42 protein-coding genes and 2 pseudogenes (1 of these 44 only partly in view) are annotated in these 57,671 nt (G+C 41.6%); 18 read left to right on the top strand and 26 right to left on the bottom strand.

The window, feature by feature from the left end:
- The 12 genes from HMPREF1534_RS05610 to HMPREF1534_RS05655 all read right to left on the bottom strand — a co-directional run.
- On the bottom strand, positions 1-1,352 hold the 5' portion of the coding sequence (locus tag HMPREF1534_RS05610) for a RagB/SusD family nutrient uptake outer membrane protein (protein ID WP_005942439.1). It extends 310 nt beyond the left edge of the window; 1,352 of the gene's 1,662 nt are visible here — the first part of the coding sequence; the start codon lies at positions 1,350-1,352; the stop codon falls past the left edge of the window.
- A gap of 19 nt (positions 1,353-1,371) precedes the next feature.
- Positions 1,372-4,656: a TonB-dependent receptor gene (locus tag HMPREF1534_RS05615; protein WP_005942436.1), complete on the bottom strand. Its 3,285-nt coding sequence runs from the start codon at positions 4,654-4,656 to the stop codon at positions 1,372-1,374.
- A 218-nt stretch (positions 4,657-4,874) separates the two neighbouring features.
- On the bottom strand, positions 4,875-5,870 hold the full coding sequence (locus HMPREF1534_RS05620) for a FecR family protein (RefSeq protein WP_005942434.1): 996 nt from the start codon (positions 5,868-5,870) through the stop codon (positions 4,875-4,877).
- A gap of 62 nt (positions 5,871-5,932) precedes the next feature.
- Complete coding sequence (locus tag HMPREF1534_RS05625; protein ID WP_005942432.1) at positions 5,933-6,520, bottom strand: RNA polymerase sigma-70 factor; 588 nt, start codon at positions 6,518-6,520, stop codon at positions 5,933-5,935.
- A 446-nt stretch (positions 6,521-6,966) separates the two neighbouring features.
- Complete coding sequence (locus HMPREF1534_RS05630) at positions 6,967-7,611, bottom strand: YbjN domain-containing protein (RefSeq protein ID WP_005942430.1); 645 nt, start codon at positions 7,609-7,611, stop codon at positions 6,967-6,969.
- 175 nt (positions 7,612-7,786) lie between these two features.
- Positions 7,787-8,566 (bottom strand): galactosyltransferase-related protein, encoded by a 780-nt coding sequence (locus tag HMPREF1534_RS05635; protein WP_032937165.1) that lies wholly within the window; start codon positions 8,564-8,566, stop codon positions 7,787-7,789.
- Between the two features lie 189 nt (positions 8,567-8,755).
- A complete protein-coding gene (locus HMPREF1534_RS05640) occupies positions 8,756-10,030 on the bottom strand; it encodes a 6-bladed beta-propeller (RefSeq protein ID WP_005942424.1) in 1,275 nt (424 codons plus the stop codon).
- Between the two features lie 134 nt (positions 10,031-10,164).
- Positions 10,165-10,407, bottom strand: a complete 243-nt coding sequence (locus HMPREF1534_RS0119165) for a TIGR04149 family rSAM-modified RiPP (protein WP_005942422.1) — start codon at positions 10,405-10,407, stop codon at positions 10,165-10,167.
- A 73-nt stretch (positions 10,408-10,480) separates the two neighbouring features.
- A complete protein-coding gene (locus HMPREF1534_RS05645) occupies positions 10,481-10,897 on the bottom strand; it encodes a lanthionine synthetase LanC family protein (protein WP_005942419.1) in 417 nt (138 codons plus the stop codon).
- Positions 10,898-10,923: 26 nt separating this feature from the next.
- The gene (locus HMPREF1534_RS0119160) at positions 10,924-11,148 is read right to left on the bottom strand and encodes a DUF3244 domain-containing protein (protein ID WP_018452353.1); all 225 of its coding nucleotides are present in this window, start codon (positions 11,146-11,148) and stop codon (positions 10,924-10,926) included.
- A gap of 244 nt (positions 11,149-11,392) precedes the next feature.
- Positions 11,393-13,093, bottom strand: coding sequence for a hypothetical protein (locus HMPREF1534_RS05650; protein WP_005942415.1), 1,701 nt, complete (start codon positions 13,091-13,093; stop codon positions 11,393-11,395).
- A 171-nt stretch (positions 13,094-13,264) separates the two neighbouring features.
- Complete coding sequence (locus tag HMPREF1534_RS05655) at positions 13,265-13,969, bottom strand: M48 family metallopeptidase (RefSeq protein WP_018452352.1); 705 nt, start codon at positions 13,967-13,969, stop codon at positions 13,265-13,267.
- 105 nt (positions 13,970-14,074) lie between these two features.
- Between HMPREF1534_RS05655 and HMPREF1534_RS05660 the strand changes: the two genes are divergently transcribed.
- Positions 14,075-14,791: a head GIN domain-containing protein gene (locus HMPREF1534_RS05660; RefSeq protein WP_005942412.1), complete on the top strand. Its 717-nt coding sequence runs from the start codon at positions 14,075-14,077 to the stop codon at positions 14,789-14,791.
- A 198-nt stretch (positions 14,792-14,989) separates the two neighbouring features.
- Here the strand turns inward: HMPREF1534_RS05660 and HMPREF1534_RS05665 are convergent, their stop codons facing one another.
- The 9 genes from HMPREF1534_RS05665 to HMPREF1534_RS05705 form a co-directional block, all read right to left on the bottom strand.
- Positions 14,990-15,460, bottom strand: a complete 471-nt coding sequence (locus tag HMPREF1534_RS05665) for a hypothetical protein (RefSeq protein ID WP_005942410.1) — start codon at positions 15,458-15,460, stop codon at positions 14,990-14,992.
- Positions 15,450-15,959 (bottom strand): RNA polymerase sigma factor, encoded by a 510-nt coding sequence (locus tag HMPREF1534_RS05670; protein ID WP_018452351.1) that lies wholly within the window; start codon positions 15,957-15,959, stop codon positions 15,450-15,452. The genes HMPREF1534_RS05665 and HMPREF1534_RS05670 overlap by 11 nt, the downstream gene beginning before the upstream one ends.
- A gap of 61 nt (positions 15,960-16,020) precedes the next feature.
- Entirely contained in the window at positions 16,021-16,794 is a 774-nt protein-coding gene (gene argB, locus HMPREF1534_RS05675) for an acetylglutamate kinase (RefSeq protein ID WP_005942406.1), read from the bottom strand.
- 4 nt (positions 16,795-16,798) lie between these two features.
- Positions 16,799-18,691 carry a biosynthetic arginine decarboxylase gene (speA, locus tag HMPREF1534_RS05680; protein ID WP_005942404.1) on the bottom strand — a complete coding sequence of 631 codons (1,893 nt, stop codon included), beginning with the start codon at positions 18,689-18,691 and terminating at the stop codon, positions 16,799-16,801.
- A 61-nt stretch (positions 18,692-18,752) separates the two neighbouring features.
- Positions 18,753-19,280: a shikimate kinase gene (locus tag HMPREF1534_RS05685; RefSeq protein WP_005942401.1), complete on the bottom strand. Its 528-nt coding sequence runs from the start codon at positions 19,278-19,280 to the stop codon at positions 18,753-18,755.
- Entirely contained in the window at positions 19,277-21,619 is a 2,343-nt protein-coding gene (topA, locus tag HMPREF1534_RS05690; RefSeq protein WP_005942398.1) for a type I DNA topoisomerase, read from the bottom strand. Before topA ends, HMPREF1534_RS05685 begins: the two co-directional genes overlap by 4 nt.
- A gap of 121 nt (positions 21,620-21,740) precedes the next feature.
- The gene (locus HMPREF1534_RS05695) at positions 21,741-23,363 is read right to left on the bottom strand and encodes a TonB-dependent receptor (RefSeq protein ID WP_005942396.1); all 1,623 of its coding nucleotides are present in this window, start codon (positions 23,361-23,363) and stop codon (positions 21,741-21,743) included.
- 5 nt (positions 23,364-23,368) lie between these two features.
- Positions 23,369-26,272, bottom strand: a complete 2,904-nt coding sequence (locus tag HMPREF1534_RS05700) for a tetratricopeptide repeat protein (RefSeq protein WP_005942394.1) — start codon at positions 26,270-26,272, stop codon at positions 23,369-23,371.
- An 8-nt stretch (positions 26,273-26,280) separates the two neighbouring features.
- Positions 26,281-26,805, bottom strand: a complete 525-nt coding sequence (locus tag HMPREF1534_RS05705) for an NUDIX hydrolase (RefSeq protein WP_005942392.1) — start codon at positions 26,803-26,805, stop codon at positions 26,281-26,283.
- A 135-nt stretch (positions 26,806-26,940) separates the two neighbouring features.
- Between HMPREF1534_RS05705 and HMPREF1534_RS05710 the strand changes: the two genes are divergently transcribed.
- The 5 genes from HMPREF1534_RS05710 (at position 26,941) to HMPREF1534_RS05730 (ending at position 33,759) form a co-directional block, all read left to right on the top strand.
- The gene (locus HMPREF1534_RS05710; RefSeq protein WP_005942390.1) at positions 26,941-28,227 is read left to right on the top strand and encodes a hemolysin family protein; all 1,287 of its coding nucleotides are present in this window, start codon (positions 26,941-26,943) and stop codon (positions 28,225-28,227) included.
- 3 nt (positions 28,228-28,230) lie between these two features.
- The gene (locus HMPREF1534_RS05715; RefSeq protein WP_005942388.1) at positions 28,231-28,635 is read left to right on the top strand and encodes a hypothetical protein; all 405 of its coding nucleotides are present in this window, start codon (positions 28,231-28,233) and stop codon (positions 28,633-28,635) included.
- A 116-nt stretch (positions 28,636-28,751) separates the two neighbouring features.
- Positions 28,752-29,216: an Lrp/AsnC family transcriptional regulator gene (locus HMPREF1534_RS05720; RefSeq protein ID WP_005942386.1), complete on the top strand. Its 465-nt coding sequence runs from the start codon at positions 28,752-28,754 to the stop codon at positions 29,214-29,216.
- Positions 29,216-29,536 (top strand): DUF4491 family protein, encoded by a 321-nt coding sequence (locus HMPREF1534_RS05725; RefSeq protein WP_005942385.1) that lies wholly within the window; start codon positions 29,216-29,218, stop codon positions 29,534-29,536. The genes HMPREF1534_RS05720 and HMPREF1534_RS05725 overlap by 1 nt, the downstream gene beginning before the upstream one ends.
- Before the next feature lie 182 nt (positions 29,537-29,718).
- Positions 29,719-33,759, top strand: coding sequence for a hybrid sensor histidine kinase/response regulator transcription factor (locus tag HMPREF1534_RS05730; RefSeq protein WP_005942383.1), 4,041 nt, complete (start codon positions 29,719-29,721; stop codon positions 33,757-33,759).
- Between the two features lie 150 nt (positions 33,760-33,909).
- On the opposite strand, the gene HMPREF1534_RS20705 is transcribed toward HMPREF1534_RS05730, so the two are convergent.
- The 3 genes and pseudogenes from HMPREF1534_RS20705 to HMPREF1534_RS05740 all read right to left on the bottom strand — a co-directional run.
- On the bottom strand, positions 33,910-34,080 hold the full coding sequence (locus HMPREF1534_RS20705; RefSeq protein ID WP_018452346.1) for a hypothetical protein: 171 nt from the start codon (positions 34,078-34,080) through the stop codon (positions 33,910-33,912).
- A gap of 580 nt (positions 34,081-34,660) precedes the next feature.
- Positions 34,661-36,601 carry a RagB/SusD family nutrient uptake outer membrane protein gene (locus HMPREF1534_RS05735; protein ID WP_005942381.1) on the bottom strand — a complete coding sequence of 647 codons (1,941 nt, stop codon included), beginning with the start codon at positions 36,599-36,601 and terminating at the stop codon, positions 34,661-34,663.
- Between the two features lie 23 nt (positions 36,602-36,624).
- Positions 36,625-39,759: pseudogene (locus HMPREF1534_RS05740) on the bottom strand (SusC/RagA family TonB-linked outer membrane protein); the annotation flags it as partial.
- Between the two features lie 1,099 nt (positions 39,760-40,858).
- On the opposite strand from HMPREF1534_RS05740, the pseudogene HMPREF1534_RS05745 reads away from it, so the two are divergent.
- From HMPREF1534_RS05745 to HMPREF1534_RS05790, 10 genes and pseudogenes are all read left to right on the top strand, one after another.
- Positions 40,859-43,951 (top strand): annotated as a pseudogene (locus HMPREF1534_RS05745) (SusC/RagA family TonB-linked outer membrane protein); the annotation flags it as partial.
- Between the two features lie 20 nt (positions 43,952-43,971).
- Positions 43,972-45,807: a RagB/SusD family nutrient uptake outer membrane protein gene (locus tag HMPREF1534_RS05750; RefSeq protein WP_005942372.1), complete on the top strand. Its 1,836-nt coding sequence runs from the start codon at positions 43,972-43,974 to the stop codon at positions 45,805-45,807.
- Between the two features lie 211 nt (positions 45,808-46,018).
- Positions 46,019-47,923, top strand: coding sequence for a heparinase II/III domain-containing protein (locus HMPREF1534_RS05755; protein WP_005942370.1), 1,905 nt, complete (start codon positions 46,019-46,021; stop codon positions 47,921-47,923).
- Position 47,924: 1 nt separating this feature from the next.
- The gene (locus HMPREF1534_RS05760; RefSeq protein ID WP_005942369.1) at positions 47,925-49,136 is read left to right on the top strand and encodes a glycoside hydrolase family 88 protein; all 1,212 of its coding nucleotides are present in this window, start codon (positions 47,925-47,927) and stop codon (positions 49,134-49,136) included.
- A 20-nt stretch (positions 49,137-49,156) separates the two neighbouring features.
- Positions 49,157-50,056 (top strand): alkaline phosphatase, encoded by a 900-nt coding sequence (locus HMPREF1534_RS05765; protein WP_005942367.1) that lies wholly within the window; start codon positions 49,157-49,159, stop codon positions 50,054-50,056.
- 8 nt (positions 50,057-50,064) lie between these two features.
- Complete coding sequence (locus tag HMPREF1534_RS05770) at positions 50,065-51,306, top strand: DUF2264 domain-containing protein (protein ID WP_005942365.1); 1,242 nt, start codon at positions 50,065-50,067, stop codon at positions 51,304-51,306.
- Between the two features lie 825 nt (positions 51,307-52,131).
- Positions 52,132-52,629: a helix-turn-helix domain-containing protein gene (locus tag HMPREF1534_RS05775; RefSeq protein ID WP_005942363.1), complete on the top strand. Its 498-nt coding sequence runs from the start codon at positions 52,132-52,134 to the stop codon at positions 52,627-52,629.
- Positions 52,630-52,966: 337 nt separating this feature from the next.
- Positions 52,967-54,199 carry a site-specific integrase gene (locus HMPREF1534_RS05780; protein ID WP_005942360.1) on the top strand — a complete coding sequence of 411 codons (1,233 nt, stop codon included), beginning with the start codon at positions 52,967-52,969 and terminating at the stop codon, positions 54,197-54,199.
- 64 nt (positions 54,200-54,263) lie between these two features.
- Positions 54,264-55,475: a site-specific integrase gene (locus HMPREF1534_RS05785; RefSeq protein WP_005942357.1), complete on the top strand. Its 1,212-nt coding sequence runs from the start codon at positions 54,264-54,266 to the stop codon at positions 55,473-55,475.
- Entirely contained in the window at positions 55,472-55,834 is a 363-nt protein-coding gene (locus HMPREF1534_RS05790; RefSeq protein ID WP_005942354.1) for a hypothetical protein, read from the top strand. The genes HMPREF1534_RS05785 and HMPREF1534_RS05790 overlap by 4 nt, the downstream gene beginning before the upstream one ends.
- Before the next feature lie 232 nt (positions 55,835-56,066).
- Here the strand turns inward: HMPREF1534_RS05790 and HMPREF1534_RS05795 are convergent, their stop codons facing one another.
- Positions 56,067-56,375, bottom strand: a complete 309-nt coding sequence (locus HMPREF1534_RS05795) for a helix-turn-helix domain-containing protein (RefSeq protein WP_005942352.1) — start codon at positions 56,373-56,375, stop codon at positions 56,067-56,069.
- A gap of 82 nt (positions 56,376-56,457) precedes the next feature.
- On the bottom strand, positions 56,458-56,769 hold the full coding sequence (locus HMPREF1534_RS05800; RefSeq protein WP_005942351.1) for a helix-turn-helix domain-containing protein: 312 nt from the start codon (positions 56,767-56,769) through the stop codon (positions 56,458-56,460).
- Positions 56,770-56,823: 54 nt separating this feature from the next.
- Between HMPREF1534_RS05800 and HMPREF1534_RS19925 the strand changes: the two genes are divergently transcribed.
- Together HMPREF1534_RS19925 and HMPREF1534_RS05805 are read left to right on the top strand one after the other, a co-directional pair.
- Entirely contained in the window at positions 56,824-57,153 is a 330-nt protein-coding gene (locus tag HMPREF1534_RS19925; RefSeq protein WP_234983067.1) for a hypothetical protein, read from the top strand.
- Between the two features lie 13 nt (positions 57,154-57,166).
- Positions 57,167-57,649, top strand: coding sequence for a DUF3408 domain-containing protein (locus HMPREF1534_RS05805; RefSeq protein WP_005942350.1), 483 nt, complete (start codon positions 57,167-57,169; stop codon positions 57,647-57,649).
- Positions 57,650-57,671: the final 22 nt, after the last annotated feature.

The raw sequence follows: 57,671 nt of genomic DNA, 5'->3' as shown, positions 1-57,671 counted from the left end.
ACCAGTTCCCGCAATTTATCTTGAGTATTATACTTATTTCGATCCACTACGATATGTCCTCTCGTTGTTCTTAATTCATCTAATATATCAAAAACTTCTTCTATATTCTCATTCTTTTCCACATTAATTTCCGCTATGGTCAACAAAACCTCCGCATAACGAAACAAAATAGGACAAATAGCAGCATTACTTAATGAAGGAGAAAACTGAGTTGTTGGAAGAATATATTTAGCCCAGAGCAGTCCTGTGTGCGAAGCATTAGTAGCCGCATCCATAAAATCAGCATTTGCACTTCCACCTATTTTTTTATCTAATGTATTAAAAATGCGCTTCACACCTGCGGGTGATACAAAATCCATACCTGGATAAATCACAGTCTTATACAAACGTGGATCACGGTTATAAAACGGATGAATAGGATCATAACCTGAATCTTCCTCATCAATAGTTTTCCCATTACTCATTTCATACATATCTACAAAGTTCTGAGTTGGTACCCAAGAAGCCCATCCTCCATCTTGATTATTAAACATACGCACTGCATTATCGAAAGCATAAGTATCCTTTACATGTTGCATTGCGTATATAATCTCTTCAGAATCAACACCAGCCTCACTGAACATTGTCAAAAAATCAGGATCCAACTTATACAAATCTAAGTTTTGTATATCACGAGCAGCTTTCATAGCTTGTTCCAAGTCTCCCCAATACAAAGAAGCTCGCATTTTAATAGCCAAGGCAGTACCTTTGGCTATCCGACCTCGCTCTTCCGGTTTCCTATTCAAATCCGCTATGGCTAAATCAAGCTCATCATAAACGAATTTTTTAATATCATCCTCTGAACTTCTAGGCAGCTGCGCATCTTCTGCAAGCTCTGGTAGATTAGTTATTAAAGGAACACCCCCATACCAAAAGTTCATCTGAAAATAACGCCAAGCTCTAATAGTACGAGCCTGTGCCAACAAGTCCTTCTTTTTAACCTCATCAGTAAAAGATACTTGTCCTGCATTTTCTAAAACCAGATTACAACGACGAATAGTCGTATAACTATAATACCCTACAGTAGAAGTAGATGATAAAGAACCATTTGACACATTTTTATAAGAACTAGAGCCAGTAAAGCTATAAGCTATGTCTGACATACAATCAGCAAAAAAAACATCACTAGAACCTGTTGCTGGATTGTTCCAATCTTCGTAGCAAGCCGTAACAGCATTTATTACATCAGCCTCCGTCTTCCAAAATGTAGCCGGAGACAGTTGATCATTAGGAACCGTATCAAAAAAATCATCACATGCAGATAATCCCCCGCTTAAACAAACAGATATAATCAAACATTTTATCGCTTTCATAATATAATTCATTTTTAAATTAAAAAGTCAAATTAACACCTATTGAATGAATTGCAATCTGTGGATAATGAGAGCCTCTTCCTGATGGAGCTTCAGGGTCAACATCAACAGGCAAACTATCAAAACAAAACAGATTTTCACCTGAATAATATACTTTTGCATTAGAAATACCTAAACCTTTTAACCATTTTTTAGGGAGTGTATATCCAAACTGCACATTCTTTATACGTAAATAATTAGCAGATTGCATCCAAAAGCTAGAATAATTAGAAGGATCACTAGCAGATTTTCCACCTAATGCCACACGTGGGAAAGAGCCATCAGGGTTTTCCGTTGACCAAGCATCTAACCATATAGTAGAAGGATGAGAATCATCACCATAAAATTCGCCAAACACTTCGCTAGTAAAGTAACGTTCTACTCCAGTAGCCCCCTGCAATAATACAGACAAATCAAAATTCTTCCAAGAAGTATTTAAATTCAATCCAAATGTAACCTTAGGCTGTTCTGCTCCTCCAACACGACGGTCATCTGCCGTTAGTTTTCCATTACCATCTGTATCTTTATAACGAATATCTCCAGCTTTAAAAGCCTTTCCAAAGGGATTCCCATAAGTTTTCGTAAACTGATCTGCTTCTTCCTGACTTTGAAAAAGACCATCTGCCACATATCCATAAAAAGAATTATATGCTTCTCCTACCCGATTGATATAGTAATTTGAAATCTTATCTCCTCCAACTCCCAGATCTAAAACTTCATTATGATTAAATGCTACATTTCCAGATGCATTAAAACGCCAATCTCCCCATTGTTTATGAAACGATGCTGTAACTTCAACTCCTCGATTCTCCATTTTCCCTACATTATCTTTATAAGCCCCCAATCCAAAGGTAGCAGGAACAAGTACATCCATTATAATACCATCAGTCACACGACTATAATATTCAACCGAGAAATCCAAGCAGGAAAATATACTAGTTTCAACAGCAATTCCCCAATTAGTTGTAGTCTCCCAAGAAATAGACTCAATCTTTTGATTCGTTTGAGTTACCCCTGTATTAGTTGTACCACCAAATGGATATTTAGAACCTATACTATAAGTCACCATCCAAGGATAAAAATCATCCAAAGCATCTTGATTTCCTAACTTTCCCCAAGAACCACGTATTTTTAACGACTGCAGCCAATCTTGTGTACCTTCCATAAAAGACTCTTCTGAAATCCTCCAAGCAGCAGAAATAGAAGGGAAATATCCCCAACGATTACTTTTGCTAAAACGAGAAGAAGCATCAGCACGAAAATTAGCTTCAAATAAATATTTTCCAGCATAATCATAATTTATCCTACCAAAATAAGACATCATAGCCAACTCCCGAGTAAATCCTGAATTTTCCTGAGTAGCAACAGCACCTGCATTAATATCCGTCAAGTCATTAGTAGGAAAATTCTCACGAGAAGCTCTTACCTCATCTTTGTTATACTTCTCTATATGATATCCCAATAACCCTTTTATATTATGCTTTCCAAATGCATGATCATAATTAGCCAATAAATCTAAATTATAACGATTCCACTGATAGATTCGTTTATCAACAGAGTTAGGACCATGATATTTATTAGCATTATACTGAATATCCTTCACATAGTCCTTATAATCCTGGATATTAGATACATAAGAACCTTGAGCAGTCAATTTTAAGCTAGGAAGAATATCATAGTCCAAAGCTAAAGTACCTGCAAAATTCTGATTTTTTCTAGTAACAACCTGATCTAAATCCAACCATGCTATTGGATTACCATCCCCAATAGTTCCATATGTTCCATCTGCATTTTTATACGGAATCCAAGGAGCAATACGATTAACTTGACGGATTATTTGATCTGAACCACCTCCCACATAAGAGTTCGTTGGGTCATCATAATCATTATGTATATATGCCATGTTTGCTTTTAAATCTAATTTATCGGTCATCCTCACATCCAAGTTCATACGGAAGTTAAACTGTTCCCTATTACTATTAACCATAATACCATTCTGATGCTGATATCCAATAGAAGTCATATATTTCACATTATCAGTTCCACCAGAAAGATTTACATTATGCTTATGCATAAATCCATTCCCTTGAAAAGCCAAATTCTGCCAATCCGTATTAGGATGTCCATAAGGGTCTGCCCCATTACGGAACAATTGAATATCTTCCTCTGTAAATCGAGGAGATTTTCCATCCGATTCTAACGCTCTATTATATAGGATAGCTGCATCTGCAGAACTTACTCGATCAATCATACTAGTGGCCTTTTGCCAACCAAAACTTCCACTATAAGCAATTGTCGGTTTTCCACTTTTACCTCTTTTTGTTGTTATCAAAATTACACCATTAGCTGCTTTTGATCCATAAATAGCTGCAGATGCAGCATCTTTTAATACAGAAATAGATTCAATATCATTGGGGTCTATAGAGTTCATCGTGCCAGTTTCGATACCATCCACCAAAATATAAGGGTCTGAATTATTCAGGGTTCCTGTACCTCTCACCCTAATCGTACCAGCATCTTGCCCCGGACGTCCTTGTCCTGAAGTAATAGTCATTCCTGGAACTGCCCCCTGAATAGCCGCCGTCACATTTGTAATAGGCCGTTCTGTCAATTCTTCACTGCCAACAGTAGCTACAGATCCTGTCAAATTCAATTTTTTCTGAGAACCATAACCTACCACTACCACTTCTTCCAATGTCTGTGTATCTTCTTGCAAGACTATTTTAAAAGATTCTTTCCCCTTTGTAGAGACATTTTGTGCTACATAGCCAATGTATGTAACAAGCAATTCTCCATTAACGTCTATCTCAAGACTAAACTGTCCATCAATATCTGTAATTACACCATTCGTTTTTACATTCCTTTCAACTACATTTGCTCCAATGATAGGCTCACCAGTAGCATCTGTTACGATCCCTGTTACCTTTTTTCTTTTTGAAGGAGTAGTTATCTCTGATTCCTTCTCGATAAAATAAATTTTATTGTTCTTTATTTCATAAGCCACTTTTGTACCGGTCAATAACTTACCCAAGGCTTCCTCTAAATTACAATCCTTTACCTGGATAGAAACCAATCGGTTTACATCCACTACCTGGTCACTAAATACCAGTGCCATCCCTGTCTGACTCTTTATAGAAGACAGGACTTTTTCTATTTTCTCATCTTTAAAATTTAAAGAAACTTTTTGTGACCATCCTGAGGCAGTAAAGCCAAACAAGAGAATACCCAACAGCAGTAACTTTTTCGTTTTGTTTTTTGAGTTCATTTCATACACAGTATTAAATTTATTATTTCATCGTTAATAAAAGGCCTTTCTGTATAGGCTAACACATCATTAGAAAACAGGTATGAGTCAAATTCTTCTTTTTTTCTTTAAAATCGCAGAAAGCCCCGTTCATAGTAAAAACAACAATCGGTGATACCTCTGTCTTACCTTAATCTATAAGAACAAAAATATCACCGACCAATTTTATAATAACGAATTTATTCTTTTTCGGTTATCCTAAACACGCCTTCTTCTGTTTCATCAAAAGAGATATGTGATACCGCTTCCAAATCATTTAAGACATCAATCACATTAACCTTGTTAGTGGATAAAGTAAACCTGTTATCCAGCAATGCTGAATCCGGTATAATAAAATGCACATCGTATTGCCGTTCCAATACCTTGACTATCTCTTTCAAAGGAGTCAAATAGAAATTCAAACCTTTGGAACGCCATGAGGATATCTGTTCCATATTCTCAGGACGAGAAATCTGGCAAGCACCCGACCGGCGATTATACTCGGCACTTTCTCCCGGAAGCAATGGATATTCTTTGCCTCTCACATCTTTCAGCAACACGCCGCCTTCATCCAGTGTCACCCACAGATTCGATTCTGCCGTATAAGCCTTGACATTAAATTTTGTGCCGGTCACTTTTACATTTATGTCCCCTAAATCGACTACAAACGGACGATTCTTCTCCTTTGCCACTTCAAAATATCCTTCTCCCCACAATTCCACCGTACGGTTGAATATACCAAACTTTTTTGGATACTTCAACCGGGTATCCGAATTCAATTGAACAATCGTTCCGTCTTGCAGCACAACACGCATCTGTTCACCACAGGGAACGACCAGTTCCGCATATTCAGTTTCAGAAAAAAGACCAACCTTGTCTGCCAGAAACCAGACAGAGCCACAAAGAAAGATAAAAGGAATCAGCACTGCTGCCGCCCACCAACGACGATAGGAATTAACCCGACGACGGAGAGTTATTTGCTGTAAGAAGCGCTGCTGCATCTTTTCTTCCGGTATGACATGAGGTACCCAGTCCTCTACTTCATTCTCCGTCAAAGAAGACACTTCTCTGTCTATCCGTTTCGACAAATAATCATGCCCTTCTTCGGTAGCAAGCCACTCCGAAACAGCTTTTGCATCTTCTGCGGATGCTTTATTATTCAGTACTTTATCTATTATAGCATCATCTATTTTCATCTTTTGCCTGTTTTTCGCTAATTAATAAGACACTTCACCCGAATAAAGGTATGAGTCCGTTTCTAATAAAAAAAATAAAGCCACACTGCATGAAGCAACATTATCAACGGCTCGATAGCGCTCCGCAATAATTTAATCGCTTGTGTGTAATGTGATTTTACGGTAGGGACAGTTATCTGCATCATGTCCGCTATCTCTTGATTAGAAAGTCCTTTTCCAATCTTCAATTGACATATTTTTCTTTTTTGAGGAGGAAGTTCGCTTATAGCCGACCACAAATGCTCCTTCAACTCTTTGCTCTCAAATTCCTTTAAGAAACCCTCATCCACCTCTTCACCTTGCTGGGCTATCTCATAATGCTTTTCAAACACAATCTGCCTATGCCGCAATTCATTCAATATATAGTTTTTAAGAATGGTGAACAACAGACTCCTAATGCCGGACCGAAAATCAAAAGAATCGCGCTGTCCCCACACTTTCATAAAAGTATACTGGACTGCATCTTCTGCTTCTTCTCCGGATTTTAAATACCGATAAGCTAATGCATACAACAGCCGATTGTACCGTTCAAAGACAACGGTAAAGGCGGCCTCGTCTCCCTGACGGAGTCCGGCATATAATTTTTCATCAAAATCTATAAATTGATTCATCACAGAATAGTTTCAATTAAAGGTTAAGGCGATATTCAATGAAGCAAAGTTAAATAAAATTCGGCTCATTAGATATAGATTTTCTTAAAAGATTCCGATGCACACCAAAAAGACTAAAGTGTTTTCCGAAAAGACTAAAGTGTTTTTGAAAAAGACCTAAGTGTTTTTTTAAAAGGCCTTGGTCTTTTAAAGACTTCCATCTTTTCAGCCAACAATAAAAGCGTTATTCATTTTTACTCAACAGGAAACAAGAATCAATTATCTTGCTTTCACACAATTCCTATCATAAAGTACTGATTTAAAACTATATACCGTGAAAGAAACATCTGCTTTGTGTGAAAGGAGAAAACATTATAACTTTCCTGTCAATGTACCCATTGATATAGCAAAGCTTTCAGGATACCACCTAAATTCATACCTATAAAGTTTTGCCAATTCTATAATACTTATTGCTTATCATCTACCGGAAGCGGAGTGGAGTTATCTTTATAAGCGGCAAAACCTTTAACCTTTACACGCTCCTGCTTATCGCTTTCCGATGCAGCATTACTCAACTGTTGCAGATTCTCTTTGATACTGTCATGAGTAATAAAGAAATGATCAAGCATCGCTTTCAAATATTCATCCAACGGTCCCTCTTTCGGAGTAAACAACGTGTGGCATTTCGAATGAAGCCCCACATTCTTCTCGTCTTCATCGGCTGTATAGATAGTAGTGACCAACGATTCCACATTCACCAAATTTACTATTTCTTTCAGATAAGGTAAGGCCGGATTCTCAATGCTGATAGAAGCCCACCACGGATTCCAAATCATGATAAAGCGGGCCTCATCCTCTACAGCAATATAAAAATCATCTCCCTGATACTTAAACACGATATGCCCCTCTTCATTTGTCTCAGGTTGGCAACCTATCTTCTTCAGCACAGCAATGACCAGCTCTTCTGTCCCGATTTCTTCCAAATCTTCTTTCGTCATGCGGTCAAGATGATCTCTGCGCTTTTTCCGTTCGTGGCGGATACGAAGAAGTAAAAAGGTTAACGGCCATAATGCCAATGCTATAACAGCAATAAGGATAGTAAGATCGGTCATGTTTGTTCGTATTTAAAGGTTATGATATCGAAACAAATATAAGCAATATAATCGAAAAAACACACTATTACAGTTTAAATGTTTCTGCCTCTCCCCCCACGGAATGTTTTTCCTTTCATTAGCCGTTGAAACGTCCTGTTGATGGGGGGGGGGAGGCCGGTAAGGTCTTTTGGTTTTATTTCCAGCCGGATATATATTGCAGCAATTGGCTTCTGGTCATTCCTGCCACTCTGATAAATTCCATCCTGTTTGCATACTCCAACCTCTGATTACCAAACCAAGAGTTCTGCATTCTGGGATGAAACAAATGCAGGAGTGGTCCTTGAGCCCGATAGATGGGTAAACCAAGTATCTCCATACGCTTGCAACGTTCCGCATCCTCCGGTCCCCAGCCATAGAAATGTTGATTTTCTCCGCCATACTTGATATAAACATTCTTATTGACCAAAAACGCACCTCCTACCGAGTTCGGTCCGTGAGCCAATACATATTCATATATCTTCTGACAGCATTCCTCCATGTTCATTTCCCGTTTCTTCAGCAGCAGACTGTCTTCCTGCGGAAGCATATAAAATCTTCCGTCGTATGGAAAACTCATGACCGCATTCCCTTTTCTTATGGCATCAACAGCTTCCAGTATTTGCTCTTTCGGAAGCAGCACATCGGTATCCCATATACCGACAATCGCTCCCTCAGCTTCCTGCATCAGCCGGTTCAGATATTTGGTTCTGTGGAAGACGGGGGAGGCATCCCTCACAAAAGTCTTGTGTATATGTTCATCGCTGATTTTCAATTCATAATGCGGATGTTCATCGGCCTCAAGAATTCTTATCTCCATCCGGATGGAATCTTTCAAAGCCATTAGCTGCTCTACTACCAGGTCCAGATTCTGTGCCCTTTCGGGCGAGTCCACACGGACGGGAATGACAAAGGAAACCTTCCGATTCGATTGCAATGCGGATAAAGAAAGTATATCGAAAGTTGTTTCCGGGCATAATAATCAGATTGGCTGTCTATGGTGGTTTTCTTATATAGATGAGGCACCAACTGAGGGTTTGTCAGGAACAGTTGTTTGCGCTCTCTGTTTATGGTGTATATATTATGACCTGCAGTCATGCAACTTAAAATGCTGTCCATCTTTATATCAGTCTTTTAATTTATAAATAGCCAGAATCGGATTATCATCCGGCCCCATCGAGTCAATCATATCTAGAAGCTGCTGACGCTTTTCGGGGAATTTCACGTTCGTGGATTCGGATACTATCTTTCTGATTTCATCCATATTGTCTTGGGTGATACAGATTGCAAACTGGTTTTCATTGACATAACTCATTTTACGAAGGTGGTCGGAACAACCGTCAATGTCGTTGGTGATGCCGGGGGCAGATCTGATTATCCATTCAAATCCTGGAAGATTATCCCATGGTTTAGCCTCTTGTTTCCATGTCTTTATTTCTTTACTTTTTTTGTCGTATCTGAAGAACCATGCTTTTTGCTCCAATCCAAAACTGCCTAACAGACAGTCTTTGGTTTCACAAAAATGATGAAATATGATATAATTTTTCCATTCAGGACTAACCTTTAGTTGGAGCGGACGTTTGTATTTCCCTAATGATAAGAGATATCTGGGGCGGATGGTGTCATCAAAAGCTGCATAGATGGTATCCGTGAAAAAAGAATACACATTGGGATGATTCTTATAAGCCCATGCGACAGCGAAGCCTGTATTTGGTTTGTTTCTGTAGTCAAATCCGGTGTAGTCCACCTCAGGTGTTTGTTCTTGGATGATATTTCCATCAAAATCCTGAATGGTCATATCGCACATTGAATATTTACCATCCCAAACGTTATAAAATGGAAAGTGGATCACTCTGTTGTCGCCAATGTAATAATACCATGCAGAAGCATAAGGTTTGTTTAGGGGGATACATCTCACAAACTCTCCGTTTTTTATTTTATAAACAAAAAGTTCATCGCGATAGTCTGAGGATAGATAGACCAAGCTGTCTTTGGCTACAACATTAACCGGTGAATACATTTCACCCGGCCCTTGTCCTGATTTACCAATTGTGCGGATAAATTTCCCTGTGAAACGGTCGAACATAAAGATATGAGGGCGAATTGGGCTGCCAATGCAGGAAAAAAAGATGGCACTGTCGGATACATAACCCTTATACATTTCTCCAACCAAAGCATTGTCTACCGCCTCTAGTTTTACATATTCCACATCCTCCACAATATCGCTCAGCAGCAAAGAGTCGCTACATGGCTTCAGGTTATTTGCCAAATCTATTACTCTGAAGAGCGTGTCTTCGTTCACTTCCGGTTCGTCTGTTGCTATTGCGGCAGATTGGGAGGACTTATTATTGCAAGAGAGCAACATGAAAAATCCCATGCACAAGGTTAACAAGTATTTCATAGTGTGTGTTTTAATATTTTATTTTTTCAAAGAGTAGGGAAGGAGTAAATATATTGCTGCATTAGGCAAATTTTTATTTTCTCATTCCCTATTCTTATTTTTAACGCACGGCGTATTTAGAACATGGTTCGTTATTATATAATTGTTCTAAATAGAGTATAACCACCATCAGTAATACATCCACCAGTTGAATTTCCGCCGCTAGGACCGATTTTATAGTTAGCAGTTCCATTATTATGAGTAGTAGAACCTCCGCTACCTTCATAATTGCAACCGCAACCACATGTCCTATCACCACCATTGAGAGCATCCATTTCGCGATCTCTCAACTCGGCATCATTCAAACCATTCAGTTTGATTTTTTTTAATGTCTTCATTATTCGTTTAATTTAAAAATTACAATTTATTCTACCAATAAATTTCTTGAGAGGAACAAAACAAGAAAATATCCTATTGCCCAAGCGTGCGCACACTTAAGAGCCCTATTCCTTTTGCCCCGGTTTCTAATGAGCGGTCCTTCATGTACAGAAGATTGTATTCCATTACTTTGTCGTCCATGTCTTTAAATGTTTCTTGGATGTCTGTTTCCATAAATCCTTGTTTAATGAGATAGAGCATGCCCCATCCTATGCCTGCCAGCCCTCTTTTGAAAGAGATGGGGGTTTCGGTGTGCAGCTTCTCCAATATTTCATTTAAAAACTCTTCAGCAAAATCTTCGTATAAACTATTTCCGGTATATCGTGCATAATGAAAGAAGAAAATGACCATTCCCATCTTGCCGTTGTATAGCCCTAAATCAGAGTGAAAAGAACCATAAAACAGGTAATGATTGGCTATTTTTTCTAATAAAGCATTATCATCAGCCATCTTCTTCTTTCTTAGTTAGGGATTTTCTAAACACCTATTTTAAAGTTTCCCGATAAGGAGGTTCCTCTGGGGGTAGTTATCAATAAATTATAATTCCCTGCTGCATACCGGCTTACATCGAAGATTTCAGTCTGGAAATCATTAAATGATACCGTGCGTGTTTCTACTGTACCTGAGTTTCCCACAATAGAGACAGTTACATCTTCTATTGCATCAAAAAAGGTAAGGATAAGTTTCTTTCTTATCTTCATTTACTGTCCCCCATGCGGGAATAGTAATAAATGCAAGGAGCAAAAAAAGTACGTGTTTCATAGTCTGAAATTTTAAATGATGGCAAACATAAGCCTATTTTAATTCATATCCAAATGAAACTTGGGGAAATAATGAGATATCATTATCTTGCTGACTATTAACATATTACTATATTTTATACCGCATTTAATTGCCGAAAATGAGATATTATGACGAAAGGCAAATGTTAAAAAAGTACATAAATCACGCTTCCAACTCTTTTATAGAATTGATAAATTCTACAAAAATATGTTTTCCTCCCTTGGGAAGCCCTACTTTTTTACAAATATCACTGGTATATCGTTCGACAGTCCGCTCCCCGATACCCAGCAATGTGGCAATGTCTTCTATGCTAAGGTTTAGTGCAGTTAAACAACATACGTCCATAAGCTGATTTGATTTGGATAATACTGGGTAATGCTTTATCAGCTTATCGGTAAAATTTTGATTCGTCAAGTTAAGCCATTGACGCAGGTTGTCTCTCTCCCGCTCTTTGTCATACGTTTTGTCCTTCGTGATGGACAAATAGGTTTTGAAGATTGAACTATAATCATCCTCTTTGTCCTCCTTGCTCTCCTTTGTTTTGTTTATGAAATACTTCAGCCTTCTTTTTTCATTTTTTAAATCGTTTATTTGACTTTCCAACTCGCTTATTTGGATTACATAACGTTCGTTTTCTTGGGAACTACTAGTTAGTACCTTCTTCTTCTCTTCCAATTCTTCTATTTGTTTTTGCAGAGCATTTGCCTTTCTCCATTTTTTTTGCAAGAAAGTAACTGCAATTATACAAATGAGTGAACCAACAACACTAGTTAGTATCCATTTAAAATATAGTTGGTCGTTGGTACGCGCCAGCACTTCATTATCGTATTTCTGCTGTATTTTTCCTACTTCTTCTGCACGGTTTTCCTTGTAAATGGAATCTGTTAGTGCTATATAATGATTTAGATAGGAGTGCTCTTGGGGATGAGAAGCCAAAAAATAGTTTAATAAATCCAGATAGCTATTGGATCGCACTAGCAAGTCCGGGCAAGACAATAAGTGAGTAAAGAGACTGTCTGCTTTCTCTTTCTGTCCAGTATATGCATATAGATTGGCCAGTCCCAGCGACAACTTGTCGGGAAAATGGGGAGAAGATAATCGTATGGCATGAATCAGATATTTTTCTGCTTCTGCATAGTTCTTTTCAAATATCTTTCTGTTTGCTATATTATTGTATATTTTGACCTGAAGGTCAAGGTCATTTAGAGAATCGGCAATATCTATTAAGGTATTGATGCACCTATTAGCGCTGTCCGCTTGATGAAGGGTATAATAAAGAGTTGACAGATTGAGCAAATTACTGGCGTATGCAACCGTGTCCTTTCCATCTATATTTGCTTGCACGGCTTTTTGATAATATTCTTTAGCCGGCTCGAAATGGAAAGATTTTTTATTAATATATCCCAAGCTGCTATAAATACGGGCAACATACCGTTTTTCATTCATATCGGGAATACACATTTCGGCTTCTTTGTAAGCTAGCAGGGCATTGGGAATGTCTTTGCAATATTCTTCCAATATGCATCCCTTTACATAAAAGGCTGCCCCTTTTTTATCTGCGTCATTCTTATCTTTATAATATTCTATGGCAAGGTTTATCAATGAATCGGAGGATACAGGGATATAACAGCGATATTGGGCTAACGAAAGCAGCAAAGCATAGTCTGCCTGCTCTTTTCCGGTTAAGTGCCGGGAAGCAGAGATGGACTCCAATAGGTGCATCGCCGAATCGGGGGCAGTCCATATAAGTTCCTCCGCTTGCGACAAGTGCTCTGTGACATGACGAGTGGAACGGTAGCAGGCTGTACATGCCAATAGTAATAGAATGGTCAGGATAAATAGAATGTTTTTCTCCCTTTTCATAGTTAGTTATATATATTATTGCGAAGTAAATAAAAAAGTTTCGCAATATCAAAGTTTTAGAAACTTAACGACTCGTTTTTTACAGATTATCAGAACACAGCCAAATGCTGAAGGCAGATTGGGAAGGGACTTGGGAAGCACGGCTGAAGGGAGGATGAGGGGATGTGCTTGCTAAAAATCAGTATTGAATTGTCGTAATTCCGCCCGCAGCAGATGTGCCCTTCCCTCGGTCATACTATCCAGCAGTTCCCAAAAACGAGGACCGTGATTCATTTCTTTTGTATGCGACAGCTCGTGCAACAGCACATAATCCATCAGGTGCGAAGGCAAGAGCATCAAATAGCAGGAAAGGTTTATACTCCCGGCCGCCGAGCAACTGCCCCAACGTCCTTTGCTTCCGGTTATCTTCACTCGTTTGTATGACAAGCCATAGTGTTCTGCCAATGCATCAAGCAAAGGTGGCAAATATTCACCCGCCACTTTCTTCATCGCCCTGATAATGGCATTGCGCACCAACCGCTGCACCTCCTCCTTTGTAAAGTCAACATCACGGGGGCAAATGATTTTTATTCCTTCCTCCGTATTCCGCACAGAAAAACAGGTAAAATTGCCTTTTTCCAGCCATAGCCTGAAACAAGGGGCCTGAATACGGAAATCCAAGTCTATAGATTTCTTGCATACCCTCTGCCAGTCCTGCAACAAGCGTTCACGATATTGCTCTACAACTTCCATCACCTTACTGCTCAGGCTGTAAGGCGGTACCGTAACATGCAGTCCATCCGGCTTTACACGCATGGTAATGTTACGTGCCAAACGATGGGTACGCACAATAATACGATTGAAATCTTTGTCAGCTAATACTCTCTTTGTTGCCATATCAGCCACAAAGATATATTATTCATAAGAAAAAAAAGAGGGAATTGCAACTTTACTGCCACTCTCTTCGTCTAATAGATAGAAACCAATAAAAAACACAGAAATATGAAACGTACATACTTTTACTTATTCAGTCTGGTTATGACTCTGACAAGCTGTGTAAACGGCATTGCTCCCAGCAAGAACAAAATAACCAAGAAATACAGTGTGGAAGCATTCGATAATATTGCCAGCCAGGGTACCGTCAATATTGTATTCAAGCAAAGTAATGCCACAACTGTAGAGGCTTATGGCCCCGACAATATCATTTCCAGTCTTATTGTCACTTCGGAAGACAGTACACTGCACATCTCCATGAAGAAAGGTGTGAAATTCCGCAGTTTGAAGAACAACAATGTCACAATCACTATTACTGCTCCCAAATTGAGCAGCATCAGCCAACAAGGTACAGGCAATATAACCTTGAAAGATTCCGTCAAGGTAGATGATATAAAAATCACCTCTAACGGAACAGGAAACTTTAAAGCAGATGAATTGACCGCCGATAATATAAGCGTAAGATCCGACGGAATAGGCAATGTCATACTGAAAGGAAAGGCAGAGAAGGCAAGCTATCACATCAAAGGTATTGGAAACCTAAACGCCAAAGATATGATTGTTTCAGATGTTGTCGTTGAACAAAAAGGCATTGGAAATGTTTCTTGTTATGCATCAGGAAAGATAACCGTAAGTACAAACGGAATAGGCAATGTTGATTACTTTGGGAATCCCCCAACTACCGATATAAATAAATCCGGTATCGGTAACGTAAAAAGAAGATAAAGCTCATTTCATAATTCTCTCTTTACATTAGATTATCTACCTAAAAAAGGATTACTGCTCACGCGGTAATCCTTTTTACATTATTTAGTTAGTTAATTTAAAATTTGAGAGAATTGAAACTTCACAGCCTCGAATTAAAAAGTTGTTTTAATAAGCACTAACTATCTATTTATATATAAAAGCAAATGAAAATGTTATCTAATTCTTCACTCCTGCTGCCTCATCTCCGGCTATCTTTGTAACCGTATCTATCGGCAGCACCGGTTCGTATGCCACTTGCGGATCATTTACGGTATCACGGTAATCATCATGCATATACACCATATCGCTACCATCATCCTGCATGGAACGTTGCACCACCGTTCCCATCACAAACAAGACAGCTATCATGGCAGCAGCCTTGAACAACGGCATAAAGCGCGTTCGCAAAGTGAGGCGTTGCGCTTTCACAACCGGTTTTTCCACCCGGGTCAGAACCTTGGCATCAAAGTCACTGCCCAGCCCCCTCTCCTTCTCAATCTCCTGATAAGCAAACATTGCCTTGTAACGGAGTAAATGAGCAGGAATCTCTTTCTGATGAAAGAAAGAACGCAAAATCTGTTCCTCTTCCAAGGAAGTCTCACAGTTCCAGTAGCGTTCCAATAACTGTTCAATGTACTTATAATCCATAATCTTCTATTTCCGTATATCTTTGTTTTATCTTTTGCCGACTGCGAAAGAGATTGATTTTCACCTGCTCTTCCGTTATCTGCAAAATATCTGCAATTTCTTTATAGCTCTTTCCTTCAATATCCCGCAACTGCATAATACTTCGCTGCTTTTCGGGAAGTTCGTTCAGCAGGCGGTGAATCAAACCTAATTGCTCACTCTGTGCCAACTGTTCATAAGGGTTCAATGCATCGGGCAGTTCCTGTGTTTCGGGTGTCAATTCCATGTGCTGTGAATCTATCTTTTCACTCCGGTCTATTGCCAGATTTCTTGCTACCGTCAGACAGTAGGCTTCGATGGATTCAAAATTCGGCCACTCATCACGTTTATCCCATACCCTAATCATCGTATCCTGCACCACATCCTCCGCTTCAGCACTGTTCAGCGTAATACGAAAAGCCAACCTGTAGAGTTTGTCTTTCAGGGGCAAAATGTCGTTTCGGAAACTGATTTCTTGCATTGCTCTGTAATAATGACGGGTGAGTTGTACAAAAGTTACACTCACCCGCCTATTTTTTGAATTATTTTTTGATTATAGTTCCGCCTTCTCCCTTAATGGCTGAAGCCAAGGTAATTACAACCTGACTCACTCCTGCATCAATGGCAGAGAAGGAATTTTCCAGTTTAGGTATCATCCCTCCCTGAATGATACCCCGGGCTACATACTCTTTAAATTCTTCGGGAGTAATAACAGGAATGACGCTATCATCGTCATTTTCGTCGCGTAATACGCCTTTCTTCTCAAAACAATAAACAAGTGTCACATCAAAAAGTGGCGCCAACGCTTTTGCTGTCTCCCCGGCAATGGTATCGGCATTGGTATTCAGCATACTTCCCTGCCCGTCATGAGTCAGAGGAGCCATGACAGGAACAATACCCTGACGAATCAGTGTAGCCAGAAAATCGGCATTCACCTTTTCCACATCACCTACATAGCCATAATCCACCTCTTTCACCGGCCGTTTCACTGAACGAATAACGTTCATATCCGCTCCGGTCAGCCCGATAGCATTCACTCCTCTAGCTTGCAGACCGGCAACGATATTCTTGTTTACCAATCCGCCGTAAACCATAGTCACAACCTTCAGCGTCTCGGCATCCGTAATGCGACGGCCATTCACCATTTTACTTTCAATACCCAATCGGGCAGCCAGTTTGGTGGCTGAACGTCCCCCACCGTGCACCAACAATTTATATCCTTCAATAGCGGAAAAGTCGGCCAAAAGCCGACTAAGCGTAGTTTCTTCCTCTACAATCTTTCCGCCTACCTTTATGACAGTCAGTTTTTCTTTCATCCTTTTATTCCAAATAAGTATATCCATAAAGCCCGGAACGGTAGTTGGACAAAAATTCTTTTCCTTCTTCTACCGATATCTTACCTTCTTTTACAGATTTAGTCACCCAGGTTTCCAATGTACGCACCAGTTTCTTCGGATTATACTGAACATAATCCAACACTTCCGCCACGGTTTCGCCATCAATCACCTGATCAATAGAATACCCTTTATCATCTACCGATACATGCACTGCATTCGTATCACCAAACAAATTGTGCATATCTCCTAAAATTTCCTGATAAGCTCCCACTAAAAAGACACCTATGTAATAAGACTCTTTTTGCTTCAATGAATGCACAGGCAGGTCGTGCGATACATAACGGGTAGATATAAAGTTGGCTATCTTTCCGTCAGAGTCACAAGTAATGTCTTGCAAAGTAGCATTCCGGTCGGGTTTCTCGTCCAGTCTTTGGATAGGCATAATGGGGAATATCTGATCTATCGCCCAAGAGTCCGGCAAAGACTGGAAAAGCGAAAAGTTACAGAAATATTTATCAGCCAATAATTTATCCAATTTACGGAATTCATCGGGAGCATGTTTTAACCCGGAAGCAATTTGATTAATCTCACGAGTCACAGACCAATAGAGACGTTCTATCTGCGCACGGGTTCTTAAATCCACAATACCATGACTGAACAAATCCAGTGCCTCTTCACGAATTTGCTGTGCATCATGCCATGCCTCCAACATACGGCTCTGATTCAAATTATCCCATATTTCATATAGTTCATGCACCAGTTCATGGTCTTTTTCACTTACTTCAAAGTCTTCATCCATTTCGGGCAGAGTAGCTGTTTCCAGCACTTCAAAAATCAGCACCGAATGGTGTGCCGTCAGTGAGCGACCACTTTCTGTAATAATATTGGGGTGCGGAATATTATTTTTATCACTAGCATCCACCAACGTAGAGATAGAGTCGTTTACATACTCCTGAATAGAATAGTTCACGCTGCTTTCACTATTGGAAGACCGGGTACCGTCATAGTCAACACCCAAGCCTCCACCGATATCAACAAACTCAACATTGAAGCCCATTGCGTGTAATTGTACATAGAACTGTGAAGCTTCACGTAAAGCTGTTTTAATACGGCGTATCTTGGTTACTTGACTTCCGATATGGAAATGAATCAACTTCAAACAATCTTTCATGTCTTTCTTTTCCAAAAAGTCAAGTGCTTCCAGCAACTCACTGGAAGTCAATCCAAACTTGCTGGCATCTCCACCGCTATCTTCCCATTTTCCACTGCCCGAAGAAGCCAGTTTAATACGAATACCTATATTAGGGCGTACATTGAGCTGTTTCGCCATCTTTGCAATCAAGCGTAACTCATTCATCTTCTCTACTACCAGAAAGATACGTTTCCCCATCTTCTGAGCCAGTAAAGCCAACTCAATATAGCTCTCATCTTTATATCCGTTACAGATAATCAGCGAGTCTGAGTCCGTGTTAATAGCAATCACTGCATGCAATTCGGGTTTGGAACCGGCTTCCAGTCCTAAATTAAACTTCTTGCCATGACTTATGATTTCTTCCACCACCGGACGCATTTGGTTCACTTTAATAGGATAGATGATAAAGTTTTCAGCTTTATAACCATACTCTTCGGATGCTTGCTTGAAACAGTTCGAAATTTTTTCGATACGATTATCAAGAATATCCGGGAAACGAACCAGCATAGGTGCTGCGACATCCCGTAACTGAAGCTCGTCCACCAATTCTTTCAAATCGACTGCGACACCGTTCTTACGGGGAGTTACCACTACATGACCTTTGTCATTGATACTAAAGTACGAAGTTCCCCAACCTGTAATGTTGTAGAGTTCTTCCGAATCTTCAATACGCCATTTTCTCATTTCTTGTTCTGTGCAAATAGTGTGTATACTTTTACTAAATAGATTATAACTTTCAATCTGTTTATTTATCCAACAGCTTTCTCAAGCTATCTACTGATGCCTGTATCTGCGACTTGTCTTCCAACTCGTCGGCCCGAAACAGAAACTTCGCCTGCGAATAAAAAGGATGACGCTTCTGCAACGCTTCACAAATAAAGTTCATCAATTCTTCATCGCTTTTGTTTGCCAATAACGGACGTTGTTGCTTTGCCACTTTTAAACGGTGAAACAACACCTCGGGCTCCACCTGAAGAAACACGGTATCCCCACAAGCATTCATATAGTCCATATTGTCAAAAAAACAAGGAGTGCCCCCACCGGCCGAGATTACAACATCTTCAAACTCAGCCACCTCATGCAACATTTTTTGCTCCAATTCGCGGAAACCCTGTTCACCGCGTTCTGAAAACAACTGCTGAACAGTTTTATGAAAACGCTCCTCAATATACCAATCCAAGTCTATGAAAGTAAGACCCAGTTCGCGGGAAAACGCTTTACCCAAAGTCGTTTTCCCCGCACCCATATATCCTATTAAAAATATACGTGTCATTTCTTTTTCTTAGCTGCCACTCGTTTACGAGTCTCACTTTTTTCTTTCTGCAGTTCTATCACCTTAAAGCAAGTTTCCAGATTTAAATCTTTCGGTTCTACGCTTTCAGGAATCTTATAATTCTTTTTCTGATAAGCAATATAAGGTCCGTAACGACCGTTCAGAATCTGCAAATCAGGCTCTTTATCAAATGTTTTAATAATCTTCTTTTCGGCAGCTTCGCGCTTGGCATTAATCATTTCAATCGCTTTTTCCAAGGTAACCTCCATCGGATCTTCCCCCTTGGGAATAGAGACGAATACATTATTATGACGGACATAAGGTCCAAATCGTCCCACTCCTACCGTCACTGTCTTATCTTCATACTCACCTAACGTTTTCGGGAGCTTGAACGAATCAAGCGCTTCTTCCAACGTAATTGTTTCTATCGAAAGACCTTTCGGCAAGTGCGCAAACTTGGGTTTTTCTTCATCATCGGCTATGCCTATCTGTATCACCGGGCCAAATCGACCAATTTTTACGGATACAGGCTTCCCACTCACCGGATCATTGCCTAGAATTCTTTCACCCACCTTATGCTCGCTCTTCGCATTCATGGTCTTGTCTACCAACGGATGGAAGCCGTCGTAAAAGTTCTTCATTACACTCGTCCACTCTTTCTCGCCTTCCGCCACTTCATCAAATTCTTTTTCAACACTCGCGGTGAAATTATAGTCCATAATTTCGGGGAAGAATGCCATCAAGAAGTCATTAACCACTATACCTACATCAGTAGGCAATAGTTTAGACTTCTCATTTCCGGTTGTTTCCGTCTTGACTGTTTCGGTTATCTTGTTCCCTTTGAGCTTCAATATCTCGTATGGACGTTTTACGCCTTCACTGTTTCCTTTTACCACGTAGCCACGTTGCTGGACCGTCGATATGGTAGGAGCATATGTAGACGGACGCCCGATGCCCAGTTCCTCCAGCTTACGCACCAGACTGGCTTCGGTATAACGCGGAGGACACATACTGAAACGCTGAGTGGCAGAAATTTCCTTACTCTCTAATGACTGTCCTTTACTCAAAGGAGGCAACAAGCGGCTTTCATCCTCTTGTTCGTTATCGTCGTCATAAGACTCTTTATATACACGCAAATAGCCATCGAAAATCACAACTTCACCAATAGCAACAAAAGTTTCTTCACTATTGCTGATAGAGATAGTAGCAGTGGTCTTTTCAAGTTCAGCCTCTGCCATCTGTGATGCAACAGTACGTTTCCAAATCAATTCGTACAATCTCTGCTCCTGTGACGTTCCCGCAATAGTCTCGTTCGACATATCCGTCGGACGAATCGCTTCGTGAGCTTCCTGAGCACCTTTTGTCTTCGTTGCAAACTGACGTGTCTTCACATACCTTTCTCCCATCAGTGAAATGACAGTTGATTTGCAGGCCGCCAATGCCAAGTCCGAAAGATTCACAGAGTCGGTACGCATATAAGTAATCTGCCCGCTTTCATACAACCGTTGCGCCACCATCATAGTCTGCGCAACCGTAAACCCTAACTTCCGAGCAGCTTCCTGCTGCAAAGTGGAAGTGGTAAATGGAGCAGCCGGCGACTTCTTAACCGGACGAGTCGTAATATCTTCAATAGAAAACTCTGCATCCTTACACAATTCAAGGAATGCCTGAGCCTCTTCTTTTGTCTTAAAACGTCTGTCTAACTCAGCCCTCACTTCCGTTTTATTACCATCGGCATCAGGAGCTTCAAATATTGCTGTTACACGATAAGAAGGCTCACTGACAAAAGCGTGCACCTCACGCTCACGTTCCACAATTAACCGAACAGCAACAGACTGCACACGACCGGCAGAAAGAGCAGGTTTTACCTTCTTCCATAAAATAGGAGAAAGCTCAAAACCTACAATCCTGTCCAAGATACGACGCGCTTGCTGAGCATTTACAAGGTTCACATTTATGTCACGCGGGGTTTCAATGGCTTTTAATATCGCAGTTTTGGTTATCTCGTGGAATACAATACGCTTTGTCCTCTTCGGGTCCAGTTCCAACACTTCATATAAATGCCACGAAATGGCTTCTCCCTCACGGTCCTCATCGGATGCGAGCCACACCATATCAGCGTTCTTTGCCGCAGCTTTCAACTCGCCGACCAATTTTTTCTTATCAGAAGGTATCTCATAAGTCGGTTCAAATCCCTTCTCTACATCGATACTGAAATCTTTCTTCTTTAAGTCACGGATATGCCCGTAACTGGAAAGGACTTTATAGTCTTCTCCTAAGAATTTTTCTATGGTCTTGGCTTTTGCGGGTGACTCTACAATTACAAGATTTTTTTGCATAATATAATGTATTCCATTTTATTTAAGGGCAAAAGTAGAAAAAAAGCAGAACTACACCTATATAATAAGGTATGTTTCTGCTTTTTTTTCTTAAAAAGGCTCTTTTTAGAAGCCTATTTAACTAAAATCGAAAAGTAAGACCACCTAAAACATTCAGTTTTTCGGCAGGGTATCCTCCTTCGTAATAATATTGTTTATTTAACAGGTTGTTCACATCCACAAAGATAGAGATGTCTTTTAAAAGCTCATAGGTAGCACCCACACTCAGATTACTGACAGGATCGACATCCTCACCCTTACGCTTTACATAATCATAACCTAACCGAAGCTTTAAACCGTCCATCAGCTTGGCATCAACTTTAAAGTTCAGTTCCATTTCAGGCTTCATGGCAACTATCATATCGTCGTCACTATCTGTTGTCCAACCGTAATACGTACCTTTTACCGATGCATCAAAATAGTCCTTATAGCCATATTTCACTTCTGCACCTCCATAACCAATTTTTCCTTTATCCTGTACAAAACCCGTATATACAAATTGTCCCGCAGGCACTAACGTACAGAATAACTCATGTTTACGTATCTGATAACCACCAAATATATTAAACCATAACCCACTTACAGGAGACGCCTTAAAACCCAAAGTTGCATCAAAAGGGACATAAGTCGCATCAAGCTGCTGCTCTGTTCCCCAATAGGGAGAGATGCGGCTCAACATACGATAATCGTTTACCTGTCTGCCTCCTTGTGCATTCAAATAAAGAATATAACTATCGGAGAAGATATACTCAGCACGAATGTCCGGGGCTACATCTATACCGCTATCATTACCGGTCATCCAGTCGACATGCGCACCCAGATGCAGTCTCCAGCTATCTTCATCAATAGCATAATAAGGATTCAAACCTAAAGAAGTATAATCCTTCATCAAGTCATCTGAATAAAATAAATTATCCATTTCAAATTTAATACCCACACGCTGAATATCGCTCAGTTTTCCCCATACATCACCTGCTGTATGAATTATTTTTTCCGTGCTGTTCTCATCAGAAATTGCCGGATATTTCTGTTTAAAATACTGAAAGCCTGTTTGTACAGTAAATTGCAATGGCATCATTTCATCCGTAGAAGACAACCCGACATAGAAATCTCCCAGTGTGTGATGCTGTTTATCATTCTCGCCGGAGATAGAAGAAATCGGACTCAACATATAATTAAATACACGAGAATGAAATCCTCCTCCAAGATTCAAATCCATATTCCTGAAACTATGTCTATACCCTATATTGAAAGAAGAAGAATAAAAACGGGATTTCCAATCATTATCAATTGCATCTTTCAGGGTTCCATTCATGCCATCCAATGAAGTAGCAACATTCAGACGGTCACCTTTCGTAATGTCCCATATATATCCGGCCTTGAAGTCCACATTACCATAATTACCGGCACCCACACGCACATATCCTCGTTTGGCCTTCTCCCATTCCCATTCACGGACTATAGGAAACATTTCTTCATAATTCCAGGCAGCCACAGGACGCAAAGCCGTAGCATACTCAATTCCTTTCTTCACTACTGCCGGTTCTTCCACCCTGGGCAACACATTTATTTTGGAAGCATCCATGACAGTAGGGTTATACTCATTCTCCACTACCACAGTGCGGTTCAAAGTACTGTCTTGCTGTGCATATACAGCCGACAGAGGCAACAAGCCCACAAACGCTATAATTGCTATTTTCTTCATAATCTTTAATTTTCGGCATTTAACTTATTCAGTCTGCTCTCTATCATTCCTGCAATATCATCATCTGCCTGGTAATTCTGCTTCAATGAAAGCAAATATTGCTTAGCATCTAAATTACGTCCCAATTTCATATAAACATCAGACAACAGCACAAAGCTACGCGCCAACCAATAAGTATGTGGAGTGCTGACTTCAATATAATCCAAGACTTCTTTCTCAGCCTGTCCTGTCTGCCCGGCATCAAAATAAATCTGCGCCACTTTATATTTTGCTTCTGCACCATATATATTGCGAGTGTCTTTTGCCAATATCTTCAAATCATCCATGGCACCTTCCACTTTTCCTGCATCCAGATAAGCCTTGGCACGATAATAATGAGCCTCGTTGGATAATTCAGGAGCAACCTTTGTCTCCGCCAGCAAATCCGTTGCCGCCAGCATTACTTCTTCTCCATTGCCCAACATATAAGCGCTACGAAGTACGCCTGTCTTTGCCAACTGCCGGCGTTCCGGCGAAACAGCTTTATCTTTCAGTTGCTTATAAACAGTCAACGCTTTTTCATAGTCCTTTGCCGAGTAAGCCATCTCAGCACTCATCATCATGGCATCTTCCGAATATTTATTATTGGGATAAGCCAAAACTTTGTCCAAATGTTCTATCGCACTATTGTAAGCCTTCCGGTTATAATCTATCAACCCGACATAATAATTGGCATTCAAACTAAATGCACCTTCCGGGAAAGTTTGCAGATAATGAGTAAAACTATTGCGTGCTTCATCTATTTCACCGCGCATATATACCCTTTCGGCAGCAACATAAGTCAACGAATCACGTTCGTTCACATCAAAATTGGCTCCACCGGGAATGGTAGAAGCAAAGTTGGCATATTCATCCACCTTATTCAAATCAATATAAATAGACTTCAAATCTCTTTGGGCAAGACGAGCCTCCTCACTACCCGGATAATTAGTGATTACCTGCTTATAAGCCTGGATAGCCTCCGGATACTTATCTCCTTGATAATAGAGCAAACCTATTTCGTTAGCCGCTCGACGGGCCATATTACTTTCCGGGAATTTCTTCAACAAAATATTGAAACGATTAATAGCATTCGTATGATCCTCCATTTGAACAAAAGCACGGCCTTGCTCATACAAAGCATCATCCAGATATTGAGACTCGGGGTAATCCGCTATCAAACGGTTTAAAATTTGTATCTTTCCGGTATAATCCTTCTGCAAGCCACGGACAAAAGCCTCTTGATATAAAGAATAATCCCCCAAAGAAGGATCTATTTCCACAGCACGGGCATAATCCTGACGGGCCGAATCAAAACGGCGGGCATAAAAGTTACAGTCACCGATACGATTGTAAGCATCTGCCTGTACAGCACGGTCATTGACAGTTCCACGGTCAACAAAACGGGTAAACCAATTCAATGCACCATTATAATTCTTTTGTTTAAAATCAGTATAACCCAAATTGTAAAGCGCCAGCCCGTACTCCCGATTCATCTTATCGGGAGCGAATTCCAAGTACCGGCGTAAATCATTTCCAGCCTGAGCATAGTGTTCCAGTCTGTAGTTTGCCTCACCACGCCAATAATATGCATCAGCCTTAGCAGACATGTTATATTGCCCGATAGCCAAAGAGCGGTTAAAATATTCTATTGCTTTGGAAAAGTCGGCATTAGCAAATGCCTGAGTACCGAGACGGAACAGAATCTTTTGTTTTGCTTCCATGATTCGTGCACCCGGATGCTCAATCTTTGCAATAGACTTCAATGCAGCTTCGTAGCTACGAGTATTCATATACACCTCTATCAAGTAATCATTTACCCGTTCGGCATACGGCGAATTGGGAAATTCATTAAGGAAGCGTTCAAATACCGTTACAGATTCAGCAAAAGGAGAATAAGAAGTCTCATGTATACACAAAGCATAATTATAAAGAGCCTGCTCTTTCACCAACGGGTCAAATCCTGATGCAGACGCCTGCTCAAAAGCCATTCTTGCCTGATTGCGTTCCTTCAAATTCAAATAAGCCAAGCCCATGTGCAAATATGCATTCTGAGACAAAGCATCATTCACCGAAGTCGTTTCACCCAGTGTGGCAGCCGCCTTTGAATAAACACCGGTATAATAATAACTCATACCCAACTCATACAACGCTTTACGCTGCGGACGCGACACCGCACCCTGATAACGTTCCAGCGGTGCAATAGCTGCCTGGTAATTATTCAGCCCAAAACAGGCTTCTCCCAAAACACGTTCCATCTGAGCCTCATCTTTATGACCGGAATAAACCTTCAAATAGCGTTCAGCCACCGAACGTGCCTGTTCATAATTACCTTGCAATAAATAAATCTCTCCTATATAATAAGGCACTAAAGATGAATATACAGCATCATCTTTCAAAGATAAAAAAGCATCTAATGCCTTATTATACCGTTTTTCCACATAATCGATATAAGCCAAGTTATAAGTGGCATCCGATTGATAACGCGGGCTCACCTCTTTCAGTAAAAGGAACCATACGGAAGCATCGCGCAAATTACCTTCCTTTAAATAAGAAGTGGCAAGACGCATGGCACAATCATCGCGTTCTGCATCAGGCAGTGCCTCAAGGTCACACGCCCTAAACATAGCTATTGCCTCCTTATATTTACCTTCTTCAAAATACACCGAAGCAATCAAAGAACGTACCCTGTCTGTATATCGTGAATCCGGGTATTTATCCAGATAAGCCTGCAACAGCTCCACACTGTTTTTTGACTTCAATTCATATTCTCTGCATACCCTTCGGTATTCCTTATCGCCTGCCACGTCATCGGGAAGAATTTGCTGGGCCATACTTTGCAAAGCACATCCCCCCATCAATGCAGCTATTAATAGAGTCCTTTTCTTCATATTCTATTCTAATATTTATATTCTTTCAAAAAACGTTTTACTCCCTCACGTACAGAGTCAAGACCAAATTCTTCAGGATTCACTTTGTCAAGCGGCATCCAAAAAGAATCCGCCACATCATCCATCGCTTCAAGATGAGCCGTATCTTCCACCGTACAAAGGAAAAACTGGTCTAAGGTATGTAGCAAAAAGCCGGAATAAAGATAAGTATTGGGCAACGAAAACAGATATGCCGCTTTTTCCACTTTCAGTCCTGTTTCCTCCAGCACCTCACGCGCCACACCTTCCTCTCCGGTTTCATACATATCTATAAACCCTCCCGAAAGGTCCAGTGTTCCTTTCTTGGGTTCTTTACCCCGACGGCAAACCAATAATTCATTCCTCTCATTCAAGATAAATGCCACTGTAGCGGCACTTGAATTAAAGTAGTAGACAAAACCACAATCCGCACAGCGTTTGGACTTCTCATTATTCACCACAAAATGTGAAGAACCACATTTGGGACAGTACTTGAATAGTTCTAGTGGATGCATAATTACTCCTTTTCTTTTATAGACACCGCAAAGATAGCTTAAATGACAGATAATTCATTAATTAAATCTAAAAGAAGAAAGAGAAAACACAATTCTTAGTACATTTGTTAGCAAATACAAATGTAAATTACTCACATGGAGATTGTTATAATTATCGCACTTATTTTACTAAATGGGGTATTCGCCATGTCCGAAATAGCCTTGATTTCTGCTCGCAAAAGCAGTCTGAACAATGATGTCCGTCACGGCAGTTCCACCGCGCGTATCGCCTTAAAATTAGCCAATGACCCGGATAAGTTTTTATCGACCATACAAATCGGAATTACTCTGATTGGTATTCTCACCGGTATTTATTCCGGCGATGTATTGGCGTCTGATTTCAGCAAAGTACTGACTGCAGCAGGCATACCAGTCACTTATGCCCATATAATAGCACAAATTCTGATTGTCATCTTAGTGACCTATCTCACCATTATTTTCGGAGAGCTTGTCCCCAAACGAATCGGAATGAGCGCATCCACACGCGCAGCCAAGCTACTGGCACGCCCCATGTATTGGCTGTCAGTCATAGCTTCTCCTTTCGTATGGATTTTGGCAAAAAGTACTTCACTGATTTTCAACCTGCTGCATATAAATACAGCAGAGGAAAAAGTTACGGAAGAAGAAATCAAATCCATGATTGACGAAGGAGCCGAGAATGGCGAGGTACAAGAAGTAGAGCAAGATATCGTAGACCGCGTTTTCTCTTTGGGCGACCGCAGCATCAATACCATTATGACTTATCGTAATGATATAGTATCTATTGATATAGATATGGGAAACAAGCAGATTTATGATATTGTATGCCAGCATTTATATCAAGTTTATCCGGTGACACAAGACAATACTTTGGATAATATTATAGGTGTGGTTTACCTGAAAGATCTTTTCGGTAAATTAGAAGAAGTGAACTTTAATCTGCGTGATGTTATTCGTCCGGCACAATACTTCCATGAAAACATGGATGTCTATAAGGTATTGGAACAAATACGCCAGCACCACATTAAATATGGACTGATCTGCGATGAATTCGGCAGTTTGCAAGGAGTCATTACAATGAAAGACATATTGGAAGCATTGGTAGGGGCACTACCCGGCGATTCGGAAGAACCGGATATCATTCTCCGCAAAGACGGCAGTTGGCTGATAGACGGACAATGTTCTTTCTATGACTTCTTAAGTCATTTTGAAATGGAAGATTTATATTCCGAATATAATTATAACACATTGAGCGGACTTATTCTGCAGCAGTTGGGACATGTTCCCAAAACCGGAGAACTTCTCCAATGGAACGATTTCCTTTTTGAAATTGTAGATATGGACGGAGCACGCATCGATAAGATATTGGTCACCCTGTCAGACAAAAACAAAGAAGATAAATAAGATATGTTACAAAGAGATTATATTATGCGTTTGGTTCGCCAATTCATAGAAGCATTGGAAAAACTGGTGGAAGAAAAGAAAAAAGAGGATGGTCCTGAGTTTCAGTTAAAGATACAAAGTATCTATCGAGCCTATTTTAACCATAGCCATCACTTCTATTATGAACAGGATGCGGAATATATTTTAACCGATCTGTCTCAAGACTATGAAGGGCAAGAGTTTCTGACCCGAATCGATATGTTATCGGAGTTGCTCTATCAAGACGCTCTATTGAAAGAGCCGGACGAAAAGAAATACCTTTTAGCAAAAGCACTCTATCTAAAAGAGTATTTGGACAGCCATAGTGATACCTTTTCTTTTGAGCGAAGAAACAAAATAAATGAAATCAAGAAGTTATTAGAGTTATAGACTAAAAAAATGCACTTTTTTTCAAAGAATATGTGTTTTTTCTTTCAAAATAGTAGATAAATTAAAAACTATTCCTATATTTGCTTACAGATTGACAACACTAAAATCAAAATATTATGGAGAAAATAGACAGTCTTGACAGACAGATCCTTGAAATTATATCTCAAAATGCTCGCATCCCATTTAAAGATGTCGCAGCAGAATGTGGCGTTTCCCGTGCTGCTATTCACCAACGCGTACAAAGATTGATTGATTTGGGCGTCATTATCGGTTCGGGATATCATGTAAATCCTAAAAGTTTAGGATATAGAACATGTACGTATGTAGGAATCAAACTAGAAAAAGGCTCAATGTATAAAGCTGTAGTAAATGAATTAAAAAAGATTCCCGAAATAGTGGAATGCCATTTTACTACCGGTGCATACACCATGCTGACAAAAGTATATTCTCGTGACAATGAACACTTAATGGATATATTAAATTCCAGAATTCAGGAGATTCCCGGTGTTACAGCTACCGAAACAATGATATCTTTGGAGCAAAGTATCAAGAAAGAAATTCCTATTCAAACCGGGAAATAATGGAATGGCTGACTGACTACCATTTAGGCGGCATTGTTATCGGCATTTGTACATTTCTGATAATCGGTCTTTTCCACCCCATCGTGGTCAAAGCCGAATATTATTGGGGAACGCGTTGTTGGTGGATTTTCCTGATTTTAGGAATAGCCGGTATCATCGGCTCAATCTTAATCAACGACATACTCATTTCTTCACTGATAGGCGTTTTCTCTTTTTCGTCATTTTGGACTATAAAAGAAATTTTTGAGCAACGGGAACGCGTATTGAAAGGTTGGTTTCCAATGAATCCCAAACGAAAACACGAATACGAAGAAAAATAAACTCCTATTTTCCGGGCATTTCTTATTATATTTGAAATACCCGGAAAATACCACTCTTTCTGCAAAGACAATTTTATCACCATAGAGAAAAAGATTCTCATAATACCATTAACGGTTACTCTATTTGCCATATTTTTCGTATTTTTGTGAGCGACATCTAATATAAACCGAAGAAAAACAACATGAGATACAAATATTTATTACTCTTATTAGCACTATTAGCATTAAATACTCCCATTTCTGCCGAATATTTCAGGCATATTGGATTATCCGAAGGATTGACGCAGCCATCGGTTATGTCCATACACCAAGATCAATTGGGAAGAATGTGGTTTGGTACAAGAGAGGGAATAAATCTGTATGATGGCAAACAAATCACTGCTTTCAAAGGTTGGTGCAACGCTTCCAATGATTCAGCTCCCATCTGGTTGGGAAATGAAGTTTCATCCATCGTTGAGGACAAACAAGGAAATATTTTTTTCTTAGTCGATGACGATATTATAAAATTTGATATACAGACCGAACAATTCAGTCGTCTTTCTAAAGGAAGCCGCATCCCGGTTTTAACTTCACTTGAAGGAGACCTGTGGTATATGAGACGTGATTCCTTATTCAAACATTCTTCAGGAGCCACGGAATCAACCTTTATGCTAAAAACCGGAATTACTTCTCCCATCACCTGCCTGACAATGTTACCCAATAAAATCTGTATTGGCTCGCATGACGGAATTTTCTTCTATGACCGTTCCAGCGGGAAAGAAACACATGTACTCAGAGGTATTGACATCTACCGCATTTTTGAAAGCTCACAAAAAGAATTGTGGATTGGAACAAGAATGTATGGATTATACAGAATCAACAAAAAAGGAGAAATCAGGCAAGTGCCTTTCAGCCCCGGTTCCCCCACAGGAATCAGCAGCTGGCAAATTCGTGATTTTGTGGAAGACGGCGAACGGAACATCTGGTTTGGAACATTTGACGGACTACATAAATATAGTACGAAAACAGGACAGTATTCCCTTATCCAAATCCCCAAATACGTAGGAGGATTAAACCACCCATCTATCTTTTCCCTTTGTAAAGATATGCAAGGTACTATCTGGGTGGGAAGCTATTTTGGAGGAGTAAATTATTTCACACCCAAACAAGACAGCTTTGTACATTACGACTATGACCAAAACGCCACCAAAAATCAATATTATTCATATATAGGCGATATCGTAGTAGACAAGAATGAACACGTGTGGCTCAGCACAGACGGAGGAGGAATCAGCTGTACCGACAAGAACTGGAACATTATCCATCAGTTTACGGCAGGAGGCAAAAATTCAATCCCCCACAATAACATAAAAAGTATATGTTATGATGAAGAAAACGAATGCATATACATAGGTACTTATTTAGGAGGACTGTCTCGTTATGATTTGCAAACCGGACAATTCTATAACTATCTGGAAAGGAGGAAAGGAGAGCCCAATACTCCGAATGAAGTTGTTTTCCATGTAAAAATGTGGAAAGGAAAATTATATTTATCAGCACGCAACGGTGTATTTTCTTTGGATACCAAAACGCAAAAGTTTCACAAACTGGATATCCCAATCGCCTACTACGAAGATTTCGATATAGACCCGGAAGGATATTTATACCTGAGCGGAATGTTTAATCTGGTATGCATGCATTTAGACAAGCTGGAAGCATCTTATATTCCGCTGACGCAAAAAGGATATAATGCCAAAATAACCCGCATCTTGGCAACTAATAACGGCGCCTATATCAGCACTTTAGGAGGCGGGTTGTTTTTCTATGACAAGAAAACACATAAGACAGCCCATTACACAGCAGAAGAGCATCAGCTTCCCAGCAACTTTTGTTACAATGTTTGTTTATCACCCAGTGGGAACATACTGATAACCAGCGACAAAGGAGTGACAAGCTATTCTCCCGAAAAAAACAGCTTTACCACCATTAATTTAATGAGAAACTTTCCAACAGCCCACATTATAAGTGGCTGCGGCATTTTCGCCTCCGACCAAAAGCGCATTTATGTGGGCGATACCAAAGGGGTAACCTCTTTTTCGGAAGAAGAATTTCACAAAGCCAATACCTTCCGCCATAACCCCAACCTTTATTTCTCGGAATTATGGATTAATAATCAAAAGGTAGTGGCAGGAGATGAAACCGGAGTACTTACCAAGGCTTTTCCATATACTCAAAAGCTCAAATTAAGCCATAATCAAAATAATTTAATTCTCAGTTTTGCCCTGCCTGACTATGAACAACAATTATCCCAAAAACAGTTCCAATATAAATTGGACGGGTTCGATAAAAAATGGATTAAAACCAGCCAGACAGAAGTACACTATACCAATCTTGATCCGGGCACTTATACGTTGCGAGTAGCTGCCATCAATAACAGCAGCAACCAAAGCGGAGACATCACAGACAAAGAAATCAGTATGCAACTGACCATCTCTGCTCCTTGGTATGCCACTTGGTGGGCATTCTTGCTCTATATCATCAGTTTTATAGGATGCCTTTATTATTTTATATCCAGTCGAATCGCCAAGCGCACCTTAGCACTTTCGTTAGAAAAAGAGCGTTTTGAAAAACAACAGATAGAACAACTTAATCAAGAGAAGCTGGTATTCTTCACTAATGTCAGCCATGAATTCCGCACTCCCTTAACATTAATAATCAGTCATATAGATATCATTCTACAGAAATCTTCACTGAATCCTTCTATCTATAACCAAATATTAAAAATCAGAAAGAATGCACAGCAAATGAGCAATCTGATTTCAGAATTACTTGAGTTTAGAAAACTGGAACAAAACCATAAAACATTACAGATATCCCAACAAGATATAACTCCATTTTTGAAAGAAATTTATTTTTCATTTGTTGATTATGCCCATTTGCGTAATATCCATTATGACTTTCAACTATCAGAAACTCCCACACTATGTTGGTTTGACAGCCAATTACTTGAAAAAGTATTCTTCAATTTATTATCCAATGCCTTTAAATATACACCCGACAATGGGAATATTATCATATCCGGCCGTACAACAGATAATGAAGTAGAAATCAGTATATCCGACACAGGATCGGGAATTGCCAAAAACGATGTTTCACAAATATTCGCGCGCTTCTTCCAGGCAAACAACCAAAAGCCGGGTGAATATTCATCGCCCGGTACCGGTATTGGTCTTGCTTTGTCCAAAACCATCGTTGAAAAGCATCATGGTACGATAACTGTCGACAGTACACTAGGCAAAGGAAGTACATTTACCGTCCGACTCCCCAGAAACGCAGACGTTTTCCAGGCAGACAAAAACATACAGTTATCAAACCAGCAACAAGAAAGCTCCATTGTACCCGGTTCTTTAGATGTCCTGCCCGAAACAGATACTTACCTGACGGAATCAGTCCATACCGAAAACGCAGAAGAAAAGACCCACACCGTATTATTGGTAGAAGACAATGAAGAACTGCTCCAATTATTAACAGAGCTATTCTCCCCATTTTATGAAGTAATTTGCGCTACCAATGGAGAAGAAGGCCTAAAACAAGTATACGAGCATAAGATAGATTTGATTATCAGTGATATCATGATGCCCAAAATGAGTGGAACAGAAATGTGTCTGCAAATTAAAAACAACATTGATTATTGCCACATACCTCTCATATTGCTGACTGCCCTCAATTCTACCGAACAGAATATTGAAGGACTGAACCGAGGCGCAGACGATTATATCACCAAACCTTTCCATGCCCAATTATTATTAGCACGTGCCAATAACCTGATTAGAAGCCGTTTGCTCATGCAGCACCAATTTGATAAAAAGCCGATATCCGAAATTGATTTGACCTGTATCAATCCATTGGATAAGGATATTCTGAAACGGACAGCAGAGAGCATCGAACAGCACATTGATGATACAGAATATGATATTCCGGTACTTTGCAAGGAAGTCGGCATCGGACGTTCACTTCTTTATACCAAGTTTAAAGCATTAACAGGAATGACACCCAATAATTTCATTTTGAATTATCGACTGAAACATGCTGCAGCTTTATTGCAACAATATCCCGATATTCCTATTGCAGAAGTCAGTGACCGTTGCGGGTTTAGCTCACCTGTATATTTCAGCCGTTGCTTCAAGAATCAGTATGGATGTACTCCGCAAAACTATCGCAAGGAAAAGAAAACGGAAAGTTAATTCAAAGACTATCCGGCTCAATTTATAGTCTTGGGAAATGACACTATGACATATATACGTGCAGGCTCATGCGTACGTATGTGCAGGCTCATGCGTACGTATGTGTAGACCGATACGTATATACGTGCAGACCGATGCCTACGTGCACATTTAAAAATAGGAGCCGGTACTGAATGATGCAAAAAGACCTTGATGTTTTTCAAAAACCTCGGTATCTTTTTTTAAAACCTCGGTATCTTTTTCAAAAAGCTCGGCATCTTTTTGTAGGGGCGGATTATATCTCACCCTCACAAATTCGGTTATTCCTTCTTTTCCGTTCATCCTTTCATCTTAATCGGAACACACGGACAATCAACCGATTAAGAATGACAGGACATCCCCTCATCCTCCTTTCAGCTGCGTTTATCAAGTCCCTTCAAAATCTGCCTTCAGCCTTTGTTTTCCTGATTTTGGTGGAAGAAGTTTTACGAATGAAAGGAGGCTGAAAGGGTGGTGACGAGGTATCCCCTCACTACCAAAGCCCCCATAAACAGGGCGTTTCAACAGCTAATGAAAGGAGGAAGGAAGAAGTGGATTTCCGGTAGTTAGGAGAATAAACGCAGTTGTTTTTTGTGAATTCAGTCATTGTATGACAAGTCATTTATGAAAGAAGCCGAAACCGACATTCTTAACTACAAGCCACATACAATAAAGAAAAGGATTGTATCAAAACGTGGATAATGCTGTCGTTTAATCCGTAGGGGCGAGGTTCGCTCGCCCGAAAACAGTTTGCTTTGTGTCTTCGGGCAGGCAAACCCTGCCCCTACAGCCGACGATTGGAAAGGCCGGTTTAGTTTTGACACACTCCTCTCCTTTCATATACTCTCCACTCGGCGGAAGAGAAAACGTTCAGGCCGGATTATTAATAGAGCCATCCCGGTGTCTTTTTCAGATTCGGATTCTTCTCTATCTCTGCACTAGGTACCGGGAAGATGCTATAATCATTTGTCTCAGACCATTTCACACCACCGTTACCACTACTTTGCTGTCCATTACATGTATGAGCACAAGGTTCATAACCCATATAAGTAGAGTATTTTGTTTCACGCAATGTACCCCAACGCAGTTCTTCGTAAAAGTTAACACTCTCATTGATAAGCTCACGGCGTGACTCGTTACGAATCTTGTTCAATCCGTCCTCTTTGCTTGCAAAAGTATAAGGAGGCATCTCCACCGATGTACGCTGACGTATCATGTTAACTTTCTCGGCAGCCGCATCCAGCTCATCCAATTGCAACAAAGCTTCCGACCACATCAAAAGTACATAAGCATAACGCAGAATCGGTTCATCAATAGGACTATTGTATGCATACTCGCAATCATAACCTTCCATCACAAATTTACGATGACGATAAGCAAACTCTGCCTCACCATTGCCATCCTGTTTCAAGTCATACTTACCGGTTACTCCCCAATCTGCAGCCTCCTGCGCTTTCACAGAATGGCTTGACTGTCTTACCGGCCAACGATATACATAAGGAACCGGCGTCGTATTTCCCGCCTTGTACATATCGCCATCTCCGCCCAAAAACTCTTCACCATAAGGCATAATAACATTGTAATTGAGTCGCGGGTCACGATTCTCCCATGCTTTCTTCAAGCGGGCTTCGTTACCTCCCGAAAGATACAAATGCTCATTGGATGCCTTCATTTTATTCTTAACTGCTTTTCTGAGCGCTGTTCCACCGACCAATTGTCCGTCAGCAATAGTATCGCGCAAGAAATAAACCAGACGATCGAGAGCAGGCACGTCAAAATATCCGGGAATAATATCATTCCAGTCGAATGGAGTACCATCTTTATACTCATAAAGGTCAACAATAGCAGGTGAAGGAGCATAATATGAGAAACCGGTATTATTCTCACGGTCCATCATAGAACGTGTTCCACAATATTTCTGTATGGCAGAGCCATAGTCAGGCTTGGATATATTTTGCAGCGAAAAAATCATTTCGATACAAGCTTCATTCTCTTCAGTAAACAACTCTTTATATCCTCCCTGGAAAAGGTCGAATCCACAACCCTTCACTTTCTCAAAATCAGCAACAGCCAATCTCAGCAAACTTGCATCAATCGTAGTGCTTTCCACCTTACCAACTGCATTGTTATAGTTATATTTGGCACCCTGCATCAAGTACGCTCTACCGCGTAATGCGTATGCGGCTCCCTTACAAGCACGTCCTTTTTCTTTATAATGGTCAGGAAAATTCGGTTCGTTAATACAATCCGTAAGATCTTGTACAATCAAATCCCATACCTCAGACTCGGGTGACTGGCCCTTCGTGCAATCTTCAACAGAAGCCAAAGGTTCTGTATAAATAGGTACTCCCAGACCATAACGTCCGTAAAGTTCATTGAGACGCATATAATAATAGGCACGGAGGAACTTACTTTCGGACAACAAGCGTAAACGGGTTTCTTCGTCTACCCCACCGCCACCTACTTCCGAAAGGTTGGCAATAGCATCATTGGCACGGTGAACTCCTTCATATAAGTTTTTCCACATCGTAGAGAAGAATCCGTTGTCGGCACCCGCCGTACCACTCGTATAAGGAATAGAACGATACGCTTCTCCCGTCATGCCCAAGCATTCAAAAGGAACCACATTATAACTATAAGAAGTGGAATAAACACCCCATCCACGCATTTTTGCATAAACACCGGCCACTCCCTGATTGGTCAGTGCCGCATTAGACCACATGTTGCCGGATGCCACCTGGTTATAAGGAGCCATATCCAAATCAACACAACTTTGCAACCCACAAAGGAGAATGGAAAGTAAGGAATATATTATCTTTTTCATATTCATGTCTTGTTTATAAGTAATTAAAATGTAATATTAACACCTCCGGAGAACATACGGGGAATAGGATAAGAGGTGAAACCACCACCGCCCATTTCAGGGTCTACACCCGGGAAGTTTGTAATAGTCAGCAAGTTCTCACCCGAAACGAATACACGCAGGTTACTGATAGCCGCCTTTGTTGTCCATGATTTCGGGAAAGTATAACCAATCTGCAACGTCTTCAACTTGATGTATGAGGCATTATACAAGTTACCGGTATTGGCACGGTATGCTGTCTCTGTATTACCGATACGCGGATACGGAGCATTGATATTGGCAGTAGGATCATTAGCCGGGTCGTATGACGGATCGGTTGCGGCAGCCTCAGGGTTTGAGTAATAGAAGATATTTCGTGCATTACGAGCAATAATCGTTCCTTCCTGCCAGCTCTTTTCACTCATATTATTGAAACCGCGTTCAAAGATATAATAGTACATCCCGGCATTACCGGCCCAAGTCATATTCAGGTCTATTCCTTTCCAGGCAGCCGAAATATTTAATCCATAAGTATATTTAGGAGTAGTTGACTTGCCTGTAAAGAAACGGTCATTGTTATTAGTACCATACATACCATCTCCATTCAGGTCGGCATATACCAATTCACCATACCACAAGCCTTGTCCCTGACCTATACTCTGACCATTGAAGTCATAAACTTTATTACCTGATGCATCTCTGTATGCCAACATTGCCCTTACCCAGTCCAAATCGGCTTTTGTACGAATCATACCATCACGCGGACCTCCATTGGGGTCAGGGGTCACACCATCTGCAAGATAAATATTGCCATTACCCTGATGACGTTCCCAGAGATAATACTCATCAAACATGTGGTCTTCTACACGAATCGTATTACCACTGACATCTGCTACATCACCTCTGTTAGTAACAAACGACCGGTTTCCGTTTTCATCGGTTACCCAACCTTCTTTGTATTTACCTTTATACTTGACAATTCTATTCTTATTATAAGTAAAGTTAGCACTAATACTATATTCGAAGTCTTTGATACGGTCCGTCCAGCGTAAAGTAAATTCCATACCTTGATTTCTCATATTAGAAGTATTGGTAGTAGGAGCACTGACAGTTCCCATTGTCATGTATACCGAAGGAGAAGCAAGAATACCCTTCGTGGTACGTGAATAATAATCCGCTTCCAAAGACAGACGGTTATTCAAGAAACCGGCATCAATTCCTATATCCACAGATTCACTGGATTCCCAGTGCAGGTTAGGATTGGCTATCTTTCCCTGACGTAAACCATCATATACATTTCCGTCAAAAGAATAGTTAACCGAACCGTAAGTTGCCTGCCATTCATAATAACCGGAAGTAGTATTACCCAATTTTCCGTAAGATGCACGCAGCTTCAAGTTTGAGAAAATACCTTTCATTTTTTCCATAAACGGCTCTTCACTGATTCTCCATGCAGCAGAGAATGAAGGGAATGTTCCCCAACGTGAGTCCGGTCCGAAACGTGAAGAACCATCACGACGGAAGTTAGCTTCAAGAAGATAACGATTCTTATAAGCATAGTTCAAACGACCGAAATAAGAAATAACACCATAATCTTGCTCTGCCGTTCCTCCTAAAGTCGGGTCCAACAAATCAAGTGCAGCCGTAAAGTCAGGTAAATCAAGATCAAGCAAACCTGTACGAGTAGCACTGAATCCTTTCACATTCCAGTAATACTGCTCTGTACCCAGCAAGATAGAAATATCATGTTTACCAAAAGTTTTCGCATAATTAATGGTTGCTGTATTTGTATGATTCTGGTAACGTGTAGTGGCACGGCTTGTAGTGGCAGTGCTACTGCTGACACCCGGAATAATCTCTCCGGTACGGAAATTCTGTTTATCAACCTTTCTGCTGTAAGTAGCTGTTTCGTTAAACAAAGTCTGATAGTTGAAACGTGCCTCCGCAGTAAGTCCGTCAAGGATATTCACCTTTGCATACCAAGTAGTATTCAACCGAGTATCATCATAAGAACCTCCTCTGCTCATTACATCAGCCAACAAGTTACTGGTAGATGCTCCATCTACAGACACCCCATATTTACCGTCATGATAAGGAGTCACAGCAGGCGTATTCTGATACATATAAGTAAAACTAGTATTACCCGGTTCTCTCGTCTGGAATGTGGCATACGTCTGTGTACCCACTTTCAGAAACTTGGTAATTTGTGTTTCAATATTAATACGACCCGAATAATTCTTTAATCCGGTGTTCTTCAATGTTCCGGGATTATCCAAATAGCCGAATGAAAGAAGATAATTTGTATTCTCACTACTACCAACCACCGATACATTATGCTTCTGTGAAGTAGTAGACAAGAACAATTCATCCACCCACTGTGTGCTCGGGTATGCCAGATAGTTAGGAACTCCATACGGATTATCCATGCCGTTAGGATCTTTTGCCAGACCTTCTCTCCATTCGTCAATGTCAGCCTGTGTATATTTACCGGCAGCCTGATAATTACGGTTAGTAGCCCAACGGTTAGCCATTTCCATGTATTCAGCATAATTATCTTCAAAACGGAAAGCCTTTCCACTCATCTTAGTATTAGATATGATACCTGAATAAGTGATTTTCGGAGCTTGTCCTTTTTTCCCTTTTTTGGTCGTTATCAAGATTACACCATTAGCACCTCGTGAACCATAAATAGCTGCACTAGCTGCATCTTTCAAAAATGAAATAGATTCAACATCGTCACTGTTAACAGAAGAAATACTTGCTTCTGAACCGTCAACAATTACCAACGGAGAAAGGTAACTACTATTAAATGTACCAATACCACGTATACGAATATTTGCACCATCACTACCGGGTTTACCCGAACCCTGATTTACCGATACACCGGATACCAAACCGGAAAGTGAACTTGACAGATTTGTAGTCGCACGACTTTCCAATTTACCGGCAGAAACTGTAGCAACCGCACCGGTCAAATTCACCTTTTTCTGTACACCGTAACCTACTACTACAACCTCATCCAAAGTTTCTGAATCTTCTACCAACTTTATAGCCAGGATATTTGTTGCGCTTGTGACCTTTATATCCTTTGTAACGTAACCGATATAGGATATTTGCACGGTGCAGTTTAAAGGGACGTTTAAAGTATTATCGTCGTTAAAAACTGGGTTTACACCATTTGTTGTGCTTTAACGAACTACAATAGCATAAATAACCGACTCCTCGATATCATCAACTTCGCTCCAAACGATAAGTTTTTTCTGCATGCTTCGTTGTATGATATCGTCATCAGCCGAAGAGCAGTTGCAGTCTGTAAACTATGTACACCCGCTAGAAAAATGAAGAAAGGACACTTCCAATTCATTTCTTATTGCAGCAGAGCAGGAATGTACCATATTCATTTTCATAGCGTACTAATTCAATGTAAGTTTAAAGAAGTTTCCAAATTTCCCTTAAAAGAACTATAAGAACTTTCTAATTTAACAAAATCAAAAATTATAGTTGTCGCAGTTGGGTTTTTATAGCATAACTGAAGTAATTTATTTTGTTTGCGAGTCAAAGAAAAACTGCTGTAAATCATAGACGAAGGATGCTTTTTATGAAAGGTCACTATTTAACTATAACCTATATATATAATAACGGGTAAAGAAGTTGATGTTACTTGAATGTTTTGAAACGGCGTATCAATATACGGTATATGCTCTATATTAATATGCCGTTTATAAACATACGATAAGCAACAACCCCGTAACCGGGCAATAAGTCAATAGATATTAGATTGCTGGGGTCTCTTCCTATACGGCTTCATTCAGCTATTATTCACACCAATTTTTCTTTGATTCGTTGACATATTAAGATTCTTCATTTATCATAAAAAAGATCACCTCCAAAAACTTTTATTTGAAGATTGAATAAATTAGCTAGTCTACCTTCCCCTTTTACTGTTAATTCTGAAAGCTCTTAAACCTAACATAAATTAAATACGCTCTTAAATTGCATATGATACATTCCTACACTCTATATATAAAAAATGAATTGAGAATCTCCTTTGTTTATATTTTTAGCTGGTCAACAAAGTTTACAATCTGCTGCAGTCCTACTGCTCATGCTGATTTGACACACCCTATCATCCACAAAAAACTAATTGATGGGAGCATAGTTGATGATACCGAATAATCGGTTATCGGACGTATGTTTGTTGATTAAAACACAAATAAAAGTGTCTACAAATTCTTTTACGGCGATATTACATTAAACGTCCCTTTAAACTGCACCGTGCAAGTATCCTATATCGGTTACGTTACAAAGGATATAAAGATCACAAGCACAACAAATAACCTGTCTATAAAGTTAGCAGAAGATACCGAAACTTTGGATGAGGTTGTAGTAGTAGGTTACGGTGTACAGAAAAAAGTAAATCTAACAGGTGCGGTTGCTTCCGTGGACTTCGAGGAACAAACTAAATCTCGTCCCATTACTACTGTTTCTTCTGCATTAGCCGGTTTAAGTCCCGGTTTGCAGGCATCATCAGGTTCTGCAATGCCCGGTGAAGATAACACTACTCTGCGCGTTCGTGGTGTCGGCACTATGAATACGGCATCTCCGTTGGTTATTATTGACGGTATGGAGGGCTCATTGAATGCCGTAAATCCTTTGGACGTTGAAAACATCTCTATTTTGAAAGACGCTGCTTCTTGTGCCATCTATGGTGCACGTGCTGCCAACGGTGTTATTCTGGTAACCACCAAAACAGGTACACGTGACAAAATCAGTATCAACTATAGCGGTCGCATCTCATTCAACAGCCCGACCCGTATGATTAAAATGATGAGTAATTATGCTGATTACATGGAGCTAATGAATGAATCATATAGAAATGTAGGAAAGTCTGATGATTTATTCGACCAGAAATACATTGATTTGTGGCGTGAGAAATCTAAAGACCCGAATGGTCTGAATGAGAACGGTGTACCCAATTACATTGCTTATCCGAATACCGACTGGGCTGAAGAATTATTCTCGGGTGGTGTAATCCATGATCACAACTTGTCTGTATCAGGTGGCTCTGACAAAATTCGCTTCTTGTTGTCGGCCGGTTATCAAGATAATGAAGGTGTGGTAGACAATACTGCCAACAAACGTTATTCAATGCGTGCCAACATCGAAGCGAATCCGACCAAATGGCTGACTGTGGGTACTCGTACTTATGCATCACAGATGGATCGTGAAGTTGGTGACTTTTCAAATGCAAATAACTTCTTGCGCCAGTCTACAGCCGGTACTTATCCCTATTGGAACGGCAGCTACGGTTATCCGGAATGTCCTGACGAACGTGCTACAGCCAATAATCCGTTATACAAGTTGGCACGTAACGATGGATTCAAGCGTTACAACCGCTTCAATACCACTTTGTTCAGCAAAATCAAATTCTTTGAAGATTTGAGTTGGGATTTCAACTTCAACTATAACCGCTATATCTATGAAACACGCCAGCATGGTGTACCTGCTTATCAGACACGTTTCAGTGACGGTGTAATTGTTGACGGTATTACTCCTCCCTCACAATTGAGTACCAGCTTCGACTACGAATCAAACTATTCTTATACATTGGAGAACCTGATTAACTACCATCACACATTTGCTCAGAAGCATGATGTTTCTGCATTGTTAGGTTATCAGGAATTCTACAAGAACTATTATAAGGTAAATGCAGCCAAAAAAGGTTTGATTGACGAATCATTGAACCAATTCGACGAAGCTACAGAAATGACAAGCATCGGCGGTTCTACCGAGGACTATGCAACCCGCTCTTATTTTGGCCGTGTAAATTACGCATATGACTCACGTTATTTGTTCGAAGCGAACTTCCGTTATGACGGTTCTTCACGCTTCCACAAAGACCATCGTTGGGGTTTCTTCCCATCATTGTCCGGTGCATGGCGTATTTCTGAAGAATCATTCATGGAATCAACCCGTTCATGGTTGGATAACCTGAAGATTCGTTTGTCTTGGGGTAAATTAGGTAACTCTGAAATCGGTAACTATGAATACCAGTCTGTTTACGGTCCTTCTAGATACGTATTCGGAAACGCGTTAGCTTCCGGTTTGGCTATTACGGCAGCATCCAATGAGTTGCTGCAGTGGGAAGCTACTACCACAACCAATTTCGGTATTGATGCTTCTTTGTTGAACAACCGTCTAACAGCCAGTATCGATATATACCACAAAATGACAACCGGTATCCTCTACCGTCCTACCATGGAATATGTTTTGGGTAATCATACAGCCCCCAGACAGAATATTGCCGAAGTTAGCAATGACGGTATCGAGTTCTCATTGGGATGGCGCGACAGAATCGGAAAAGTAGAATACTCTGTAAGCGGTAACTTCTCTTATAATAAGAATAAGGTGGACAAATATAATGGTGAATATACCAAAACCTGGGTAGAAGATCCGAACAATACATTAACCGGCGGTAAATGGACAGACAATATCGGTGATGTTTCATCCGGCGGCAATACTCCGGTAGTAGAAGGTCACATGCTGAACGAATACCGTTATCGCAGTGTATATAAAGGAAATGGCAAGTACTTTAATGCAGACGGCTCTGTAAATCCGGCAGGTGGTCCCAAGGGTGGTATGATTCGTACAGAAGAAGATATGAACTGGGTAAAAGCCATGATGGATGCAGGTTACAAATTCAAACCGGGTAACTCAATCGGTAAAGCCAATATCTACTATGGTGACTATATTTATGCCGATGTTAACGGTGACGGCGTATATGGTGACTCTGACGACGAAGAATTCCAGGGACGTTCCAAGACTCCGAAATACAACTTCGGTTTCCAGGCTTCTGCTGCATGGAACGGATTTGACATCTCAATGGTATGGGCAGGTGCTGCCGGTTTCGACATCTATTGGGGTCCGACAGCCGGTTACAACGCTGCCAAGACAGAATGGGGTAACAATATCGCACAGCGCATTGCAGACGACCACTATTTCTATGATCCGAGCAATCCCGATGATCCACGTACAAACATCAACGGTAAATATCCGCGTATGACTTATCTTGACGGTAACGTTCAGAATAATGCATCGTCTAACCGCTGGTTGTACAATGGTGACTATATCAAGTTGAAGAACTTGTCTTTAGGCTATACTTTGCCACAGAAATGGGTAACTAAAGTAGCAATGCAAAATGCACGTATTTACGTTTCTGCAGAAAACTTACTGACAATCACCTCTTTTGAAGGTCAGGACCCGGAATCTGCAACCGGTATGGGATATGCTCCATTTAGAAGCATTGCCATCGGTGCCAACATAACATTCTAATAACCTTAAGATACGAACTTATGAAACTATTTAAAAAATTATTTATATTATCAGCTGCAGTAACAGCTCTAAGCGGTTGCCGAAGCGACTTATTGGACACCGTTCCCTATGATAAGGCGGCATCCAATTCTATGTGGACAAACGAAAACTTTTGCGAATTGGGAGTAACCGGTGTATACCATGAATTGCGCGAAGACTACATTGCAAAAAAAGCATACGAACTGGAGGCATACTGCGTCAGCGGCAGCTGCCGTGACAACGACTATTCCATTCTGGCAGGAACGGCATCCACCGGTTCCGGTCTTTTTTCCGACTATTGGAAACAGCACTATGAAGGAATCCAACGTGCAAACGATGCCATCTCACACCTTGCAGAGGCTCCGGTTCCCGACGCTTTCAAGAACAAGCTGATTGCCGAAGTCAAGATTTTGCGCGCATTCTTCTATTACAAGCTGAATGCCGTGTTCAGAGGAGTACCCTACTATGACGTACCTGTATTGATTACAGAAGCTAACAAACCCCGAAGCAGCGAAATCGAAATATGGGAAGCTTGTGTGAAAGACCTCACGGATGCCATCAACGAGCCGACGTTGCCCGACCGTATTGCAGCCGGCAATGCACAATGGGGACGCGTAACCAAATCCGTAGCCTATGCATTGCGTGGTAAAGTGTACCTGTGGATGCAGGACTGGGCAAAAGCCGAAGCCGACTTCCGACAGGTGGGAAATATGGGACACAAGTTATTCGATGGAGGTTACAAACAACTCTTCAAAGAAGCTAACGAACAAAGTGATGAAGCTATTTTCTCTTTACAATGTATAGACAACAACGAAACTGCCGACGGTAACTCAATGAGCTTCCGTTACGGTGGTCGTACAACATTCGGTTCTTGCTGGAATACCATTTTGGCCAGCACCGACTTTGTTGACACTTATGAAAACATAGACGGTAGCAAGTTCAATTGGGATGATTATCTTCCCGGCTATTCAAGCATGGAACCAAAAGATCGTGAAGTATTCTTCTTGCGCAATACAGATGCAGATGTTTTAAAGGCCGAACTTCTTTCATTGGGTTATGAAGGCGACATTGACGCAGCCATTAAAGGTATCCGGGAAAAGGTAGAAAACCGTTTAAGCAAGTTGAGCACTGCTGCACAGGCATTATATTTACCGGCAGGCAATGAAGCACGTATCAAAGCTGTTTATGAAAATCGTGACCCGCGTCTGACACAGACCATCATTACTCCATATGCCACCTATAATGGCTCGGGTAACAGTGTAGACCACACCTTTACTTCACGCTGGCCATATTATGGTGCAGACACTGATGCTCCATTCGACCTCCGTACCGATACACAGAGCCATTTGTACTACTTGTTCCGCAAATTTGTAGCCGAAGGTTCAAGCGAAATGACCAACCGTGAAAAATCTCCGATTGACCTGCCTATCATCCGCTATGCAACAGTTGTATTAGGATTGGCAGAAGCACTGAACGAACAAGGTAAGACTGCTGAGGCAATTGAACAAGTGAACCTCGTACGTGAACGTGCCGGTGTAGCTCTTTTGAACAGCAATGCTGCAACACAGGTTAACGGACAAGACGATATGCGCACTCGTATCCAGAACGAATATCGTTGGGAAACTGCCGGTGAAGGTGTTTCCTTCTATGAAGAAATGCGTTGGAAAACCTGGAAAGAAAGCAAGTTCAACAACGCTGACGGTACTGCCGGCATGAAAGACATTTGGGGTGTTATAACTTACAACTGGACATGGGGTGGAGACCAATACTATGTATGGCCGATACCTAAACATGAAACAGATATGAATACAAGCCTGACACAGAATCCGGGCTGGTAATATCCCTGTCTTTTCAAGGTAAAAAGTATTATTGGATAGTAAGCCGTCTCAAAGTCACATTTGAGGCGGCTTTTTTTATGCATATCCGAAAATAGGCTGTTTTTCAGTCCTTATGGAAAATATATACATGTTTTAAGGACAAAAATAGAGTATTGCCACTATTCTTTTTTCGCACTTTTGCAGTGTAATAAATATCTTAATCTATATACCGATGAAGAAACTAACTCTATTACTACTTGCATTATTGTATGTTACACTCACATACGCATACACGGAACGCGACCTGCTCCAAAAGCAAGCCGACATCAACCGGTTAAAAGAAATACTGGTATTAGACCGCCAATGGGTGACTTACCCCGATTATAATGACCGTGCCGGTTGGGACCGTTTTTTAGGAACATTCAAAGACGAATATATCCGCCGTGGAGAAAAACGGCTAAATTATCAGTGGCAAGTAGTAAAAGCCACCGATTACCTGGCTTTCGAACGCACAGGCAACCGGCAAATCATGGAAAAACCTTTTGGTGCCAACAACGGTGCCATTGCCGACCTTCTGATGGCAGAGTTGGCAGAAGGGAAAGGACGATTTGTCGACCAACTTATCAACGGAGTGTTCAATGCTTGCGAAATGACATCATGGGCACTGGCCGCACATATCATCGTGCAACCTTCCCACAGAGCATTACCCGCATACGATTATCCTGTCATCGACCTTACTTCCGGTGACTTGGGAGGACTACTCGCATGGACTTATCACTTCATGCGCCCATCATTTGACAAGGTAGACCCTGAAATATCACGCCGCCTGCGCCATGAACTCCAAACCCGCATTCTCGACCCATATATGAATAATGATTCATTCTGGTGGATGGGACGCAACTACAACGGACGTATGCTCAACAATTGGAATCCGTGGTGCAACAGTAACGCCCTGATGTGTTTCATGCTGCTTGAAGACAACCGCGACACACTTGCCAAAGCTGTCCATCTGACAATGGAATCGGTAGACAAATTCCTAAACTATATCAAAGCCGATGGAGCTTGTGAAGAAGGTCCCTCCTACTGGGGACATGCAGCCGGAAAAACATTGGATTACCTTGAACTGCTTTCGGATATTACCGGCGACAAAGTAAATATATTCAATGAACCGATGATTAAGAACATGGGTGAATATATCTCACGCTCTTACATAGGTAATGGATGGGTAGTGAACTTTGCCGACGCTTCGGCACGCGGAGAAGGCAACTCATACCTTATCTATCGTTTCGGTAAGGCTGTAAACAGTGAAGAACTGAAAGGTTTCGCAGCCCTGATGCATCAACCTAAATCTTCGCCCAACAACGGACGCGATATTTTCCGCACCCTTGCTTCCATCGCTGTCGACAAAGAACTGCGACAGACAGAACCCCGCCATGAAAACCGCCCTTTTACCTGGTATCCCGAAACCGAGTTCTGCTATCTCTCTACCAAAGAAGGATTATTCCTGGCAGCAAAAGGAGGGTATAATGACGAAAGCCATAATCACAACGATGCCGGAACCTGCTCGGTATGGATGAACCAAACACCGATTTTAATAGATGCCGGTGTCGGCACATACACCCGCCAGACATTCAGTAATGAACGTTATAGCATCTGGACCATGCAAAGTAACTATCACAACCTTCCGATGATAAACGGCGTGCCCGAAAAATATGGAAAAAAATATAAAGCTACTGAAGTAAAAGCCGGAAAGAACAGTTTCGAAGCCAATATAGCCACTGCTTATCCCGAAGAAGCCAAAGTGAAAAAATGGATACGCTCATACCATGTGAAAGGTAAACAGGCCCGCATCAGCGACTCCTTCGAACTGGAAGAAGCAACAGCCCCCAATATTGTCAACTTTATGACTTGGGGCGAAATAGACCGGTCGGAAAAAGGAAAAGTTATCATTCATGTCAATAATGTAAAAGCAGCACTGCTCTATGATGCTGCCTTGTTTGAGCTGACTGTGGAACCCAAAGAGCTGGATGATATCAGATTATCCAAAGTATGGGGAAGTACAATCTACCGTCTGTCCTTCAAAGCCAAACAACAAACCAACAAAGGGAACTATTCATTTACTATAAAAAAACTATAATATGAAATTAAGAACCTCAATTCTTCTAGGATGTGCAGCTCTGTTCACTGCAACCTCATGTACTACAACACCCGCCAAGAAATCCTGGTCGGAACAAGTTATCGAAAACGCACGGGCGCAGATTGGTCTGGAGATAGATACAATCGAAGCCAGCGGCAAATGCCTCAACCCCGTTACCCTTAACAGTAAAGGAGGAGTATATTATTGCGGTCCGGCAGACTGGCGCAGCGGATTCTTTCCCGGCAGTGTATGGTATCTGTACGAACTGACCGGTGACCAAACTTTACTTCCTTTGGCACAGAAATATACTGAAGCCATCAGCGAAGCACAATACCTCACTTGGCACCACGATATAGGTTTCATTATCAATTGCAGCTTTGGTAACGGTCTGCGTATTAACCAAAAGCCCGAATATAAAGATGTGATGATACAGGCAGCCAAATCGCTTTGTACCCGTTTCCGTGAAAAACCGCAGGTTATCCAAAGCTGGGATGTAAAAGGCAACAGCTGGCAGTCACAACGCGGATGGGAATGTCCGGTGATTATCGACAATATGATGAACCTTGAATTATTGTTTGAAGCGACCAAACTTTCAGGCGACTCTACATTCTACAATGTAGCCGTGGCACACGCCGACCGCACTCTGCAAGAACACTTCCGTCCCGACGGCAGCTGTTACCACGTGATTGATTACAGCATAGAAGACGGAACAGTACGTCACCGCCAAACTGCACAAGGTTATGCCGACGAATCGGCATGGGCAAGAGGACAAGCATGGGCCATCTATGGTTACACAGTATGCTTCCGTGAAACCAAAGACCGCAAATATCTTGATCAGGCACTCAAAACTTTCGAATTTATGAAGAATCACAAGAATATGCCTGCCGACCTTGTTCCGTATTGGGACTTGGATGCTCCCAACATTCCGAACGAACCGCGTGATGCTTCTTCTGCTTCCGTTATTGCTTCTGCTTTGTACGAAATCTGTACATATCCCGTAGAGAATCCGCAGTCTTATAAAGAATACGCTGATAAGATCATGGAATCGCTTGCTACAGCCGACTATACCGCACCTTTGGGTGAAAACGGACGTTTCCTGTTGATGCACAGCGTGGGCAGTATTCCTCACAACAGTGAAATCGATGTACCGTTGAACTATGCCGACTATTATTATCTGGAAGCATTAAAGCGTAAAATTGACCTTGAAAAATAAAAACCATAAAAATAAGTATCATGAAAAAGCTTTTGATTCTCGCTTTCTTGCTGTTGGGATGCTTCTCAATGGCAAGTTATGCAGCCAAGCCCAAAGCAAAACATGTAGTTTACATCGGTCTTGACGGTTGGGGTTCATACAGTATGCCCAAAGCAAATATGCCTACCGTGAAATCACTGATGGAAACAGGTTGCTATACCATGCAGAAAAGAACAGTACTCCCTTCATCAAGCGCAGTAAACTGGGCATCCATGTTCATGGGGGCCGGTCCCGAAGTTCACGGATATACAGAATGGGGGTCACGCACACCGGAATTGCCTTCACGCGTAATCGTGAAGAATAACATCTTCCCCACTATCTTCCAAATCTACCGTGACGCTAACCCAAAGGCCGAAATCGGAGTATTGAGCGAGTGGGCAGGTATCCAATTCCTGGTTGACACACTTTCTACCGACTATCATGCCGTAGCACCGGACTATAACAAGTTCCCGACCGCACTGTGCGAAATGGCCGAGAAATACATCAAAGAGAGCAAACCGTCATTGGTAGCCATTTGCTTTGACAATCCCGACCACGTAGGCCACAAGGAAGGGCATGACACTCCGGCTTATTACAGTAAACTGGAAGAACTGGACGGCTACATTGCCCGCATCGTGGCAGCCGTAAAAGAAGCCGGTATGTATGATGACACCATCTTTATCATTACTTCCGACCACGGAGGTATCAAGAAAGGTCATGGCGGAAAGACAATGGCCGAAATGCAGACACCTTTTATCATCGCAGGAAAGAACATTAAAAAAGCCGGAGAATTTCAGGAAAGCATGGTACAATATGATGTTGCTGCTACCATGGCATACATTTTCGGATTAGAACAGCCACAAGTATGGACAGGACGTGCCATGAAACAAGTATTTAAATAAAACTCCACATGAAACTACGATTAATTACTTTAGCATTTATATCTGTTTTCTTTTTAACGGCAGCCTCTGCCAAAAAGAAAACTACCGCACCGGTCAACGACCGACAACAATGGGTTGAATTGTGTTACCGCATTGCAGCTCCGGTGCTTGAAAACATGAGCAAGGGCGAACTTCAAAAAAACATGCAACTCGAACTCAGCCCCACTTGGGACGGACGTGATAAACGTGTGGCCTATATGGAAACGTTTGGCAGACTGATGGCCGGCATCTCGCCTTGGCTGGCATTGCCTGACGATGATACCGAAGAAGGAAAGATGCGCAAACAGATGCGCGAATGGGCTGTGCTTGCTTACAAAAATGCCGTAGATCCCGACAGCCCCGACTTCTTATTGTGGGAAACCAAATCAACACAACGATTGGTAGATGCTGCCTATATAGCAGAAAGTTTCCTGCGTGCACCCGAAGCCACTTGGCAGTTGTTGGATGAAACAACTCAGAAACGCTACATCGAACGTTTCCAACGTTTGAAAATCGTACGCCCGGCATATAATAACTGGCTATTATTCCGCGGCTTGATTGAAGCATTCCTGATGTCGGTAGGCGAAGATGCCGACCAATATGTATTGACAGTTGCTTCCAATAAGATAAATGAATGGTATTTGAGTGACGGCTGGTACTCAGACGGTTCTGAGTTCGCACTTGATTATTACAATGCTTACGTTATTCACCCTATGTATATCGAAATGCTGGAAGTACTGAACAAACATCACTTCTGGACTCCTATCAGCACCAAACTTGCCATCAAACGCATGCAGCGTTTCAATGTATTTATGGAACGTCTTATTTCTCCCGAAGGCACATATCCTGCATTTGGCCGGTCTGTAGTGTACCGTATGGGAGCTTTCCAGACACTTGCCATGGCAGCATGGAAATACGGACTGCCCGAAGGAATGAGCAACGGCCAGGTGCGCAGCGCATTAACTGCCGTAATGAACAATATGTTCAAAGTGGAAGGAAATTTCAACGAAAAAGGGTTCCTCCAATTGGGATTTGCCGGTCATCAGCCCGACCTTTCCAATTATTATACCAACAACGGCAGTTTGTACATGACTTCTTTGGTATTCATGCCATTGGGATTGCCTGCCGATCACCCGTTCTGGAAAGATGCAGCCGAACCATGGACATCACAGAAAGCATGGAGCGGACAACCGTTTCCTATTGATGGACATCATTCACTCAGAAGTGAATAATATCGACTTTAACATAATATTGTTTTAACATAGCCGACTCCTCATTGTTTGCGAAAATAGTGAGGAGTTTTTTATGTCCCTCAGCCACGGATTAAATAAAGGTTCTCGGTTGTAGAACCTTTTAGGCGAACCTTAGCTGAGATTTACAATTGTTCGATCTCTTCTATCGACAGTTCTGTATATTGGGCCATCGTAGAAAAGGGAATTCCGTCACTCTTCATTTTGCAAACCGTTTCCGTCCGGGTCTTTTTCATCCCGTCTTCTGTAGCTCCCCTACGAATGTCTTCTTCCACTATCCGGCAGCTCCGACAAGCGGCTCTTAGAATAATAACAAAGATTGCTCCCTTTTGGCTAAAAAGTCTTGGTCGTATTGAAAAAGCCTTAGTTCTTTTTCGGAAACTCTTTGGTCTTTTCCAAATACCTCAAAATCTATCCATTATGATACGTTGACATCCGTTAAGATTTACGGAACAGAAGTAAAACAAACACTTAATGATGCTTAACCTGTTGGGGATGTGGTGAATAAGATTTCAGGAGAAAGAAGAAAAAAAGTGCATCTCTTAGTAAGAGATACACTTTTCGCTGCAAATTTACACAAAGTTTTGATAATTAAAACTTTTTGAGAAGAAAAATCACAAGGCAAGTGCAAAAATATCTTTAGTCTTAAGTTTCAGGACGCTTTTTTATGGGCTTAAACAACTAATAATAAAGTGCTTATGTGCGTTCGGTGTATCTCTTACTAAGAGATGCACCGAACGCAACCCTTTTTTAAGGATTTGAAAGATGTATATTTATTTGAAATAGAGACGATAAAAAGAGAGTACAATGGACTACCTGTTTCTACACCGCGACAAGCGCACTTTTACTTCCGAAAGGCAGAAGAATCTGCTCTTCCGGGCTGCCCGCCTTTATTGGGAGCAGAAGTATGCGGACAGCGAAGTGGTTCCGAAAAGGAAAGTCGATTGTGAGCTATATAAATATGTATTGTATTATTTGGAAGTGCGCCAAGTGTTTCTTGACCCGAAGCTCTCACTGAAGAAGCTGAGCGATATGATTGAAACGAACCAGACTTATCTGTCCAACGTGGTCAACCGCTACTTCGGTTGTCATCTGAAAGAGTTGGTGAACACGTATCGGGTGGAATATGCCAAGGAACTGCTCCGTTCGGGCAAGTGTCCGCCGGAGGAGCTGCCTCAACGCTGCGGGTTTCTGTCGCGAAGTGCGTTTTATGCTGCTTTTAAAAAGGTGACGGGCGTTTCTCCCAAACGTTATATGAAATATGGACAGAGAGAAAAGCTCTCGGAACCAACAGAATATGTATAACCAATTTTAGTTTTTTAAATTTATAAATTTAAAGTTTTTCTATTATTAACATAAAGCTCTAAAGCAGCCAAAGGAGAATAAGAGAGGTTGGAACGTAAACAGTTGGGAATGAGCAGATTTGCACAAAGTTGCCAAATCGCCATAAAGCAAGCGAGTGAGGAATATTGAAGTAGTTCAGTTACTAAATCGTGAGCCACAGTTACCTATGCAAAGCAGGTAACAATGCGGAAAGGCAACTTTGTGCATCAACGGATTTTATTGCGCTGATTCTCAATGTTTTGCGTATCAAGGAACGCTTACAAAATGATTATATTTGCACACTCAAAATGTAAGCGTTATGAAAATCGAAAAATTCAAGGTGTTGCTCTACCTAAAAAAGAGCGGAATGGACAAGAATGGAAAAGCTCCCATCATGGGACGCATCACGGTGAACAGGACTATGGCGCAGTTCTCCTGCAAGTTGTCTTGCACTCCATCGCTTTGGAATCCTCGTGCCAGCCGATTGGAGGGCAAGAGCAAGGAAGCCGTGGAGACCAACAAGGACATCGAGCAGTTGTTGCTTTCCATCCAAAAGGCTTTCGATGTGCTTGTGGAAAAGAGAACGGACTTCGAGGCTAAGGATGTCAAGGAGGCTTTGCAGGGCAGCGTCAAGACACAGACCACCCTTCTCTCCTTCGTGGACGAGCATATCAGTGAACTCAGCACCCATGAGGGCATCGATATGTCGAAGAGCAGTGTCTGGACTTACAGAAAGATTCGCAAGAATCTCGCTGAGTTCATCGGGGAGAAGTACAGGTTGACTGATTTGGCTTTCGGACAGCTGACCGAGCCTTTCATCAGTGACTTTCACCATTACCTGCTTGACGAGAAAGGCTTTTCATCAGGAACCATCACCATCTATGTGTCGCTCTTCAAGAAGATGTGCCGCATCGCCTTTGAGCGAGGCTTGTGCAAGAACCTGCTGTTCGCCCATTATCGGGTTGGCACTCCAAAGGTTACGACACCCAAGGCTCTCAGCATGTCTGATTTCATAAAAATCCGTGATGTGGAACTGCCCGAAGACAAGCCGAGGCTATCCGTTAGCCGTGACCTGTTTCTTTTCGCCTGCTATGCAGGAACAGCCTTCATAGACACCGTTTCCATCACGAAAGCCAATGTCAAGGTGTTGGAGGATGGCGACAAATGGCTCGTCTATAACCGCAAGAAGACCGGAACACTTGCCAGGGTGAAACTCCTGCCCGAGGCGTTGGAGCTGATGGCGAAATACGAGGACGAGGCAAGAGATACCCTTTTCCCATTGCTGAGCACGAATCGTGTTCGTATCGATCTCATCACCATCTGCAAGTTGGCGGAAACGAGCAAGACCTATTCCTACCATTCGGGACGACACTCGTTCGCCAGCCTCATTACGCTGGAGGCTGGTGTGCCGATGGAGACCATCTGCAAGATGCTCGGTCACAAGGATGTGAAGATGACGCAGCGGTATGCGAGAGTAACCCAAAAGAAGCTGTTTGAGGACATGGACAAGTTCATCGCTGCAACCGAGAAGGACTTTATTCTCGCATTATGAACAAGGCTTTCAACTTTTCTTTTTACAGTTTCAACTACATTATTATATTATAAGGACAACAACTATGAGCAGAAGTACATTTTCTATTTTGCCTTACATCAACAGACAGAAGGTGAAGGCAGATGGAACAGCCAACATACTTTGCCGCATCACCGTTGACGGCAAAAGTGCAGCCATTTCCACAGGCATATCCTGTACCCCACAGGAGTGGAACGCCAAGAAGGGAGAGGTACGGAACGTAAGGGACAACGGACGATTGGCAAGTTTCCTTGCTGAGGTCAAGGATAAATACAACTCACTTCTTACCGCCAATGGCATCATCACCGTGGAAATGCTGAAGGCTGTGTTGAAGGACAAGGACACGACAGGAAGGTTCTTGCTGAACTTTGGTGATACCATCGTGGAATGGTATCGAACCTCAAAAGCCAGACAAACCTTTCTGCACAAGCGAACATGGCAGAAGAACCTGAGAGCCTTTGTCCATTCGTTGGATAAGGACGACATCGCCTTTGAGGACATAGACGAGAATTTCGGGGAGGAATACAAGCTATTCCTGAAACGAGACCAGGGACGTATCGACAGCTACGTGAACCATTGCCTTCTCTGGCTGAACATGTTGATGTACAAGGCAGTGGACAGGAGCATTATCCGCTTCAATCCCATAGCCAAGATAGGGTATGAGAAGAAGGCAGCCCCGAAGATGACCCATATCAGCAAGGCAGACTTCATCAGGATGCTCTCTACCCCGATGGCTGACGAGCGAACGGAGCTTGCACGCAGATGTTTCATTTTTGCCTCGCTCACCTCCTTATCCTATATAGATGTAAAGAAACTGTACCCTCACCATATCAGTGAGAACTCCGAGGGTAGGAAGTTCATCCGCAAGGAAAGAGAGAAGACAGGCGTGGAGTTCTTCGTGCCGCTCCATCCGATAGCCGAGAAGATACTTTCGCTCTACAATACCACGGACGACAGCAAGCCTGTTTTTCCACTGGGTGAGAAGAAAGACATCTATCTTGATGTGCATACCCTTGGAATGGTGCTTGGCATAAGTAATAAGTTGGGATTCCACGCCAGCCGCCATACATTCGGAGTCTTGATGCTCAACGAGGACATTCCCATCGGCAGCATAGCCAAGATGATGGGACACGCAGACATTACAAGCACACAGGTCTATGCGCAGGTGACGGAGCAGAAGATTTCAAATGACATGGATAAGCTTATTGCCAAGCGAGAAAGGAACAGATTATCGAACGAAAAAACTATTGGAAAATGAACAGAGGAGTTATAACTATCAGCGAGAGCGGAACGGTATCCATGCCGACCGATACTGTATGGATGACCATGCAGGAGATTGCCGACATGTATAATGTATTCGGCTGCTATGTGCGCAAGGCTGTCAAGGCTATATTCAAGGATGGCATTCTGAAAGAGCAGGGTGTACGCCGTCATGTCAGGAAGAACGACCGCATCAGCTATGATGTGTATAGCCTTGAACTCGTCATTGCGGTAGCCTTCCGTATTGACAGCATTGAGAGCAGAGCTTTTCGGGAGTTCATCATGCAGTCCGTCATCGGCAGACAGACAAGCCGCACTAAACTGGTCTGTATCTTTACAGAGAATGCAATGGCATAGACCTGCCATAAAGCAACGTTCCTTGGAGGCTTTGCGCCTCCAGCCACTTGGGCGAACCACCGCAGTGTGTTTTAGCATGGTATTAGATTTATACAGGTAACACAAATGATACCCGGCAAACACGAACAACTCGGTATAGCCAATAAAACGAGGCGACAACCTATAACAACCACACTCGGTAAGTTATACGTTGTCGCCTTGTTCATTTCACACACTCATCAAGGACATTCTCCTACATACCTTTCATTCTGTACGCCTCACGATAGTTAGCCATCAGAATCTTCTGAATGTCGGACTCGCGGTAGAGTATCTTTCCGCCAAGCTGGATATACGGGATGACACCGTTGTTTCGGTAGTCCTGCAGGGTTCTTCGGCTCAGTTGCAGCCTGGCACAAAGCTCCTTGTCCGTCATGAAGCGCTCACCGTCAAGCATGGGGCGGTAGTTCATCACGGCACGTTCAAAATTGTCAACCATTCGGTTGAGGTGGTTCACGATGTGGTTCATCCACTCGCTGTTTCTTGTCATTACTTCATTGCTCATAGTTGTCTCGTTTTATTGTTGATACTTACGTTACTCGGTTTACTTGCTGCATTGGATAAAGTGGCTGTTGTATGTTGACAGCCTAACCTGTGCACTTGCGAAAGCGCATGTCCTTTTTCTTGTCCTCCACTACTGCTACGATAGCCATCACGTCCTCCGGCTTGTAGTAGGTCTTGTGGCTGATTTGCATATAAGCCAAAGTTCCGTTGTCCCGAAGCGTCTGCACTGTCCGTGGGCAGATGTTGAGCGTCTGACACACGTCCTGCGTGTCGAGCCACTTGTTCATGGTCTTGTCCTCACTGCGCTCACGGATTCTGTCCATGCGCTTCACGAAGTTCTCCAACTGGGCATCAAGATAGTTGAATGCCTCTTCCTCGAATACGATGAATCCCATACTTTTCTCTTTTCTAAGTTTATACTATGTTATATGTCGCAAAGCTCCACGCATATGCTGTGCTCCACGTTTGTGAGTGCAAAGATAAGGCACGGCAATCTAAAAACAAGCGTTTTCAATTTCTGTGGCAGTATGTTGCCGGGGTTTGCCGACTTCAACGCCAAAAACAACAAGAAAAACTTGCACGACTGCAACGAATACATGAACAATGATGAGTTGAGAAATACGTTGAAGTTCTCACAACTATCTCGGTATGCAAATAAGCAAGCCACAACTAAATTGCCACGTTACACCCAATCAGTTGCATGGCTGCACTCAGTACACTTACTTTGCACCCGACAATCGGTCAATGGTGCAAACCGTGACCACTATACTAACAAATAAAACAGCATAAGCTATGGCAAGAACAAAAGATGCAGTCTTGACTCCTGGGCAAAAGGAGCTGATGGAAAAAGAGTATTTGGATTTTGTTAAACCATCTACGTATGGCAGCAAAGCCAATCCAAGTAGTTGTAATTCTCTCTATGATGATGTAGAGAACCCAGAGTTGAGAGCAATTGTAGAGAAAGTTGCTGCAACAACTCCCTATAGAGAGGAAACATCAACGAACGAGGCTCAATCGCCACCGAATCCGCAGAAGCGCATCAGTGGCAAGCAGCGCAAGGCGACATTGGAGGAGTATCAGCAGACCTTCCTCCAGGTTCCAAGGATTGACGACCGCAAGCCAGTCTTCGTCAGTTCCGATGTACGAGACCGTCTTGATCGTGTCGTCCGCATCCTCGGAGGGAGACGCATGAGCGTATCGGGCATCATCGAGAACATCGTGCGCCACCACCTAAGCCTTTATGAAGAGGACTTCGAGGCTTGGCGCAAATTGTGAGAATTAAGGTCTGCGACCTTGG

This window comes from Phocaeicola massiliensis B84634 = Timone 84634 = DSM 17679 = JCM 13223 (genome assembly GCF_000382445.1).
Taxonomy (GTDB): Bacteria; Bacteroidota; Bacteroidia; order Bacteroidales; family Bacteroidaceae; genus Phocaeicola; species Phocaeicola massiliensis.
This window is presented reverse-complemented; position numbering and strand designations above follow the sequence as displayed.

What these genes read in the sequence shown, in the direction of transcription:
- HMPREF1534_RS05655 (WP_018452352.1), bottom strand. Translation starts at nt 13,969, where the DNA reads ATGGCAACAAAGAGAGTATTAGCTGACAAAGATTTCAATCGTATTATT.
- HMPREF1534_RS05805 (WP_005942350.1), top strand. Translation starts at nt 57,167, where the DNA reads ATGGCAAGAACAAAAGATGCAGTCTTGACTCCTGGGCAAAAGGAGCTG.
- HMPREF1534_RS05790 (WP_005942354.1), top strand. Translation starts at nt 55,472, where the DNA reads ATGAACAGAGGAGTTATAACTATCAGCGAGAGCGGAACGGTATCCATG.
- HMPREF1534_RS05640 (WP_005942424.1), bottom strand. Translation starts at nt 10,030, where the DNA reads ATGAAATACTTGTTAACCTTGTGCATGGGATTTTTCATGTTGCTCTCT.
- HMPREF1534_RS05715 (WP_005942388.1), top strand. Translation starts at nt 28,231, where the DNA reads ATGTTACAAAGAGATTATATTATGCGTTTGGTTCGCCAATTCATAGAA.
- HMPREF1534_RS05760 (WP_005942369.1), top strand. Translation starts at nt 47,925, where the DNA reads ATGAAATTAAGAACCTCAATTCTTCTAGGATGTGCAGCTCTGTTCACT.
- HMPREF1534_RS05660 (WP_005942412.1), top strand. Translation starts at nt 14,075, where the DNA reads ATGAAACGTACATACTTTTACTTATTCAGTCTGGTTATGACTCTGACA.
- HMPREF1534_RS05735 (WP_005942381.1), bottom strand. Translation starts at nt 36,601, where the DNA reads ATGAAAAAGATAATATATTCCTTACTTTCCATTCTCCTTTGTGGGTTG.
- HMPREF1534_RS05770 (WP_005942365.1), top strand. Translation starts at nt 50,065, where the DNA reads ATGAAACTACGATTAATTACTTTAGCATTTATATCTGTTTTCTTTTTA.
- HMPREF1534_RS05620 (WP_005942434.1), bottom strand. Translation starts at nt 5,870, where the DNA reads ATGAAAATAGATGATGCTATAATAGATAAAGTACTGAATAATAAAGCA.
- HMPREF1534_RS05750 (WP_005942372.1), top strand. Translation starts at nt 43,972, where the DNA reads ATGAAACTATTTAAAAAATTATTTATATTATCAGCTGCAGTAACAGCT.
- HMPREF1534_RS05665 (WP_005942410.1), bottom strand. Translation starts at nt 15,460, where the DNA reads ATGGATTATAAGTACATTGAACAGTTATTGGAACGCTACTGGAACTGT.
- HMPREF1534_RS05650 (WP_005942415.1), bottom strand. Translation starts at nt 13,093, where the DNA reads ATGAAAAGGGAGAAAAACATTCTATTTATCCTGACCATTCTATTACTA.
- HMPREF1534_RS0119160 (WP_018452353.1), bottom strand. Translation starts at nt 11,148, where the DNA reads ATGAAGATAAGAAAGAAACTTATCCTTACCTTTTTTGATGCAATAGAA.
- HMPREF1534_RS05670 (WP_018452351.1), bottom strand. Translation starts at nt 15,959, where the DNA reads ATGCAAGAAATCAGTTTCCGAAACGACATTTTGCCCCTGAAAGACAAA.
- HMPREF1534_RS05765 (WP_005942367.1), top strand. Translation starts at nt 49,157, where the DNA reads ATGAAAAAGCTTTTGATTCTCGCTTTCTTGCTGTTGGGATGCTTCTCA.
- HMPREF1534_RS05725 (WP_005942385.1), top strand. Translation starts at nt 29,216, where the DNA reads ATGGAATGGCTGACTGACTACCATTTAGGCGGCATTGTTATCGGCATT.
- HMPREF1534_RS05685 (WP_005942401.1), bottom strand. Translation starts at nt 19,280, where the DNA reads ATGACACGTATATTTTTAATAGGATATATGGGTGCGGGGAAAACGACT.
- HMPREF1534_RS05630 (WP_005942430.1), bottom strand. Translation starts at nt 7,611, where the DNA reads ATGACCGATCTTACTATCCTTATTGCTGTTATAGCATTGGCATTATGG.
- HMPREF1534_RS05755 (WP_005942370.1), top strand. Translation starts at nt 46,019, where the DNA reads ATGAAGAAACTAACTCTATTACTACTTGCATTATTGTATGTTACACTC.
- HMPREF1534_RS05780 (WP_005942360.1), top strand. Translation starts at nt 52,967, where the DNA reads ATGAAAATCGAAAAATTCAAGGTGTTGCTCTACCTAAAAAAGAGCGGA.
- topA (WP_005942398.1), bottom strand. Translation starts at nt 21,619, where the DNA reads ATGCAAAAAAATCTTGTAATTGTAGAGTCACCCGCAAAAGCCAAGACC.
- HMPREF1534_RS05615 (WP_005942436.1), bottom strand. Translation starts at nt 4,656, where the DNA reads ATGAACTCAAAAAACAAAACGAAAAAGTTACTGCTGTTGGGTATTCTC.
- HMPREF1534_RS05795 (WP_005942352.1), bottom strand. Translation starts at nt 56,375, where the DNA reads ATGAGCAATGAAGTAATGACAAGAAACAGCGAGTGGATGAACCACATC.
- HMPREF1534_RS05625 (WP_005942432.1), bottom strand. Translation starts at nt 6,520, where the DNA reads ATGAATCAATTTATAGATTTTGATGAAAAATTATATGCCGGACTCCGT.
- HMPREF1534_RS05800 (WP_005942351.1), bottom strand. Translation starts at nt 56,769, where the DNA reads ATGGGATTCATCGTATTCGAGGAAGAGGCATTCAACTATCTTGATGCC.
- HMPREF1534_RS05775 (WP_005942363.1), top strand. Translation starts at nt 52,132, where the DNA reads ATGGACTACCTGTTTCTACACCGCGACAAGCGCACTTTTACTTCCGAA.
- HMPREF1534_RS05705 (WP_005942392.1), bottom strand. Translation starts at nt 26,805, where the DNA reads ATGCATCCACTAGAACTATTCAAGTACTGTCCCAAATGTGGTTCTTCA.
- HMPREF1534_RS05695 (WP_005942396.1), bottom strand. Translation starts at nt 23,363, where the DNA reads ATGAAGAAAATAGCAATTATAGCGTTTGTGGGCTTGTTGCCTCTGTCG.
- HMPREF1534_RS0119165 (WP_005942422.1), bottom strand. Translation starts at nt 10,407, where the DNA reads ATGAAGACATTAAAAAAAATCAAACTGAATGGTTTGAATGATGCCGAG.
- HMPREF1534_RS05730 (WP_005942383.1), top strand. Translation starts at nt 29,719, where the DNA reads ATGAGATACAAATATTTATTACTCTTATTAGCACTATTAGCATTAAAT.
- argB (WP_005942406.1), bottom strand. Translation starts at nt 16,794, where the DNA reads ATGAAAGAAAAACTGACTGTCATAAAGGTAGGCGGAAAGATTGTAGAG.
- speA (WP_005942404.1), bottom strand. Translation starts at nt 18,691, where the DNA reads ATGAGAAAATGGCGTATTGAAGATTCGGAAGAACTCTACAACATTACA.
- HMPREF1534_RS05720 (WP_005942386.1), top strand. Translation starts at nt 28,752, where the DNA reads ATGGAGAAAATAGACAGTCTTGACAGACAGATCCTTGAAATTATATCT.
- HMPREF1534_RS05645 (WP_005942419.1), bottom strand. Translation starts at nt 10,897, where the DNA reads ATGGCTGATGATAATGCTTTATTAGAAAAAATAGCCAATCATTACCTG.
- HMPREF1534_RS05785 (WP_005942357.1), top strand. Translation starts at nt 54,264, where the DNA reads ATGAGCAGAAGTACATTTTCTATTTTGCCTTACATCAACAGACAGAAG.
- HMPREF1534_RS05700 (WP_005942394.1), bottom strand. Translation starts at nt 26,272, where the DNA reads ATGAAGAAAAGGACTCTATTAATAGCTGCATTGATGGGGGGATGTGCT.
- HMPREF1534_RS20705 (WP_018452346.1), bottom strand. Translation starts at nt 34,080, where the DNA reads ATGAACGGAAAAGAAGGAATAACCGAATTTGTGAGGGTGAGATATAAT.
- HMPREF1534_RS19925 (WP_234983067.1), top strand. Translation starts at nt 56,824, where the DNA reads ATGCTGTGCTCCACGTTTGTGAGTGCAAAGATAAGGCACGGCAATCTA.
- HMPREF1534_RS05710 (WP_005942390.1), top strand. Translation starts at nt 26,941, where the DNA reads ATGGAGATTGTTATAATTATCGCACTTATTTTACTAAATGGGGTATTC.